Source organism: Actinoplanes sp. DH11 (assembly GCF_020873875.1).
Taxonomy (GTDB): Bacteria; Actinomycetota; Actinomycetes; order Mycobacteriales; family Micromonosporaceae; genus Actinoplanes.
This window is the reverse complement of sequence record NZ_JAHWGU010000044.1, coordinates 1-56,686: the sequence shown is the minus strand read 5'-3', so window position 1 is coordinate 56,686 and position 56,686 is coordinate 1. Positions and strand designations below refer to the sequence as shown.

Below are 56,686 nucleotides of genomic sequence, written 5' to 3'. Positions count from 1 at the left end.
GGGAGTACTTCCACACCTACCTGCAGAGTCTCGACGTCGAGCGGGCCGGTCTGCCGGAAACGTTCAAGGCGCGGCTGAGCAAGGCGTTCGGGCACTACGGCGTGACCGGCCTGGACCGTACGCCGGAGTTGGAGGCCGCGGTGTTCCGCGTCTTCCTGGCCCAGCAGCGCGCCGCCACCGACTCGGCGATGATCGCCACCCTGCTGCGGTCCTGGTTGCAGGAGCCGCCGCCGGACGACGTGCTGCACGAGCCGGCCGGCCTCGCCCTGGAACGCGTGGTCTCGGCCACCCAGGTCCGGTTCCCGGTCCTGGCCGACCTGGCCCGCGGGGTGGTGTTCGCCTGGTTCGGCCAGCCGCTGCTGCGCCGCAACCGGGCGGTGGTCTACGCCGGGATCCGTAAGCACCTGCGCCACCTGGACGCGAACCCGCAGGCGCCGGACCGCGCCGAGCGGATCGCCGAGATGGTTCGCAGCACCGAGCCGCTGATCCGGCTGCTCGGGCAGCGCCTGGCCCGGCCCGACCTGGACAACTCGGTCATGCTCGAGGTCCTGACCCGCCGCTACTACGGCAACAAGGGTCTGGTCGGCGTGTCGGCCCGGCAGATGTCAGGCTGCACGTTCGTGGTGGCCGAGCGCACCGACCTGCGGGTGGCCTCGACGGCGGTGCGGTACGAGGCGCTGGGCAGCGCGCTGACCGGGCTGGCCGAGCTGGCCCGCTCCGGTGACGTGGTCGCCGACGTCTACCTGGGCTGGGAGAACCAGCCGGCGGACATCGACGAGATGGCGGCCGCGCTGCACGCGGTGGTCAGCACGGTGCCGCTGCCGGACCAGGTTCGCCGGGTCACGATCGCGGTGGCCGGCCGGCACGGCGCGGTGGCGCACCACCACTTCACGTTCCGTCCGTCGGCGGCCGGGCTGTCCGAGGAACGGCTGATCCGCGGCCTGCATCCGTACATCGCGCACCGCCTGCAGCTGGAACGGCTCAGCCGGTTCGAGCTGACCCGGTTGCCGTCGGTGGACGAGGAAGTCCACCTGTTCCAGGCCGTCGCCGAGGAGAACCCGGCCGACCAGCGTCTGGTGGCGCTCGCCCAGGTCCGTGACCTGGCCGAGTTCCGGGACCACGAGGGCCGGCTGGTCGCGCTGCCGACCGCCGAGGACGTGGTGGCCAGCTGTCTGGACTCGATCCGGCGGGTGCAGTCGCAGCGGTCGGCGAAGGACGCCTTCAAGGGCAACCGGATCGTGATCTACGTGTGGCCGCCGATCGAGCTGACCGAGGCCGAGCTGATCATGATCGCGCAGCGCCTGGTGCCGTCCGCGGCCGGCGCGAACCTGCGGGAGATCCAGTTCATCGGCCGGCAGCGGGACACCGAGACCGGCACGCTCAACAAGATCGCGCTGCGGATCGCGTTCGGCCCGACCGGCCGGCCCGAGCTCTCCCTGGGCGAGCCGCCCACCGAGCCGATCGAACCGCTCGACGACTACCAGCAGAAGGTGCAGCGGGCGGCGGCGCGCAACACGGTGTACCCGTACGAGCTGACCGGGATGCTCGGCGTGTTCACCGAGCACGACCTCGACGAGAACCACGCGCTGGTGCCCGTCGACCGGCCCAAGGGACGCAACCGGGCGGCGATCGTGGCCGGTGTGGTGACCACGCCGACCTCGCGTCACCCGGAGGGCGTGACCCGGGTGCTGCTGCTCGGCGACCCGACCAAGGCGCTCGGCGCGCTCAGCGAACCCGAGTGCCGCCGGATCATCGCGGCGCTCGACCTGGCCGAGCGGATGGGTGTGCCGCTGGAGTGGTACGCGCTCTCCGCCGGCGCCCGCATCTCGATGGAGTCGGGCACCGAGAACATGGACTGGGTGGCCGCCGCGCTCAAGCGGATCGTCGAGTTCACCCAGGCCGGCGGCGAGATCAACATCGTGGTGGCGGGCATCAACGTGGGTGCCCAGCCGTACTGGAACGCCGAGGCCACGATGCTGATGCACACCAAGGGCGTTCTGGTGATGACCCCGGACTCGGCGATGGTGCTGACCGGCAAGCAGTCGCTGGACTTCTCCGGTGGTGTCTCGGCCGAGGACAACTTCGGCATCGGCGGGTACGACCGGGTGATGGGACCGAACGGCCAGGCACAGTACTGGGCGCCCGACCTGGTGGCAGCGAGCGGTGTGCTGATGTCGCACTACGACCACACGTACATCGCGCCGGGCGAGAGCGCGCCGCGGCGGGTCGCGACCACCGACCCGGCCGACCGGGACATCTCCTCCTTCCCGCACGCGGTGGCCGGCAGCGACTTCACCACGGTCGGTGAGATCTTCTCGGCGGCGACGAACCCGGACCGCAAGAAGGCCTTCGACATCCGTACGGTGATGCGCGCGCTCGCCGACCAGGACCACCCGGTCCTCGAGCGGTGGGCGGGCATGGCCGACGCGGAGACGGCCGTCGTGCAGGACGTGCACCTGGGTGGCATCCCGGTCTGCCTGCTCGGCATCGAGTCGCGGTCGGTGCCCCGGCGGGGTTTCCCGCCCACCGACGGCCCGGACACCTACACCGCCGGCACGCTGTTCCCGCGCTCGTCGAAGAAGGCGGCCCGGGCGATCAACGCGGCGTCCGGCAACCGGCCGCTGGTGGTCCTGGCGAACCTGTCCGGCTTCGACGGCTCACCGGAGTCGATGCGCAAGCTCCAGCTGGAGTACGGCGCCGAGATCGGCCGGGCGATCGTCAACTTCCAGGGACCGATCGTGTTCTGCGTGATCTCGCGGTACCACGGTGGCGCGTTCGTGGTCTTCTCGAAGGCCTTGAACGAGAACATGACGGTGCTGGCGGTGAACGGGTCGTTCGCCTCGGTGCTCGGTGGCGCCCCGGCCGCGGCAGTGGTGTTCGCCGGGGACGTGAACGCGCGTACCGCCTCCGACCCGCGGGTCCGTGAGCTCGAGGCGCGGGCGGCGGCGGTCTCGGGCACCGAGCGCAGTGCGCTGCTGGCCGAGCTGGACGGGCTGCGGACGTCGGTGCGGTCGGAGAAGCTGAACGAGGTGGCCGCCGAGTTCGATCGGGTGCACAGCATCCAGCGCGCGGTCGAGGTCGGCTCGGTGGACGCGGTGATCGAGGCTGCCGAGATGCGGCCGCGGATCATCGAGGCGATCGAGGCCGGTCTGCGCTGACCGGATCCCCCCGGGGCCGGTGCCGTGCTGGCGCCGGCCCCGAGGGTGGCCTTTCAGCGACCGTTCAGCAGGGCATGTTAATTTCCCTTTTGTGACAGAAGATTCTGCCGAACCCTGTAGTACGGGGCCGGGGATGACCCGGTGCTGATTCTTTTAGGTGTGCTGACGATCGTCCTGCTGACCGCGGCCACCGGCTATTTCGTGGCGCAGGAGTTCGCCTACGTCGCCGTCGATCGCGAGCGGCTACGGGCCATGGCCGACGAGGGCGACCCCGCCGCGGAGCGCGCATTACGGGTGACCCAGCGGCTCTCCTTCGTTCTTTCCGGTTCCCAGGTGGGCATCACCGTGACCGCGCTGCTCGCCGGTTACGTCGCGGAGCCGTTCCTCGGTGCGGGCACCGCCGAGCTGCTCGGCGCGACAGGCCTGCCGGAGGCGGTCACCCTCTCGATCTCAACGGTGTTCGCCCTGCTCTTCGCCACCATCGTGCAGATGGTCCTGGGCGAGCTGGCCCCGAAGAACCTGGCGATCGCCAAGCCGGAGACGCTGGCCCGGGCGCTGTCCCGGTCGACGCTGATCTACCTGACCGTGGTCGGCCCGCTGATCCGGGTCTTCGACGCCACGGCCACCCGGCTGCTGCGGGCGCTCGGCATCGAACCGGTGGAGGAGCTGCCGCAGGGCGCCACCTCCGAGGACCTGGACCGCATCATCGCCACGGCGGGCAGCGAGGGCGCCCTCGACCCGCGCGCCGCGCGGCTGCTCGACCACGGCCTGGACTTCCGGACCCGCAGCGCCGCCGAGGTGATGCGGCCCCGGGTGGACGTGACCACCCTGCACGCGAGCGACCCGGCCTCCCGGGTGGTGGAGCTGCTGGACACCGGTCATTCCCGGTTCCCGGTGATCGGCGACGACGTGGACGACGTGATCGGCGTGGTCTCCATCGCCGACGTGGTCACCGTGGAACCGGCGGCGCGCGGCACCACAGCGGTCCGTGACCTGGCCACCGAGCCGGTCGCGGTGCCGGAGTCGTCCCGCCTGCCCGAGGTGCTGGACCGGCTCAAGGCGGCGCACCGGCAGATGGCGATCGTCGTCGACGAGTACGGCGGCTTCGCCGGCATCATCACGCTCGAGGACGTCGCCGAGGAACTGGTCGGCGAGATCCACGACGAGGACGACCTGCCGGAGCCGGTGATCGAGCGGAACGGTGACGGCTCGTGGACGGTCCCGGGACGGGCCCGGGTCGACGAGATCGCCGAGACCACCGGGGTGCGGCTGCCGGCGGACGACACGTACGACACGGTCTCCGGCCTGATCCTGGCCCGTCTCGGGCACCTGCCGTCCGCGCTGGAACAGGTGGCGGTGGAGCTGCCCCCGCTGGTGGACGAGGACGGGGTGCCGCAGCCGCAGGGCACCGCCCGGCTCACCGTGCTGTCCGTGCGCCGGCACGTTCCCGACCGGATCGCGCTGGCCGTGGTCCACGAGCGTGATCACTCCGAGGGGCAGGTCAGCGCATGAGCACCACCTGGGCACTGCTGGTCTCGCTGTTGCTGCTCGCGCTCAACGGCTTCTTCGTGGCTGCCGAGTTCGCCCTCGTCGCCGCGAAACGGCACCGGCTCGAACAGGCCGCCAGCGAGGGCTCCCGGGGTGCCCGGGTCGCGCTGGCCGGCAGCCGCAGCCTGTCGATGATGCTGGCCGGCGCACAGCTCGGCATCACCCTGTGCACGCTGGGCCTGGGCGCGCTGGCCAAGCCCACCGTGGCGCACCTGCTCGAACCGGTGTTCACCTCGGTGGGCCTGCCGGACGGCGCGGCGTACGTCATCGCCTTCATCCTGGCCGTCGCGCTCGTCGGTTTCCTGCACGTGGTGGTCGGCGAGATGGCGCCGAAGTCGTGGGCGATCAGCCACCCGGAGAGCTCGGCGCAGCTGCTGGCGATCCCGTTCGTCGGGTTCACCACGGTGCTGCGCCCGGTCCTGGCCGCTCTCAACGGGCTGGCCAACGCCTGCCTGCGGCTGGTCAAGGTGACACCGCAGGACGAGCTGGCGCAGGTGCACAACGCCGAGCAGCTGGGGATGCTGCTGAAGACCTCCAAGGAGCACGGCACCATCGCGGACGTGGAGCACGAGCTGCTCACCGCGATGCTCGCCGTGCAGTCCACCGAGGTGCGCCAGGTGATGGTGCCGACCGGCCGGATCGTGGCGGTCGGCGACGACACCGACGCCCGGGCGATCGAGTTGCGCAGCATCGAGACGGGCCGGTCCCGGATCGCTGTCACCGGCGCGTCCGGCGCGATCGTCGGCGTGGTGCACGTGCGGGACGCGGCGCGGGCGACGAGTCGCGGTGAGCCGGTGACCGCCGGGTCGCTGATGAGCGCGCCGCTGCCGCTGTCCGCGGAGACCAGCGTGGTCAACGCGATCGCGGTGATGCGCCAGCGCCGCAGCCACCTCGCGCTGGTTTCCGACGACACCGGGGTGATCGGCCTGGTCACCCTGGAGGACCTGCTGGAACAGGTGATCGGGCAGTTCGACGACGAGACCGATCCGGTGATCGACGCGGCCCGGCGGGCGGGGCGCACGGGCGTGCGCTGAGAAGTGCGCCGGCGGGCGGGCCCGGGCGGGCCCGCCCGCCGAGCGGGTCAGATGGCCTGACCGGAGATGAAGGGCAGCCACCCGGCGTACCAGCCGGAGGTCACCGCCAGGAACCCGAGGACGATCACCACGTTCCGGTTGGCGGCCCGGGCCAGGGCGACGGCCGGCACCAGCAGCACCGTGAACGCGGGCAGCAGGTGCCGGCCCATCATCGAGATGTGCGCGTGCGAGCCGGCCGCGAGCACCAGGGTCGCGACGGCGTAGACGGTGAGCTGCCACGGCGCCCGGTTGGCGATCAGCAGGGTGAGCAGCATCAGGAAGCCGAAGAAGATCAGCACGGAGAGCAGCCGGATCGGTTTCGTGGCGTCCTCCACGTTGCCGAGCATGACGTTCCAGATCACCTTCGACGTCGACGAGCCGTAGTCCCACCAGGCGCCGAACGTGTTGTTGTGGATCTCGAAGTATTTGTCGACGCCGCCGAGCCGATACCCGGCGTACCCGACGTAGGCGAGCAGTCCGGCTGGGGCGAGCAGCATCCCGGCGTACGGCCGCCAGCCGCCCTTGCGGCGCACCGCCGCGATCAGCAGGGCCAGGCCGGCGGTGCCGATCAGCGCGGCCGCGGTGGGCCGGCTCAACCCGCTGACGCCGGCGAGCAGGCCGGCGAGCAGCCAGCGCTCGGTGAGCAGCGCGTAGAGAGTCCAGGCCGCCAGGGCGGTGAACAGGGACTCGGTGAACGCGCCGTTCTGCGTCATCGCGGCCGGGGCGACCGCCCAGGCGGCGGCGAGCATGATGCCGACCCGGTGGTCGTGGACGTGCCGGCCGACCAGGTAGAGACCCCAGGCCGCGGCGACGGCGGAGATCGCGGAGACGATCAGGCAGGCCACCACGGGGGAGATGAACGGCAGGAAGGTCAGCGGCCGGGCCAGCCAGGAGTAGAGCGGGAAGAACATCAGGCGGTGCTCGTACGGCACGCCGTTGGGGTCGATCGCGCCGACCGGCCCGCCGATGCCATCGCCGGCGATCATCACGTACCACCGGGCGTCCCAGGAGACCAGGGCGTCCAGCACCGAGGTGTAGCCGCGCCACTGGTTGGTCGAGCCGTCCGGGTAGACCTGTTTGCCGGGGTCCTGCGCGTGCGCGTAGGCCGCCAGCACCGACATGACCTGAAGACTTATCAGGCGCAGGAACAGATAGATGCCGATCGCCGGGATGGCGTCGCGCAGCGCGACGCGCCATCGGGACGGCACGGGTTCGGTGGCCGTGTCGGCCGTGGTCACGTTGGTGATGGTCATGCGCCCTTCCCGGAGTTCCGGCCCCGCGGCGAGACTAGACGATTCCGCGCGCGAGGGAAGGCCCCCGCGGAGGGACGGGTGCATCGGTGATTGCATACATCTGCGATTGTCGATGCCGAGCCGGGGCGGTCCCGGCACGGGAGGCATCGCATGCATCGAAGAGTGCCCGCCTTACTGACCAGCTCGATCCTCGCGGCAGGGCTGCTCGCCGCGCCGGCGGCGGCCGCCGCGAAGCCGGTGGACGCCACGGAACCGGCCGCTACGGCGCAGTTCCAGAAACCCGTCACCCTGATCACCGGCGACCGCGTGCACCGGCACGGCAAGGACGTCTCCGTCCAGCGCGGCGCGGGCCGGGAGAACGTCACCTTCGCCACCCACCGGGCCGGCGACCACCACTATGTGATCCCGTCCGACGCGCTCGGCCTGATCCGGCAGGGGCGCCTCGACAAGCGCCTGTTCGACATCACCCAGCTGCCGGCCACCGCCGAGCTGCCGCTGATCATCACGCACGCCGACGCCGGTGCGAACCGGGCCAGGTCCGCGCTTTCCGCGGGGGAGGCGCGGGTCACCCGCGACCTGTCCGCCATCGACGCCCTCGCCGTGCGGGCCGACCTGGAGGGCCGGGCCGGCATCTGGTCGTCGCTGACCGGCGGGACGGACACCGCCCGTACCCTGCAGGCCGGTGTGCAGAAGATCTGGCTGGACGGCAAGCGGCAGCTGAGCCTGGACCGCAGTGTGCCGCAGATCGGCGCCCCGGCGGCCTACCGGGCCGGCTACGACGGCACCGGCGTGACCGTCGCCGTGCTCGACAGCGGCATCGACCAGAACCACCCGGACTTCGCCGGCAAGATCGTCGAGGCGCAGAACTTCACCACCGCGGAGAGCGTCGACGACATCTTCGGCCACGGCACCCACGTCGCCTCGATCATCGCGGGCAGCGGCGCCGCGTCCGGCGGCAAGTACGCCGGTGTCGCGCCGGGTGCGAAACTGCTTGTCGGCAAGGTGTGCGAGGCCGGCTGGTGCGAGGAGTCGTCAATCCTGGCCGGCATGATCTGGGCGGCCGAGCGGTCGCCGGTGATCAACCTGAGCCTGGGCGGGCGGGACACCCCGGAGGTCGACCCGCTGGAGCAGGCCGTCCAGGAACTGACCGCGCAGCACGACACGCTGTTCGTGATCGCCGCGGGCAACGAGGGAACCCCCGGCTCCATCGGCTCGCCGTCGTCGGCGGACGCGGCCCTCTCGGTCGGTGCCGTGGACCGCGAGGACCGGCTCGCCGACTTCTCCAGCCGGGGTCCCCGCACCGGCGACGGCGCGCTCAAGCCGGACATCACCGCGCCCGGTGTCGGCATCGTCGCCGCCAAGGCCGCCAACGGGGTGATCGGTGACCCGGCGCCCGACGGGTACGTGGCGCTCGACGGCACGTCGATGGCGACCCCGCACGTCGCGGGTGCCGCCGCGCTGCTCACCCAGCAGCACCCCGGCTGGTCGTCGCGCCTGCGCAAGAACACGCTCATCGCCTCGGCCCAGCCGGCCGACGGCACCAGCGCGTTCGACCAGGGTGCCGGCCGTGTCGACGTGGCCCGGCAGATCACCCAGACGGTCACCGTGGACGAGGGCAGCGTCAGCTTCGGGATCCAGGCCTGGCCGCACGACGACGACCAGCCGATCACCCGTACCGTCACCTACCGCAACGCGGGCACCACGCCCGTGAACCTTGCCCTCAGCGTCTCCGGCGCGCCGTTCACGGTGGCCGCGTCCACCCTCACGGTCCCGGCCGGCGGCACCGCGTCCACCACGGTCACCGCCGGTGTCGGCGCGGACCTGGCGGAAGCCCCGCTGGGCGGTTACCTCACGGCCACCGCCCCCTCGGGTGTACGGGTGACGACCGCTCTCGGCGTCGTCAACGAGGTCGAGAGCTACGACCTCACCGTGCGGGTGCTCGGCCGGGACGGCCAGCCCAGCGCCGACAACCTGACCGTGCTGCTCGGCCTGGACGAGTTCGCCTCGATCGACGTGCCCGCCTCCGGCGAGGTGCGCGTGCCGGCGGGCCGGTACGGCCTCTTCTCCTGGATCTTCCAGGGCGAGGAGTCGAGCACCATGCTCACCGAGTCCGAGCTGGTCGTCGACGGGAATCGCTCGCTGACCCTGGACGCCCGCACGGCCAAGCCGCTCCGGGTGACCCCGCCGCAGCGGGACGCCGGCACCGTGCTGGCTGCCGTGAACGGCGACTGGGAGACCGAGGAGGGGGGCTACTACTCGGCGGGGCTGGGCGCGGCCGAGTTCGACGAGCTCTACGCCGGTCCGGTGTCGAAGGTGTCGAAGCCGTTCTTCAGGGCCTCGGTGTTCGGTTCGTTCGCCCGGCCCGGAGCGGCGGAGGACTTCCGCAACAGCCCGTACACCACCGACCTGGCCTACTTCCGCGAAGGCCTGATGTTCGAGGGGCTGCGCAAGGCGCCGAAACTGTCCGAGCTGGCCGCCTTCACGCCGTCGTACGGCGTCGAGGCGACAGGCGTCGAAGGCGCCAAGGCGAACGTCGCCCGCTACTCCGAGGAAGCCGGCCTGACCTTCGTGTACACGCCGTTCAGCCTGCCGTTCCGCCGCACCGAGTACGTGAACCCGGAAGTGCCGTGGTTCTCCACGTTCAGCCAGACGCGGCCCGGCGCCGACGGCTTCACCGAGTTCCTCGACGACACGTACAGCGAGACCCGCAAGCTGCGGGCCGGCCGGACGTACCCGCAGGCGTGGAACCGCGCGGTGATCGGCCCGAACGTCACCAAGCCGCTGTACGACCCGCAGTGGGTCACCCGGTACGGCGACTTCCTGGTACTCAACATGCCGCTGCACGGTGACGGCGCCGGGCACCCCGGTTTCTCGTACCTGGCCGAGGAGTCGGTGAAGCTCTACCGGGGCAACGCCCTGGTCGGCGAGGGCTGGGAGGTCGAGGTGCCGCCGGAAACGGCCACGTACCGCCTGGAGGCGACCGCCACGCGCGGCGCGCCGCACGTGTTCTCCACCGATGTGCGCGGCACGTGGACGTTCCGCTCCGGGCACGTCGAGGGCGAGGAGTTCCAGCGTCTGCCGGTGCGCACGATCCGGTTCGCGCCGGCGGTCGACGACCGCAACAGCGCGCCGGCCGGCCGCCGGTTCGACATCCCGGTGGTGGTCGAGCACCAGCCCGGCGTGCGCGTCGGTGCGGTGCGGTCGGTGACGGTCGACGTCTCCTACGACGACGGCCGGACGTGGCGCAAGGCGGACGTGCGCGGGTCGGGTGACAAGCGGGTCGCCACGGTCCGCCACCCGGACGGCGCCGGATTCGTGTCGCTGCGGGCCTCCGCGGCCGACACGCACGGCAACACGGTGTCGCAGAGCTTGGTGCGCGCCTACGCACTGCGCTGATCGTCGCATCGCCGAAAGGGCCGGGCCGTCACGGTCCGGCCCTTTCCTCGGACGCGGGCCCGCTTCTTGCTCATGCGCGGGCCCGCTTCTTGCTCATGCGCGGGCCCGCCTTGCTCATGCGCGAGACCGCTTCTTGCTCATACGCGGGATTTGCGGGGTAAACGGCTCCGCCGGTGCCCGGGGAACCGGTATCGATTGCGGTGACCCGTACCCGCGACAATGCCGGAGACGACATGAAGCGCCGCACCCTCATCACGGCCGCCGGCGTAGCCGGCCTGGCCACCGCCACTACCGCCACCGCCACCGCCGGGCCGGCGGCTGGAAAACCCGCGCGGACAAAGGTGCGCACCGGATTGGAGCGATTGGCGGGTTCCGATTGGGAAACGGTACGGGCGGACCGCGTCGGCATCGTCTCCAACCTGACCGCCGTCGATCGCCAATACCGGCACCTGGTCGACCGGATGCACGCGGCGGGGGTGCGGATCGGCGGAATCTTCGGGCCGGAGCACGGTTTCCGCGGCTCGGCGCGCGTCGGTGGCGACGAGGGTTTCAGCACGGACGCCCGCACCGGGCTGCCGGTGTACGACGGTTACCGCGTCACCCACGACCGCTGGCGGGCGATGTTCACCGAGACCGGCGTCCGGACCGTGGTCTTCGACATCCAGGACGTCGGCGCCCGGTTCTACACCTACATCTGGACGCTCTACGACTCGATGACCGCCGCGGCGTCGCTCGGACTGCGCTACGTCGTGCTCGACCGTCCGAATCCGATCGGCGGCCGCGCGTTCGGCCCGATGCTCAAGCCGGGCTTCACCTCCGGCGTCGGGCTGCGCGAGATCGTGCAGCAGCACGGCATGACCGTCGGTGAGCTGGCCCGTTTCTACAACGGGGAGTTCCTGAGCACCCCGGTCCGCCTCGAGGTGGTGGAGTGCGAGGGCTGGCACGGCGGGCTGTTCGCCGCCGACCTCGACGTGCCCTGGGTGATGCCGAGTCCGAACATGCCCACTCCGGACACGGCCGCCGTCTACCCTGGGACGTGCCTGTTCGAAGGGGTCGCCTCGATCTCCGAGGGGCGCGGCACGACCCGGCCGTTCGAGATCACCGGCAGTCCCGGCTTCGACTACCGCTGGCGGGACCGGGTGGCCGGGCACGACCTGCCCGGGGTGGCGCTGCGCGAGGCCTATTTCGTGCCGGCGACCGGCAAGTTCGCCGAGCAGCTGTGCTGCGGCATCGAACTGCGGGTCACCGACCGCGCCGCCTTCGACCCGATCCGCACCGTGGTCGCGATGCTGGTCGAGGCCCGGCGGCTGCCCGGTTTCGCCTGGCGTGACGACAATCCGGGCCGGCCGCCCTTCGCGGACCTGCTGTTCGGATCGGACCGCCCCCGCACGATGATCGACGCGGGTGCCACGGTGGACGACGTCGTCGGATCCTGGCAACCGGAGCTGTCCGATTTCAATCGGCGCCGCAAGCCCTACCTGCTCTACCCGCGTGCCTGATCGCACCCTGCCGGGTCACGGCGCGACCCGGCCGTGCGTCTCGAAAGCGGCGTGGGTGAGCGGCATCAGCGCCGCCCACTGCGCCTCCATCTGCTCGGCGACCATCTCGATCTCGCGCTGCGGGAAGGACGGCACCTTGGCGTTCTCCCGTTTCGTGCGCAACGACAGGAAGTGCATGAGCGAACGGGCGTTGCACGTCGCGTACATCGAGGAGAACAACCCGACCGGCAGCACCGAACGGGCCACCTCGCGGGCGATCCCGGCGTCGAGCATCTCCCGGTACGCCGCGTACGACGCCCGGTACGCCGACTCCATCGCCGACACGGTCGTCTCGTGCTGTTCCGGCGTGCCCGCGCTGAACTCGTACTTGCCGGGCCGGCCGTGCTGCACCAGGTGCCGATCCGCGGCCGGGGTGTAGAAGACCGGCTGCAACTCCCGGTACCGCCCGCTCTCCTCGTTGTACGACCAGCCGGACCGGTGCCGGTGGAACTCCCGGAACACCAGGATCGGCGCCTGCACCAGGAAGGTCATCGAGTTGTGCTCGAACGGGGTGCCGTGCCGGTCCCGCATCAGATAGTTGATCAGGCCGCGGGACTTCTCCGGATCCTTGGCCAACTCGTCGAGCGACGCCTCCCCGGCAGTCGAGACCCGGGCCGCGAACAGCACGTCGGCGTCACCGGCCGCGCTGCGTACCAGGGTGACCGTCACGTCGAACCGGAAGACGGGTTCAGTCATGAGCCGCATGTTTCCACACGAACCAGGGCGATCAGCGCAGCGCCACCCCGCCCAGTGCCCCCTGCCGGCCCCGACGGTGCCGGACGCGCCGTTCATGGCGAGATGTTGATCTGCTGGCGGTGCGAAATCGCGGTTTCAGGACCATGATCACAGCGATTTCGTAGCGCCAGCAGATCAACACCGGCGCACGGCGGCCTGGTGAAACGGTCAGGCGGGTGGCCACAGCGGTGCGCGGCGGGGTGCGCGGGCCAAGGCGCGGGCCATCGAGCGGTACGCCGGTTTTTGCTGAAGTTCCTCGTCGAACGGCAGCGGGCGGCGGGCGGCGCCGTCCTCGCGCGGCAGATCCTCCTGGAGCCAGGTGTAGCGGTCGGTGAGGCCGAAGCTCGTGACCGCCTTGACGGCCCGGTGGGAGAGCGCGACGTCGAGGTACCGCCGGTAGACGTCGGCGACGCCCGCGTCGCGACGGCCTGCGTGCGCCGGCAGGCCGTCGTCGAGCACGTCCAGTTCGGTGATCAGGATGTCCAGGCCGCGGTCGGCCACCCGATCCAGCCAGCGGATGTAGGACCGGGCGTCGAACCGCTCGGCGAACCGGTCGGCGAGCAGGTGGGCCTGCACCCCGAGGGCGTGCACGGGTACGCCGTCGCGGAGCAACTGGTCGATGACCTGCAGGGTGGCCTGCCGTCGCGGTTCCGGTTCGTCGCCCCACTGGTCGACGGTTTCGAAACCGAACTCGTTGATGAGCAGCCGCGCCCGCGGGTCGGCCGCGTGGGCCAGGTGGAACGCTTCGGCGACATAGGACGGCCCGATCGTCTGCCACCAGGGCACGTCGGTGCGGAGGCCGCGTACCCCCTCGGGGCTTGTCACCTCGTTGGCGACGCTCCACGCGTCCACCCGGCCGCGATAGCGCCGGACCGTCGCCGTGAGCGTGCCGAACAGCAGTTCGCGCGCCTGCGCCCGGCCGAGGGACCAGAGATGGTCCGCCGGCCAGCCCTCGCCGAAGCCCTCGTCCCAGACGAGGTGGGCGCCGAGGACGCGCATGCGGTGGGCTTCGGCGAAACCGATGATGCGGTCGGCGTACGAGAAGTCGAGCGGGGCGTCCGGGGCCGGCTTCAGCCGGTACCAGAGCAGGTCGTCCTCGGTGAACAGCAGGTCCGCTTCACGCGCGAACAGCGCGGGGTAGTCGCCCTCGAGTTGCCAGGTCGCGATCGACGAGCCGAAAGCGAGGCCCCGCGAGCGGGCCACCGTCCCGAGCGGCGCCGTGCCGGGCGGCGCCGTGCCGAGGCCCGCCGCCACGGAGGCGGACGGCACTCCGGCGGCAAGGCTCGCGGCGCCGGCCGCGCCGAGGAGGAGCGAACGGCGAGGTATGCGGGAGTCACCCATGCCGCACGACGGTAGGCGCCTGCCCGGGAAAGCGCTGTCAGCCACCCATCAGATCGCGTCCCGTTGTTTCCGCACTCCGGCCGAGGCCGGATCGCCCATCGCCATATGGCCGTATGGTGCTTGTATGGCGGTGAAGAAGGTGACGGTTACGCTTCCCGGGGAACTGGTGGAAGCTCTCGGAGTAGCGGCAAAAGAAGACGGTGTTCCGCTGTCGCGTCTGGTCGCGAGCGCGGCAGAGAGCGAACTGCGCCGGCGGGTCGGCCGCCGTCTGGTGGCCGACTGGCAGGACGAGCACGGTGCGTTCACGCTCGAAGAACTCGCGGCGGTCCGGGCCGAGATGGCTGCGGCCGACGCCGAGGCGTTCGGGGTTTCCCGGTCGGCGGTGGCGTGAGCATCCCTTATGTGTACGACGCCGGAGTGCTGCTGGCCATCGACGGCAATGCGCGGCGGATGTGGGTGATCCACCATTTGGCCCTGGAAGAGGGACGCCGCCTTCTCGTTCCCGCAGTCGTCGTAGCCCAGGCATGGCGTGACGCTCGCCGTCAGGTACAGCTCGGCAGGTTTCTGCACAGCTGTGAGATCGTCCCGATCGGGATGGAGACGGCGAAGACCGCCGGTGTGCTGTGCGGTAAGGCCGGTACTCGGGACGTCGTCAACGCCGCGGTCGTCACGGTTGCGCTGGCGCACGGGGCGATCGTCTTCACCAGCGACCCGGACGACATCACGAAGCTCGGCGCCGCGGCGGAGGTCAAGCCTGGATTGGTCGTACGCCGGGTGTGATCGGATCCCGGCATGGCACGCTTGGGGCAGAATCCGCCGAGAGGTGAGGCGATCCCATGAGCATGGCAGTGCTGGAGCACCCGGAGTCGTGGAGCGAGGAGGAATACTTCGCGCTGGGGGAGACCCCGAACCGGGTCGAGCTGATCGATGGCAGCCTGTGGGTGAGTCCCGCGCCGAGCAAGCGTCATCAGCACATCGCCTTCCTGCTCACCATGGCGCTGTACGGGCCGGCCGAACAGGCCGGACTCCTGGTGCTGCAGGACGTCAATCTGCGGCTGGCCGGTGGACGCATCCTGCAACCTGACATCGTGGTGGCCGACACCGACGACGTCGGCACCACGGTGGAGGCGGCCGAGGCGAAGCTTGTCGTCGAAGTGGTGTCACCGGGCAATGCCGGGACGGACCGGCTGCTGAAGCCGCAGCTGTATGCGGCGGCCGGGATCGGCTGGTACCTGCGTGTGGAGCAGCCGCACGACGCGGTGGAACTGCATCTGCAGCGACTGGCCGGTGACCATTACGGTCCGGCCGAGGTGGTGGGCCCCGGCCGGACGCTTACCTCCGACGAGCCGTTCCCGTTCGACGTCGAGGTGGCGGCGCTGCTGGGTCGCCCTCGCCGGCACTGAGGCCGGTCAGATCCGTGCCCAGTCGCCGTTCGCGTTCGTCTGCCGGTACCGGCCGGGTCTCGGTCCTGCCGTCCAGCTTCTTGACCGTCGTGATGACGGTGTGACGCCGGCTTCGCCCCGCCCGGCAGCATGAGGCAGGGGATGTCGTTGCCGTTGGTTCCGTTGCGGAACCGGACGGCGTCATCCGGCTCGCCGCAGAACGGCAGGTCGTCGACGGTGGTAGCAAAGATCAACACTGCGCCCAGAGCGCTTGTGACACGCATGCGACGGTCCTCCCCTCGGTGTGCACGTACTGGGTGAGATGCGCCTGCGCCCCGCCCGGTTCGCGAATCGGCCGAAGAGATTCGTCGATCAGTTACCCCGGCCGGATCCGATGACCACGAACGGGTGGCCGGGCCGGCCGTCGCGGTTCTCGCCCGGCGGCGGGCGCAGCATGGTGAGCCGGACCTCCCGGGGCCACCAGCGGGTCGGTTCCCGCCAGGCGCACTCGACGATCTCGGCCTCCGCGCGATCGGCGCAAGAACCGACCTGCTCCCAGTGATCGAGCTGCGTGGCGACGATCTTCCGGGCCTGCAGCCACGGCGAGTCCGGCGGCAGCGCATAGACGCGCACCGTGGCGTCCCCGCGATCGTTGCGCAGGCCGCGCGCGATGATGCCGGCGCGATCGAAGACGGTCCGCTGGTATCCGTCGCCCTGGTGTGACTGCGGCACGGCCCCGGCGGGCGGGGAGATCGGGTGTGGTTCGCCGGCGGCCCTCCACCGTACGGAAGCGATGGTCCCCAGGACGAGAAGGACGATGAGCAGGAGGCTCGCAAGGGCGGCGACCAGGCGCCGTCGACCGATCCGCACAACCGGAGCCTAAGCGTTCACGTCGAGGGCGGCGGGCGTGCGGACGGCCCGGCGGGGTGTACGGGCGTGCGGGCGCCCGGCGTCGCTGGGCGCCCGATCACGGCGGAAGGGGTCAGTCCGGCCGGTACATCTCGGTGTCGCCGGAGACGGCGTCCGTGTCGTAGCCACTGCGGTCGGCGGAAGCGCTCTCCCCGGTCGTCTCCGGTTCGGCGCCCTGCACTGATTCGCCCGGGCTGCGCAGGGACGCCTGGTACGCCGGGGTGCCGTCCGGCTCGTCGGTCGGGTGCCGCTCGGTGCGCTGCTCATCAGTCATACGCTGCGACTTCCCCGGCTCCCGGCCGCTAAACGATCGGGTGGGCCGGCGGCGGTGGGCGACGACCCGGCGGATCAGCCCGCCCGGGTCCACTCGGCGAGGGTGGTCAGCACCGCCGGGAGGCTGCCGGTGCCCTGGTGGAGGCTGCGCTGCCGGGCGGCGCCGTCGCCGGTGTGCCGCAACCGGGCCAAGCCGTCCACGACGAGGGTGAGATCGCCGGTGGCGAGCAGGGCCGGGCTGACCGTGGCGAAGAACTCGTCGACGAGTTCCCAGGCCGGCCGCGCGTGGCCGAGGCGCAGGTCGATGAGTTCACCGCCGAGGCCTTCGCGGGCGGCCCGCCAGTGCGCGGCGTCGACCACGCACTCCCGGAGCACCGGAGCCGGGCGGCCGTCCACGATGTCGGCGACGGCGGTGGCGACGGCGGCCCGGATCAGGGCGGTGACCAGGACGGCGTCGTCGACGTCGGTGCAGACGTCACCGATGCGGACCTCCACGGTGGGGTAGGAGGCGGAGAGACGGGCGTACCAGTAGACCGTCGCCTCGTCGAGCAGGACGCCGGACTCGAGCAGGTCGGTGACGGTGGCGTCGTACTCGTCGGCGGTGCTGAAATGCGGCGTCGGTGCCACACCGGGCCAGCGCCGCAACTGCACGGACCGCCAGCTGGCGTGCCCGGTGTCCGCCCCTTCGAAGAACGGCGAGTTGCTGGTCATCGCCTGGATCACCGGCAACCAGACCTGCAGGTGGTTGCAGACCTGAACGGCGAGGTCGCGATCCGGTACGCCCACGTGCACATGCATGCCGCAGACTGCCGGGTCGAGCGCCACCGGCCCGTACCTGTCGACGATGTCCTGGTATCGGGGGCCGGACGGGACACCGCGGTCGGGTTCGCCGACGGGCGTGGCGCCCACCGCGACGAGCCGTGCCCCGGCCGATTCCGCCACGCAGGCCGCGCTCTGCCGCAGAGCGACCAGCTGGGCGCGCACGTCACCGAGGTCGGTGCACACGCCGGTGACGAGTTCCATCATGCTGCGCCGCATCTCCTGCCGGCTCTGCTCACGGAGCCGCCGCGGCAAAGCCGTGCGCACCTGCTCGGCGACCGGAACGTTGGCTCCGGTCACCGGGTCGAGCAGGAGAAACTCCTCCTCCACCCCGACGGTCAGCGCCGGCCGGGCCGGGTCGCCGACCACCGTCAGGGGACTGGTAATCGTGGAAGTCATCGCGGAACGTCCTTTCGGCCTGCACCGGGAATGCCGGTACCGCGCATGGCTACCCGTGGTCAACTACCGGCTAACGATCTCTGTCGGCCCGCCAGGGCCGACCAGGCGGGCGCCTCACAGGTCGCGCCGCTGGAAGGCGACACCGGCCAGGGCCAGGACGATCAAGACCCAGAGCAGGGACCAGAGAAGGTACGGCACGGTCAGCGGCGCGATGCTGAGGAACGGATGGGCCTCGAACGCCTGCCCGAACTGGGCGAACAGCGACGGGTCCTGGAAGCAGCGCATCGCACCACGCCACAGCCCGTCGGTCGGCAGCAGCACCTGCGAGACCGTGCCGATCCGTTCGATACCCGGGTTGGCCAGGGCCACGCCGACGTTGCCGACCACCCCGGCGACCCAGGTGGCGCCGAACAGGCCGACCGCCACGATGCCGGAGGCCATCGGCGAGATCGCGGTCGAGAGCAGCAGCGCCAGGGTGAGCAGCGCGACCGCCTGGCCGGCGAGCAGGGCCAGGCCGGTGACCGGTTCCGGTGGCCAGTAACCGGCGGTGCCCCGGACGATGAGCAGCAGGGCCAGCCCGGCCGCGGCCACGAACCCGGTGCCGAACACGACCAGGCCCAGCCATTTGCCGAGCAGGATCGCGGCGCGGCGCACCGGCCGGCCCAGCACCGCCAGCGCGATGCCCGACTCGATCTCGCCGGCCAGGGTGGGCCCGGCCAGGAACGCGGTGCCCAGCGCGGCGATCAGGCTGAGCCCGAACATCACCAGGTTGAGCACCATGGCGGCGGCGAGCCGGGCCTCCCCGCTGGTCAGGTCGCCGAACTCGGCGTCGATGCGGGAGAAACCCCAGGCGCTGACCGCCAGCAGCAGGACGGTGAGAACGGCGAGCGAGCGCAACACCCGGCGGCGGGCGGCCTCCTGGAGGGTGAGCCGGGCGATGGTGAGGATGACGCGTACGCTCACCGCTCGCCCCCGGCCCGCAGGATGCCCAGCAGCCGTTCCTCCAGGCTGACCCGTCCCGGTTCGACCGCGTGCACCCGGACACCGAGCGCGACCAGGTCGGCCACCAGGTCCGGGATGACCTCGGGGTCCCGCAGCGCCACGGTGTACTCCTCGCCGGTGCAGGTGAGTTCGCCGACCTCCTTGAGGCGGCGTTCCGCGTCGGAGCTCACCTCGTCGAGCCGCAGCCGCAACTCCCGGCCGCCGAGCAGTTCGGGAAGCGTCCCGGCCGCCGCCACCCGGCCGCGGTCCAGGATGAGCACCCGGTCGCAGACCCGTTCCACCTCGCCGATCAGGTGCGAGTTGAGCAGGACCGCCACCCCGCGCTCCTTCAGGGACAGCAGCAGGTCGCGCACGTCGGCCCGGCCGAGCGGGTCGAGGGCGCTCGTCGGTTCGTCGAGCACCACGAACTCGGGGCGGGCGACGAGCGCGACGGCCAGCCCGAGCCGCTGCTGCATGCCTTTGGAGAAGCCGCCGACCCGGTCGCCGGCCCGGTCCGCGAGCCCGACCGTGCCCAGGCACTCCCGCCGCTCGGCGTCCGGCACGGTGAGCCCGGCCAGCCGGACATGCAGGCCGAGCACTTCGGCGGCGGTCAGCCACGGCTGATATCGGAAGAGTTCGGGCAGGTAACCGACCCGGGCGCGGGACGCCGGGTCCCGGGCCGGGCGGCCGAGCAGCATGACCTCGCCGGCGTCGGGGCGCACCAGGCCGAGCAGCATCTTGATGACGGTGGTCTTGCCCGCGCCGTTCGGGCCCAGCAGCCCCATCAGCTCGCCGCGGGCGACGCTGAACGACACGTCGTCCACGGCGGTCCGCCGCCGGTAGCGTTTGCGCAGCCCGGACGCCCAGACCGCGGCGCTCACCGCAGACCTCGCGCCACGGTCAGCACCTCGTCGGCGGTCAGCGAGCCGGCGACCACGGTTACCACGCCGTCGCGGACCCAGACGACCGCCGCCAGGACCTGGTCCTTGGAGGTGAGCACGGTCGCGGGTATGCCACCGACGTCGGCGGGAGCGCTGGACAACTCCTCGGCCAGCACGTGCACCGGCATGGTGCGGCCGTCCCCGGTGAAGCCGCGCAGCTGCGCGGCCACGTCCTGCGGCAGGCCGGAGAGGGAGAGCAGGTAGTCGCGGGCGGTGGCGAACGGTACGCCGTCGGAGTACGCGGCCGGCGCGACGGCCCGGCCGACGATCAGGGCCGGCACGCCCTGCCCGGAGTTCCACACGGCCGCGACGCCCGGGCCGGCGGTGAGCCGGAACCGGCTGCCGTCGAGGCCGGCCGGCATGGGCGGCAGCGTGTGCCCGGCGTCGGCGGCGGCGCGGGCGGCCTTGGCGGCGGAGAAGGTGAACTCGGCGCTGACCCGGTCGCCGGCCTGGTACTGCGGTTGCCCGGTGACGCCGCCGGGCAGCTGGGCCACCTGGGGAACGGCCAGGCCGGCGGTCTCCTGCGCTGCCATCGCATCGGGGACGGCACGGATTCGCGCGGGCTCGGTGAGCTTTACGTCCCCGTACCCGGAAAGATCGGGAAGCTTGAGCAGGTCCGCCTGGCTGATGGTCACCGGGGCGATCTGTTCGGTCCGGAAGATCTGCAGCCAGTCGGTGGCGGCCGCCGCGGTGGCGCCGCTGAGCAGGGCGACCGCCGCGGTGATCGCGACCGCGGGGCGACGCAGGGCGGTGCGCCAGCCGGCGCCGCCCCTGCTCACCGGCTGCCTGCTCACCGGCTGCCCGGCCGGGGTGCCCGCGGCTATCGTCGCGGACAGACGGTGCCAACCGGCGTCGATGTCGGGTTCCTCGACGTGGGAGGTCAGCGCGGTGGCGGCGGTGCGGGCGTCGTGGCGTACGCCGGCCAGGGTGGTCTGGCAGGCCGGGCAGCCGGCGATGTGGTCGTGGTCGGTGTCGGCGACACCGTCCGGCTCGTCCACGAGCCGGCGCAGGGTGCCGTCACTGGGGTGACGCATGGCGGTTCAGCTCCTCGCGTAGGGCGGACTCGGCGCGTCGCACGGTGGTGCCCACGCTGCCGGGGGAGAGTTCGAGAGCGGCGGCGACCTCGGCGTAACTGAGTCCGCTGTGCCGCAGGACCAGGGCGACCGCCTGCCGCCGGGGGAGCCGGGCCAGGGCGGCGCGGACCCGGCGCCGTTCCTCGCGGGCCACCACGGTGTCGGCGACGTCCGGTGCCACCGGATCGACCACGCCGGCGGCCTCCTCGCGGGTGGTCCGGCGCCGGCCGCTGCGCAGATGGTTGAGCGCGGTGTGTGCCGCGGCGACGGTGAGCCACCCGGCCGCCTCGGCCGCCGGCACCGACGACCGGCCGAAGGTGAGGAACACCTCCTGGGCGACGTCCTCGGCCTCGTCGCGGGAACCGAGGACCCGGGCGGCGACGGCGACGACCCGCGGGTAGGCGGAGCGGAAGACCTGTTCCAGGTCGGCTCGGACCGCCGGATGCACCGCCCGCCCCCTCTGCCGCGCCGGTTCGACTTGTTGCTTCACATCAGGGAAGCACCGCCGGGGCCCCGGACGTGACAAAGACCGGCCGGGCTTCTCGCCCGGCCGGCCTGATCGCGGATTCTCGTCGTGGGGATGTGTCAGGAGATGCCGATGTCGTCGAACCACACCGTGCCGGTGTTGTCACCGGACTTGAGGTGCAGCTGCACGCCCGCCGCCCCCGCCGGGGCGACCGTCTCGATGACCAGCTTCGTCCAGCCGGTGTCGCCCGCGGGCAGCCGGTTCGAGGTGTTCTGGCTCAGCCACTTCCCGTCGGCGTCGAACCAGCTCAGCGCGATCTCGGTGGTGCCGGTCGCGTCGATGCCCCGGGCGTACGCCTCGGCCCGCCAGCGGTACCCCGGCTGCACCGGCGTGATCGGCGCGGTGACCAGGGAAGGCAGCCCGCTCGTGGTGCGGGTGGTGCCGGCGAACCGTACCGAGTGCGAGCCGTTGCGCGGCATGTCGGTGCTGACCACGCCGGTGCCGGCCTGGGGCAGGTTCTGCCGCCACGGCGAGTCGGCGGCCGGCGCCTCGAAGCCCAGGTTGAGGAAGCTGTTCGGCAGCGTGCCGGTGGTCCACGCGGCGCGGACCACGTCGGCGGCGACCTTCGCGCTGCCGTCGGCCCGGTAGAGGCCGAACCGGTACTGCGCGGGGATCGTCGACACCGTCGAGTTGCTCGGGATGGCCTTGTCGGAGAAGTCGTTGAGCGTCCACGGCGAGACCGAGCCGACGCCCGCCTCCTTCGCGGCGCGGAACACCCGGGCCAGGTAGGCGCCCTGCTCGCCCTCGCTGGCGGTGGCACTGCTCAGCCCGGTCTCGCCGATCACGATCGGCACCGGTGCCACGGCCGCCTGCGCCTTGCGGATCTCGGCGAGGGACCGCTCCGAGTTGCCGTAGAAGTGGAAGTCGTAGTAGTCCAGCGGGGTCGTGGCCAGCTCCGACTTGATCTGCGCCATGCCGGCCGCGCCGGTGCCGCCGTCGACCGACAGGGTCAGCGGCATCGTCGGTGCGGCGGCCCGGACCGCCGGGATCACCTGCCGGACCCAGGCGACCGCGGCGGCGTTGCCGGGCTGGAACTCGTTCTTCAGCTCGACCGAGATGACGCGCGGGTCGTCCACGTACGGCGCGAGCACCGCCGTGGCCCAGCCGATGCTGCCGGTCGCGTCGTAGTAGCCGTCCCACCAGTCGAACAGGGTCAGCTTGACGGTGAGGTCGTGCGCGGCCGCGATGCTGACGAACTTGCGGAGCCGCTCGGCGTAGGTGGCCGTCGGCTTCGGGTAGCCGAACGCCTGCGGGAAGACGATGACCCGGACGTTGTCGGCGCCCAACTCGGCGGCGCGGGCCAGGTCGGCGTCGATCCGGGTCGCGTCGAAGTTCGTCCACATCGCTGACCAGCCGGCGTCCGACGGGTAGTAGTTGATGGACTTGGCGGCCCGGACCGCGGCCAGCCGGCCGGCCATGGTCGGCACCGTCGTGACCTGCGCCGCGGCTGTCGTGGCCGCCGGCTCGCCGGTGGTGGCGTGCGCGGCGGAGGCCGGAGACAGGGCGCTGCCGATCAGCAGCGCGGAAGCCAGGGCGGTGGCACAGATGCGTGCGCGGGTCATCAGCGGGGGCCGGCCTCTCGGTCGAATTTTGGTGTACGTCTGGGGAGTTGCCTCTCTTTCGGCGCCGGCCCGGCCCGGTACAGGACTTCGTTGATGTCATCGCGGGTGCGGTACGGGTCCCGCCCGGTGCCACCCGGCGGAGGGTGGCCGAGACCTTCCGGACCGCCACCCCGTAGGCGGCAGCCACCCGGCGGCCCTCCCGAGCGCTGCGTGAGCGCTAACATCCGTCGGCATGTCCGTCGAATTGACAAACATCACCGGCATGCGGGTCCGCGTCCTGCCCTACGGCGGGATCATCCAGTCCATCGAGGTCCCGGACCGGGCGGGCGGCATCGCGAACGTCGTGCTCGGATTCGAGAACCAGCAGGGGTACGCGGACCATCCGGGCCCGTACTTCGGTGCGATCATCGGCCGTTACGGCAACCGGATCGCCGGCGGGCGGTTCACCCTCGACGGCGAGTCACGGGAACTGCCGCGCAACGACGCCGGCAACACGCTGCACGGCGGTGAGACCGGTTTCGATCGCCACGTCTGGTCTGCCACGCCGGGTCCGTCGAGCCTCGTCCTCCAGCACGTCAGCGCCGACGGTGACCAGGGCTTCCCGGGCGAGTTGTCGGTGACCGTCACCTACACGCTCACCGACGACAACGGGCTGCGCATCGACTACGAGGCCGTCACGGACGCGCCGACCGTGGTGAACCTGACCAACCACAGCTACTTCAACCTGGCCGGGGCCGGTTCCGGGGACGTCTACGGGCACCTGTTGCGGCTCGATGCCGACGGGTTCACCGAGGTCGGCGACGGGCTGATCCCGACCGGCCGGATCGTGCCCGTGGACGGGACCGCGATGGACTTCCGGGAGCCGGTGGCGATCGGCGCGCGGATCCGCGACGACGAGGAACAGTTGCTGCTGGGCGGCGGGTACGACCACAACTGGGTGCTGCGCGGCTCCGGGTTGCGGGAGGTCGCGTACGTGGCCGAGCCGGTCACCGGCCGGACCCTGACAGTGCTGACCACGGAGCCCGGGTTGCAGTTCTACTCGGGGAACTTCCTGGACGGGACGTTCGCCGGGACGGGCGGCCGTGCGTACCGGCAGGGTGACGGCTTCGCCCTGGAAACCCAGCACTTCCCGGACTCGCCGAACCGGCCGGAGTTCCCGTCGACGGTGCTGCGGCCGGGGGAGACGTACCGGTCCACCACGATCTACCGCTTCGGCGTCGCCTGAGGCCGGTGCCGCCTCGTCAGTGCGGCGCCTCGTCCGTGCGGCGCCGTTGTCGTTGGTGAGGCCCGGGGATATGGCCAATCCCCGGGCCTCTCTTTACCACTGAATTGCACACACCAGCACGTTTAAGAGCCGGGATCATTCGTAAGGACATCGGGTTTTGCCATTAAACTACCGCCGCTCGTGGCGCGGCGGACCGGATTCGAACCGGCATCCGCTGTCTCCGTCCCTGGCCGTTCGATCTGGTGTTCAGTGGTGAATGCTGACGTTGGAGCGAGAATCTGAGTTTCAGGCCGGCTGCCTCTGCCATTTGGGCTACCCCCGCGCGTGGTGCGGGGGGGCGGGACTCGAACCCGCACTGTCACCGGCGTTGTCAGTTTCAGCCTCAGCTGTCAGCTTTACGCCGGTCGTCCGGCGCATCCCCGCGCTCCCACGGGGAATCCATGACGGTCACCCGAACAGGTAACCGAAGACGGCCGCACCGACCCGCTGGTCCACGACCTCGGTGTTGTTGGCCTCCTCGCGAGCGAACTTGACCGCCGTCTGCAGCGCCAGCACCCGCTCCAGCAACTCGTTGACCCGCTTGGCCGGCAGCGCGCCGGAGAACTTCACGGTGGTCCAGTACCCCACCGTGACGTCCTCGTAGTACACCTCGACCTGCGCCGGGTGCTTCTCCGTCGCCTCCGCCTTGACGTGGTTGCGCGGCACCTTCTTCGTCCGGTTGGTGCGCACCGGCTCGGTCCGCCAGCTGTCCGTGGAGTCGTCGCGGGTCCAGCTCTCGGCGGCGTCGAGCACCGGCAGCTTCTTGACGAACGTGTGCAGGTCGACGAGCTGCTTCTCGAGAAACAGCAGGTACGTCACCGGAACCTGCGCGGCGATGGTGCGCCCGTCGACGACCACGTCGGCGCGCGCCACACAGTTCGTCCAGTCCTTGGTCGCGGTGACGTCGAAGAGCCGGGTCAGCGTGCCGGCGACGTCACGCAGGACGTCCTCACCCTTGATCTGCACCCGCGTCGACTCGGCGGGCAACTGCTCGCCCTCCTCGTCCTTCGGCTGGTACGTCCGGGAGATACCGGCGAGCGGACCGGTCTTCTGCACGGCGTGGTGCGCGTCGCTCAGGTCGGCGAACGACTTGCTCTTGACGCCTTTCTCCACGGCGATGATCTGGTTCAGCTTCGGCACGGTGTCCCCTTTCAGCGCGGGAAACGTAGCACTTGTGCCCGTCGATCCCCGACCGTTTTTTCGGGCGGCTCGTCGCCCGCGGGCCGCTCACGGACGCAAATCGGTCGAGGCGCGGAACGAGCCGTCCATCTCGAACGGCACCGATTCGTGCTCGTGGGTCACCAGCCATCGCCCACCGATCCGGCGCAGCCCCAGCGTCACCCGGAACCACAGGCTGAAGCTCCGGTCCGTGCCCGTGCCCGCGCCTCTGTCCGTGCTCCCGTCCGTGCCCGTGCTCCCGTCCGTGCTCGTGCTCCCGTCCGTGCCCGTGCTCCCGTCCGTGCTCGTGCCGCCGTCCGTGCCCGTGCCGCCGTCCGTGCTCGTGCCGCCGTCCGTGCCCGTGTCTCCGTCCGTGCTCGCATTCGTGCCGCCGTCCGTGCCTCTGCTTGCGCCGCGCGGGGTGGCGGTCAGGCAGTCGATGCTCGTCGCGAACGCCACGTCGCCGTCCGCGGTGATCTCCAGCTGGGTCACCTCCCGGCGCGGCGGCGCCTCGAAGTTCGCCATCCAGGCCTCCAGCGGTGCCGTGTCCCGGCCGTCGCCGGGCTGCCGCAGCGGCGGGGCGAGGTTGAATTCGACGAACGTGTCGGCATAGTGCGACAGGACGGCTTTGACATCACCGGTCTCCAGCAGCGCGGCTTTGCGTCCGATGACTTCCCGGATCTCGTCCATGACGGGTTCCACCCTTCTCGGTGTCTTCTCGGTCTGCCGGGATGTCGAAGCCGGCCCGGCCGGGTTCGACATCCTTGGCGAGAGAAAGGGGCACCGTCATGAAGTACGTCATCCTGATCCAGTCCAATCCGCAGTCCCTGGCTGTCTGGGAGACCTTGACCGACGAGCAGCGCACCGACTTCGGTCTCGGCCACCTGCGGCTCACCGAGCAGATGCGCGAGGCAGGCGTGCTGGTGGCCAGTGAAGGCCTGGGCGATCCGGCGCTGGCCACCCAGGTCTCCGTCCGCGACGGCCGCACGATCACGTCGGACGGCCCCTACGCCGAGGTCAAGGAACACCTGGCCGGCTTCTACCTGATCGACGTCACCGACCTCGACGAGGCGGTGGCGTGGGCCGCGAAGGCGCCGGACGCGGCCTACACCAGGGTCGAGGTGCGACCGGTCCTGGACATGAGCGCATGGGAGATCTGACCGGCCTGCCGGACCTGCTGCGCGATCTTGCGCCGCAGGTCCTGGCCGCGGTGGTGCGCCGTTACGGCGATTTCGAGGCGTGCGAGGACGCGGTCCAGGAGGCGCTGCTGGCGGCCGCCCGGCAGTGGCCCGCAACCGGGGTGCCCGCGCAGCCGCGCAACTGGCTGATCACCGTAGCCGGCCGCCGCCGGGTGGAGCTGCTGCGCAACGAGACCGCCCGGCGGCGCCGCGAGGACGCGGTCTGGCACGAACCGGCGCCCGAAGTCCGCGGCGACGACGAGCTGGTCCTGCTGCTGCTCTGCTGTCACCCGGCGCTGACCGTGCCGGCGCAGGTCACGCTCACCCTCCGGGCGGTCGGCGGGCTCACCACCGCGGAGATCGCGCGGGCTCTGCTGCTGCCGGAGGCCACGGTCGGCCAGCGGATCAGCCGGGCCAAGCAGCGGATCCGCGACACCGGCACAAAGTTCGAGATGCCCGCACCGGGCGAGCTGGCCGAACGTCTCGGCGCGGTTCGCCAGGTGCTGTACCTGATCTTCAACGAGGGCTACACCGCAAGCTCCGGCGAACAGTTGCACCGGGTGGAGCTGACCCGGGAGGCGATCCGGCTGACCCGCCAGCTGCACCGGCGGCTGCCGCAGGACGGCGAGGTCGCCGGCCTGCTGGCGTTGATGCTGCTCACCGACGCACGCCGGCCCGCGCGCACCGGACCGAACGGCGCGCTGATCCCCCTCGCCGAACAGGACCGCGGCCGCTGGGACGCGGCGGCCATCGCGGAGGGTGTGGCGATCCTGACCCGTACCCTGGCGCAGGCCCCGATCGGCCCCTTCCAACTGCAGGCCGCGATCGCGGCGGTGCACGACGAGGCGGCGCGACCCGAGGACACCGATTGGCAGCAGATCCTGATCCTGTACGGCCTGCTGCACACACTCGCCCCCAACCCGATGGTCACCCTGAACCGCATCGTCGCCGTCGCCATGGTCCACGGCCCGGCCACCGGTCTCGCCGCCCTGGACGAGCTGGCCGGGGCCGCCGAGCTGGCCGGGGCCGCCGAGCTGGCCGGGACCGACGAGCCGGCCGGGGCGCAGGAGCCCGCCGGAGGTCAGCTGCCTGCCGGGGACCCGGTGCTGGCCCGCCACCATCGAACCGCCGCGGTCCGTGCGCACCTGCTGGAGATGGCCGGTGACCTGGACGGGGCCCGGGAGCATTACCGGCAGGCGGCGCGGCTCACGCTCAGCCGGCCCGAGCAGCGATACCTGGAGTCGCGGGCCGCCCGACTCCGGTGAACTCCGGTTACGCATGTTCCAGGGCCAGCCGCGGGAGCCGGCGGGCCAGCCCGGCTGGGAGCCACCAGGCCCGGGCGCCGAACAGGTGCATGACCGCAGGCAGCAGCAGGCAGCGGATGACGAGCGCGTCGATCAGCACCGCCACAGCCAGCCCGAGGCCGAACTGCTGCAACATCCGGTCGGGGGAGAGCAGGAACGCCCCGAACACGACGACCATGATGGCGGCGGCAGCGGTGACGACCCGGCCGGTGGTCGCCAGCCCCTCGCGGATCGCGCCGGCCGGGTCGCGGGTCCGCTCCCACTCCTCGTGCATGCGGGCCAGCAGGAAGACCTCATAGTCCATCGACAGCCCGAAAACGATCGCGAAGATCATGACGGGCACGTACGCCTCGATCGGACCCGGCGGCACCCCGAAGGCCCCGTGCTGGAACACCCAGGTGACCACGCCCATCGCCGCGCCCACGCTGAGCAGGTTGAGCACGGCCGCCTTCACCGGGATCAGCAGGGACCGGAACAGCACCAGCAGCAACAGCGCGGACAATCCGACCACGACCGCGACGAACAGCGGCAGCCGATCGGCGATCGCGGCCGAGACGTCGATGACGGCTGCGGTGGGCCCGCCGACCAGCACGGTGACGTCGTTCTCGCGGGCCACCGGGACGAGCACGTCGTCGCGCAGCGTGGCCACCAGCTCCGCGGTCGCCTCGTCCTGCGGCGCGGACTTCGGGAACGCGATCACCGTGGCGACGTCACCGCCCGGTGCGAGGATCGGCGCGGTGGCGGCCGCGACGCCGGGGGTGGCGGCGACCGCCCGCTGCACGGCACCGGCGGCGGCCTCGGCCGACGCGCTGCCGCCGGTGCTCCGGGCCGGTCGCCGGTCGCCGGTGCTCTCCGCGGGTCCTTCGCTGCCGGTGCTCTCGGCGGGTCCTTCGCTGCCGGTTGCCTTGGCCTGTCCCCGCCGGCCGGTGTCCACGACGACGACCAGCGGGCCGTTGACGCCGGGGCCGAACCCTTGCGCCAGCAGCTCGTACGCCCGTGTGCTCGTCTTGCTTGCCGCGTCGTTGCCGGCGTCGGCGAATCCCAGCCGCATGCCGACGACGGGCGCCGACATGCCGGCCAATGCGACCAGCGGGAGCAGCACCGCCGGCCAGGGGCGTCGTGCCACCGCGTCGCTCCACCGGCGCCAGAGCCGGCCCTCCTCGCGCGCGCCTTTCCGACGTCGGTGCATTGCCCGCTCCAGACGCGCGCCGAAGAGGCCGAGCAGCGCCGGCAGCAGCACGAGCGCGGCCAGCATCGTGACCAGCACGGTGACCGCCAGAGCCACCGCCACTCCCTGCAGCGCGCCGAGACCGAGCAGCACCAGCCCGAGCAGCGCGATGATCACCGTGGTGCCGGCGAAGAAGACCGTCCGCCCGGCGGTGTCCAGTGCTGTCCGCACGGCGGTCGCCCGGTCGGCGCCCGCGGCCAGCTCGCCCCGGAACCGGGAGAGGACCAGCAGCGCGTAGTCGATCCCCACGCCCAGCCCGACCAGGATCAGCAAAGGTGTGGTGAAGTCGGCGACGGTGGCGACGTGCGAGGCCAGCGTGACCAGGCCGATCGCGGTGCCCACGGCGAACACCGCGATGATGATCGGCAGGCTGGCGGCGAGCAGCGACCCGAAGAGCAGCACCAGCACGACCAGGGCGGCGAGAAGCCCGGCCCCCTCGGCGGCGCCGCCCTCGGCCTCCTCGGCGGCCCGCGCCGCGTCGCCGCCCACCTCCACGGTGAGCGCCGGGCTGTCGTGGGCCCGCGCGGTGTCGATGATGCGACGGGTGTCGTCGGCGGGGATCGCCTCGGCGGGGACGTCGAGGGCGACCGTCGCGTGCGCGATCGTGCCGTCGGGGGAGACCGACCCCGGGAACGGACTCGTCACCTCGGCCACGTGGGGAAGCCCGCGAACCTCGGCGAGCAGCGCGTCGACGGTGGCGCGGGTGGGCTGCCGGTCCACCCCGCCGGAGTCGCGCACGACGATCTCCAGCGTGCCGCCGGCGCGGACCGGGGCCCGCTCGGTCAGCAGGTCCTGTGCCTGCTGCGACTCGGCGCCGGGCAGGGTGAAGTCGTTGCGGAAGTCGCTGCCGGCCAGCCGGGCCCCGGCGGTGACGCCGATCAGCACGAGCACCCACAGCAGCAGTGCTGTCCAGCGATGCCGGTCGGACCAGCCGGCCAGGCGCTCGAACACACTGCGGCGGCGAATCGGGGTCAGGGACATCGGATCTCCCGGGAAGGCGCCAACGGACGGGAGATGACGCTATGGAGGCCGAGCACTGCGTGGAAACGCCCACAGGTAGCCATCGGCAGTACCCCCTGTGGAGGATCCGGAATGCTACCGGCGAGGGATTCGCCGAAGTGCCGCCCGCCCGTACGCTCCTTCGTATGTGGACGAAGGTGGGCACCCGGGGGCGAGCCGTGATCGATGTCGCGGTGGCGCTGTTCACCGGGGCGTTCACACTGGTCATGCTCGCCGAGGGTGGCCTCGGCGCCCCCGAGGCAGGCTTCCGTCACTTGGATCCGCTGGGCCTCCTGCTGGCCGTCGCGTCGGCCGCGCCGCTGGTCGTGGCACGTCGCTTTCCCGGCACGGTCTGGGCCGTCACCGCCACCGCCACGGTGCTGATGATCTGCCTCGAATACGGCATCGACGTGCCGCCCGGCCAGCTTGTGGCGACCTATCTGCTGGCCGAGGCGGTGGGTGGTGAGGAAACCCCGAGGCGGCGGCTGGCAGCGGCCCTCGCGGTGACGGCCTTCGTGCCGGCGGCCATGGCGCTGATGACCCTCGGCAACCAGTCGGTGCTCGCCATGTCGTCCGGGCTGTTCGCCTGGGCGGCGATGTTCGCCCTGGTCTGGACCGCCGGCGACCGCAGCCGCCTGCGTCGCGACCGCATCCTCGAGCTGGAGGTGACCGCCCGGCTGCGGGAGCTGCACCTCGACCGGCACCGGCAGCTTGCCGCCTCCGAGGAGCGCACCCGCATCGCCCGGGAGCTGCACGACTCGGCCGGGCACGCGATAAACGTGATCCTGGTGCAGGCGGGCGCGGCACGGCTGCTGCACGCACAGGACCCGGAGCGGTCCCGGCAGGCCATCGAGACGATCGAGGAAGTGGCCTACGAGACGATCTCCGACATCGACCGCCTCGTCCGGGCGCTGCGCAAGGGCGAGGCACCGGCTGATCCCGCGCCGGCCGACACGGGCGCCCTCGAAGAACTGGTCGACCAGCACCGGCTGGGTGGTCTGGCCGTGTCGACCAGGTTCGACGGTGGGCCCCGGCCGCTGCCGAGTGGTGTGGCCTGGGCGGCGTACCGCATCTTGCAGGAGGCGTTGACGAACGCGTCACGGCACGGGTCCGGCACGGCTGACGTGCGGTTGTCCTACGGCCCGTCGGCGGTCGACATCGAGGTGCGCAACCCGGTGGGCAGGCGGCACCGGCCGGGCAGCGGCCTCGGCATCATCGGCATGCGGGAGCGTGCCGCACTGCTCGACGGCACCCTCGAGGCGGACACGGAGGGCACGGGCGTGTTCCGGCTCATCGCCCGCCTGCCCTACTCGGCACCCCTGACGCTGAGCGTCCCCGCATGACCCCGCGGACGGAGAGCAGAGCGGCCACCCGGCAGGCGGCGAGGAACGTGGTTTCCGCACAGGCGGCAGACAGCATGGTGACTCCGCAGGCGGCAGGCAGCACGGTGACTTCGCACGCGGCAGGCAGGGCGGTCCCTTCGCAGGCGGCGACCAACGTAGTGGCATCGCAGGCGGGCGGCGGTGCGGTGACGCCGGTGCGGGTGATGGTGGTGGACGACGACGTGCTCATGCGGGCGGGGTTGCGGGCGGTGCTGTCCAGTGACGACACGATCGCGGTGGTGGGGGAGGCTGCCGATGGACGCGAGGCGGTCGCGATGTGCCGGTCACTCACGCCCGACGTGGTTTTGATGGATGTGCGGATGCCGCATCGGGACGGCATCGCCGCGACCCATGAGATCAGCGAGGGGGTGCCGGCGACGCGGGTGCTGATCCTGACGACGTTCGAGGACGACGACTACGTGTTCGGCGCGCTCAACGCCGGCGCCTCCGGGTTTCTGCTGAAACGGACCCGGCCGGAGCAGTTGATCGAGGCGATTCACACGATCGCGGCGGGCGATTCGTTGCTGTCGCCGTCGGTCACCCGGACCGTGATCGATCGCATGACCTCGGCGGTCCCGCCGGACCCGGTGATCGTCGCACGCTTCCGGGGGCTCACCGTTCGCGAACGCGACGTGCTGGCGCTGGTCGCGCGGGGCCTGTCGAACGCAGAGGTCGCCGAGCGGCTGTTCGTCGAGGAGTCGACGATCAAGACGCACATGAAGCGCATCCTCGCCAAACTCGACGTGCGTGACAGGGTTCAGGCGGTGGTCGCCGCCTACGAGACCGGGCTGATCCGCCCGGGCAGCGCGGGGCCACGGTGAGGCGGCGGCTTTCGACCCCGGCATGCGTACGGTGTGCCGCCCGCTCCGAATCCCCCCATCGGCACCGGCAGAGCGTGATGATCGGCAGGTGACGTGGTGGCGGCTGAGGCGAGCGTTCCCCGGGCCGGTGTGCCTGTTCCTCTGGGGCCTGCTCACGTCGTTCGTCCCGTTCGTCGGCTACACGTGCTGCCAGACGGCCGAGAACATCGCGTTCGAAGGCCCCGACCTCACCATCTGGATCATCAGCGTGGCCGCACTGCCGGCAGCCGTTGCCGCCGCCCGCTTCACCGCCGCCGACCCACCCACCGTGCCGCCACCGCCCACCGCCACGCCCGCCCCGCCACTCTTGCTCTCCACTGCGCCACCACCCGCCGTCCCGCCGGCCCTGCCAACCGCGCCGCCTCCCGCCGTCCCGCCCGCCCCGCCAACCGCGCCGCCGCTTTCCACCGCCTCTGCCGAGCCGGACGCGGGGCCGCCGACGGCCGGGGCGCCGGTGCGGCCCACGCTCCTGAGCGCTCTGGTTGCCGGGTGGGCGATCACCGCTGTCTATCTGGTGGCGACGGTGGCGTGGTACCGGCTGGTCTTCCCGATCGGGGCCCACCCGGTCGGCGGGCTGGCCGGGCTCGGGTTCTTCGCGGCCACGCTCGGCGCGGGTGTGGGGCACGGGATCGGCCGGTTCCGGCAACTGCGGGCGTGGCCGTCCTGGATCACCTTGCCGCTCGGGTTGCTGCTGGCCGGTGCCGGCGCGTTGCTGGCGCCGATCACGGTGCAGCAGGCGGCGGACTACAGCGACTGGGCGAGCACCGGGCCGCCGGTGAGGTGGGCGGACCAGGACGCCAGGACGATGAGTATCAGCGAGAGCGGCTGGTACGCGCTGCTGGCCCTGGACGATCCGCCGCAGGATCCCGGCTGTGTACTCGACGGCGCCGGCGGGGGACGGGTCGAGTCGGAGTCGCTGACGATCAAGCCGCTTCTCGAGAGCGCGTACGACGCGACCGAGGGCACATCGCTGATCGCCGACATGTATGTGGCGGAGCCCGGCACGTATGTGTTGTCCTGTGCGGCCGGCGGCGAGTACAGCGCCTTCTGGCTGTCCGGCGGTGTCACCGTGAGCCCCGTCGCCGACATGCTGTTCCGCGCGCCTCGACCGGTCCTGTGGTTGCTCGGTGCGTTGCCCGGCGGCTGGCTCGTGGCCCGGTCGGTGCGCCGGGCGCGGCTGGCATGACGCGGGCGGAAGGTCCCGGCCGGTTCGCGGGACGCTGCTGGTCGAGGGCGTCCTGTCAAGCAGCCAAGGCGAACTCTTCTGCCGGTTCACGGTGCGGCGGTGTTGATCTGCTAGCGATGCGAAATCGCGGTTTCAACCCCTTGATCACAGCGATTTCGTAGCGCCAGCAGATCAACATCTGGCCTTGGGCGGCGTGTCCGGTGCCATCGGGGCAGAAACCACCGGGGCGGGCTGAGAGGGGCGGTGCGGCTGCTGAGAAGTGGAAACTCCGGAGAGTACGGTGTCCCGGCCGGTAATGTCCGGTTGGTGACGATCAGCGTGCCTGCGGGGAGCAGTTTGACGCTGCGGTGCCCGGGTTCGGAGGCGGTCGTCCTGGTCACGCTCGCCGAGGTGAAGGCGCCGTTCATCACTGACCTGCCGCCGATCCCGGTGCTGAGTCTGGACGGGCCGGGCGTACGCCGTATCGGGGTTCTCGAACTCGTGACCAGCACCGGTGTCACCTGGGTCGAGGGTGAGTTGCGTGACGACCAGCTCCGGGTGATCGGTGACGCCCCGGCCGGACTGGTGCAGCGGCGCTCGTCGGTGCGGCAGTCGGGGCCGTTCCCGGCGTCCGGTACGGCCCAGGTGGTGACCGTGGAGTCCCGGCGGCTTGTCGCGCTGACCGGCCGGGTCGAGGACGTCTCCACCGACGGGCTGCTGATGCGTTCGGATGTGCCGGTGCTGCCCTACGGCATTGAGCGGCTGCTGGTGCACGTGACAATGCCCTGGGGCGACCTGACCGCCGCGGTCACCGTCGTGGATCAGCGGGCCGACCTGCTGCGCGGCACGTTCGAGTGGATCGAGCCGGGGGCAGCGTCCGAACTCGCCGACTTCTGCCGGCGGTGACCGGCGACGCGGCCGCCGTGCGAGAACGCAAGCCGCTCCCGGCAAGCGCCATGCACCCCAGGCCGGGCAGCGCCGTGCACCCCGGGCCGGGCAGCGCCATGCACCCCGGGCCGGGCAGCGCCGTGCGCCCCGGGCCGGGCAGGCGCCGTGGCTGGTGGCTCAGCGGCGGCTGATTCGCAGGGTGTGGATGCCCGCCGTCGCGTCGATGTCGAGGCCGTCGCGGTCGTCGAGGTCACCGGAGCGGATCGTGGTGCCCGCGCCCACACCGCTCTGCTGCCTGCCGTAGACGGTCACGTCGGCGGCGCCGCTGCCGACCGCTACGCGTACCGGCAGTTTCGCCGCGGTGGTGATCTGCCAGGTGTGCACGCCGCCGGTCATCCGGATCGGCACAGTTCCGGCGAGCCGGTCGAGGGTGAGGTCGATCTGCTGGGCGCCGCCGTCCAGGTCGACCCGGCTCACCGTGCCGGTGGACATGTCGAAGGTGGCCGCGTGCACGCCCGCCGACGTGCGCAGGTGCCAGGTGATGCGGTCGCTGAGCCGTACGGTCAGGCGGGTCACGCCCTGCCTGGTGCGCAGCCGCAGGACGCCGTCGGAGAAGTCGGTGTCGGCGCCGTCGGCGGTGAAGGCGCGGTCGCCGAGGTCGGCGGTGCGGACGTCGAGTTCGGTGACGCCGGTGAGCAGTTCGAAGCGGGCGGCGCGGGGTGCCGGCGGCCGGGCCGGGACCGTGACGGTCGCGGTGGCCCGGGGCGGGGTGGTGGCCGGGAGCGGCTCGGGCTTGCGGCCGGCGCCGGACGGCGACGCGCCGGTGGGGGCGCCGGCCGAACCAGTGGAGGCGCCGGGTGACGACGGGCCGGTCGGCGGCGTGCCGGCAGGGGCACCGGGCGGGGCACCGGCGGGAACTGTCACCGGTGGGGTGACCGCGACCGGAACGGCGGATCGGTCGTCGGGGCGGGTCAGCAGCACCGTGCCGACCGCGATGACCAGGGCCAGCAGACCGGCGAGCAGGACCGTCCGGCGATGCCACCGGCGGGTCGGCTCCGGCGCCTGAAGGGGCAGGTGCGTGGGAAGCACCCGGGCGGCTGCCTGCCGCTCGGCGGCCCGGCGCGGCTCCGGCCGACCCCACCGGAACGAGGCTGCCGCCGCGGCGTCGAGGTCCGGCGGAAAGGGTGCCGCCGCGGTGCCGGGCCCCCGAGGGGAGGCGTCCCGGCGCCGGTCGGGCCAGTAGTCCGAGATGTTCGGCCAGGTCACGGCATCCGCACGCGCCTCCATCGATGATTCGGCATGCCCCGGCACATATCCGGCCACGCGCAGGTAGGGTTCGTCCCCCGGGCGGTCTGTCCGTTCCACGTGCGCGTCCCCTCGCCGTGATTCTCCGTGCAAGGTACGGACACGTAACGTGCGGAGTTCAATGTCCGGCGGGCGTTTATGGGACTGCGCGTCGTGGCGCCGCCGCGTACAGTGCCTTATCACAATGATCAAGAATTCACGTATTCCCCTTTCTGTTGTCCTGGGTGTGACCCTGCTTGTCGGCGGTTGCGCCGGCACCGAGCAGGACGGCACCGCGGCACCGGCGTCGTCGGCGAGCACGGCGGCCGACAACACGGCCGAGATCTGCGCGTCCGGTGGCAAGGCCGCCCGTGACGTCGTACTCAATCTTTTCAGTTCGATGGCTGACGTCGCCGAGGAGAAGGATCCGGAGGCGGCGCTGACGAAGGTCTACAACGAGACCTTCACGAAGCTCGCCGATCAGATGCGTACCGAAGCGGGCCGGGCCTCCGACCCCGCGTTCGCCGCCATCCTGACCGGGATCGCCGACGAGTCCGCGAAGGTCGCCGCGAACCCGGAGGCCGCCGACACCAGCGGTTTCCAGGAGTCGCTGACCGGGCTGGACAAGTACTGCCCCCGCGAGGGCGCCCCGTCGGCGGCGCCCGGCGATGCCGCGAACGGCGGTGTCGTGGACGGCGTGGTCGGCGCGGCCGGCAGCGGCTGCGAACTGCCGGTGACGTTCAAGGTGACCGAGAAGTGGAAGCCGAAGGCCGTCGACATCGCGGCCGACGACCCGCTCGCTGACCTGGTGAAGAAGGGCAACCTGCGGCTGATCTGCGAGATCGACGGCAAGCCCGCCGGGCACGTCGGGTTCCTGCGGGTCTGGACCGGCCCGGCCAGTGCGCCGAAGGCCGCGCTGAAGCCGCTGGTGAGCGAGGGCAAGACCCGCAAGGTGAAGTATTCGACTGTCACGGCCGGTGGGTTCGAGGGTGTCGAGGTCGCCTTCGAGCAGTACCAGAAGCTGCTCGAGGAGTGGCTGCCGAACCGGGCCATGGCGGTGCGGACCGGGGACGGCGTGGTCGTGCTGGACCTGGGTGGGCTGGACGCCGCCGAGCACAAGGCGATGCTGCCCACCTTCGAGCTCGCGAAGACCAGCATGGCCGCCAAGTAACGCCAACGCCGGCAGAACCTCAGGGCATCAGCGCCCGGGCGGCACCGACCGCCCGGGCCGCGATGTCGTCCACGGTGTCGCCGCCCCGGTTGAAGAAGCCGTCGGCGTGCAAGGACGTATATCCGTGTGCCACCGCGATCGTCGCCTCCACCAGCCGCACCGTCTCCGCGTAGGAGCCGGCGCCGGTGGCCGCCGCCAGGTCGAGCAGCGTGCTGATCAGCGCACGTGTCCGCTCCCGGCGGGCGTCGTCGGCGACCGCGTACAGCTCGGCGGCGAAGATGACGTGAAATCCGGCGCCGGTGCGTGCGACGTAGCGGACGTACGCGCCGGCGGCCGCGGCCAGCCGTCCGGCCGGGTCGGTCCCGGCGGCGTCGGCGGCGGCGACGATCTCGGCGCGCAGCGTCTCGGCCGCGGCGGCGCTGACCGCGCTGAGCAGGTGGTCGCGGCCGGCGAAGTGCCGGTACGGCGCCGCCGAGCTGACCTGGAGCCGGCGGGCCACGGCAGCCACCGAGAACTTCTTGAGGCCACACTCGGCGAGCATGTCGAAACTGGCCTCGATCAATGCCGTGCGGAGGTCACCGTGGTGGTAGCTCCGGTCCGGTGACATGCCGCCCTCCCGCTTGCCCTGGAGTAAGAGGTCTCTTACATTAGCAAGTGATAGCCCTCTTACATCACGGAGGATTCGTGAGCATCAGGCTCGGTTACCAGATCCCGAACTACACCTACCCCGGCCCGGTCGAGAACACGTTCGACACCGTCGCCGCCCAGGCACGGGAGGCCGAGTCCGCCGGCTTCGACACCGTCCTGGTGATGGACCACTTCTACCAGCTGCCCGGCATCGGCGCCCCCGAGGCGGCGATGCTCGAGGCCTACACGACGCTCGGCGCGATCGCCCAGCACACCTCGACGGTGCAGCTGTCGACACTGGTCACCGGGAACACGTACCGCAATCCCGCTCTTCTCGCGAAGACCGTGACCACCCTCGACGTGGTCTCGCACGGCCGGGCGATCCTCGGCATCGGTGCGGGCTGGTTCGAGCGCGAGCACCACGACTACGGCTTCGAGTTCGGCACGTTCGGCCAGCGCTTCGAGCGACTCGAGGAAGCGTTGACCATCATCGCGCCGATGCTCAAGGGCGAGCCGGGCACACTCGACGGCAAGTGGTACACCGCGCGGGGCGCCATGAACAACCCGCGGGTACGCCCGACGATCCCGATCATGCTGGGCGGCTCCGGCGAGCAGAAGACGTTCCGGCTCGCCGCCCGCTTCGCCGACCACATGAACATCATCTGCGACATCGACGACCTGGCCCGCAAGGTCGGTGTGCTGCGCGAGCGGTGCGAGGAGATCGGCCGTGACCCGGCCACCCTCGCCACCAGCTACCTGGTCATGGGCATGGTCGGCGAGACCGACGCGGAGGTGAAGGAGCTGGCCGGGAGCATCCCCGAGGACCGCCGCAACCGGTCCTTCCTCGGCACCGCCGACCAGGTCGCGGAGCAGCTGCACGAGAGAGTGCTCGGCGCCGGCATCGACGGCCTCACGATCAACCTGATCCGCAACGGGCACCGGCCCGGCGTGGTCGCCGCGGTCGGTGCGGCCCTCAAGCCGCTCGTGAAGAGCTGAGCGGTCGGTGCGGCCCGCAAGCGGCTCGTGACAAGCTGAGCGGGGCTGCGCCGAACTTCGCCGAATCCTTGCGTCAGGCCCGGACGTCCGGGTACATCTGGGACCGATGAAGACGATGGTGGCAGCGATGATGGCCGGTGGGCTGGTGCTCGGCCTGGCCGGGTGTTCCTCGGACGAGCCGGACGACCCGTCGTCCGCCTCGGCCGCCACCCCGCCGGCCGCACCCCCGGCGGGCGCCCCGTCCGGTGCGGCCGAGCTCGTCGAGTCCGACGTGCGCACCGCACCGGGCCTCGACGCGGAACCGTTCCGGCAGCAGCGCAAGGTGACCGCCCCGCCGGGCTGGACGGTCACCGCGTGGGCGGCGGTGCCCAAGGCGCGGCTGCTGGCCTGGGCCCCGGACGGGAAGCTGCTGGTGTCGCGGCCCAAGTTCGGTGACATCGTGCTGCTCACCCCCAGCGCCGGTGATGCCACGCCGGAGCAGCGCACACTCGTCGGCGGCCTGAACCAGCCGCACGGGCTCGCCTTCGAGGGCAACACCCTCTACGTGGCCGAGAGTGATCAGGTGGACGCGTTCACCTACGCCGACGGCAAGCTTTCCGGCAAGCGGGTGGTCGTGGACGACCTGCCGGACGCCAAGAGCCCGGAGCTGCGCGGCGCCTACTCGCACGCGCTCAAGAGCGTGGCGATCGGCGAGGACGGCTCGATCTACGTCTCGATCGGCTCCACCGGCAACGTGTCCGAGGAGGACCGCGAGGCCACCCCCGAGCGGGCATCCGTGCTGCGTGCCGCGCCGGGAGGCGGAGAGCCCGAGGTGTACGCCCGGGGCGTGCGCAACGGGACCGGGCTGGCGATCGCCCCGGACGGCGCGGTGTGGACCGCGGTCAACCACCGTGACAACGTGGCCTACCCGCACGACGACGACGCCAACGGTGACGGCGAGTCCGACCTCGGCAAGGTGATGCAGGACTACGTCAACGACTACCCGATGGAGCAGCTGGCGAAGCTGACGCCCGGCCGGGAGCTCGGCTGGCCGTACTGCAACCCGGACCCGGACCTGAACGCCGGCGCCCTCGCCTACAGCAACCGGCCGTTCGTGCGTGACGTGCAGCTGAGCCCGGACGGCGCGAAACTCGACTGCGGCAAGCTCGCCCCGACCGAGCAGGGGTTCGGCGCGCACTCGGCGCCGCTGGGCCTCAGCTTCGGCACGGCCGGCGACCGCGGGCCGGGCGCGCTCGTCGGCGTGCACGGCTCGTGGAACCGGGAACCGCCCCGCGAGCCGGAGGTGTCGTTCTTCGCGTGGCGGGACGGGACCCTGGGCGAGCAGCAGCGGCTGATCGGCGGGTTCCAGAACGCGGACGGCGAGCGGTGGGGCCGGCCGGTGATGGCCGTACAGGGCCCGGACAAGGCCCTGTACGTGAGCGACGACTACGCCGACGTCGTCTACCGCGTCACCACCGGCTGACTCAGCAGCCCAGCCCGGCCTCGTACCCCGCGGGCACCTTGCCGGCGACCACCTTGGCGGTGATCTCGAACAACGCCTGCGGGTACGCGCCCTCGCCGGCCATGTCCTTCAGCATCTTCCAGTCGCGGCTGCCGCGCAGCGCCTCCGTGGCGGCCCGCCGGGCGCTGTCGTCGCCGGCTTTGTCGGCGCGGACCCACTCGCTGATCCAGCCGCAGGCGACCCGGCCGGAGACGAGAGCGCCGAACTGGTACGGATCGTGGGCGCCCGCCTCCGGGAGGGAGCTGACGGCGAAGCCCGGCGGCAGCGGCACCCCCGCGAGCAGCTTGCGGGCCTCGTCCTGGACCTCCGCCGGAGTGACGATCTTCGACGGCATTGCCGCGAGGAAGCTCTGCTGGTCGGCGCGCACCACCCGGGTCAGGAACCTGTCGAACGAGGCACGGGTCCAGGTGTCCGCGCCGGGTTTCGCGGCGCTGGTCCGCAACTCGACGAAGACGCCGTCGTGCGGGCGCAGCATCGCCGCGAAGTCGTTGTCGCTGTAGGTCACGATGCTGGCCGGGGTGCCCGCGACAGTGGTCGTCTCCGGCTTGCTGACGTCGAGGCGGTCGTCGTAGTAGCTCTGGTACAGCTCGTCCTGGTACCAGGTCATGCCGATCTCCCGGCCGCCCTTGCGGAACGAGACGTCGCCGTTCTCGCCGGTGAACCCGTGGACGTACGTCGCCGTCCAGCCCGGCTCGTCGATCAGCAGACGCGGATAGTCTCCCTCGACCTCGGGGGCGATGGTCGCCGCCTCGCTGGGTGCCGCGGCGCTGGGAGCTGCCGCCGGCTCGGTCATGGTGCCGGCCGGGTCGTGGCGCAGCAGCAGCGTCGACGCCGCGAAAATGCCGGCGACGACCGCCGCCGCGGCCGCCGCGCCGGCGACGCCCTGCCACCTGCCGCGTCGTGGCCGGTCGCTGCCTGCGGTGTCGAGTCTCGGGGTGGACATGATCTCCTCCAGCAACGTCTGCTCCGCCCCGCCGAGGCGAGCGGCGAGGGCACGCGGGACGGGGTCGGCGTCGCGAACCAGGCGGTCCAGCTGCTCGTCTGTCATCGGCCCTCCTCCGGGGCGGTAACGGTCAGGACGTCGAGTACATGTCCGGGCGTGCCCGGGTCGTGACCGAGCAGATCCCGCATCCGGCGGCGGGCCCGCGACAACCGGGCGCGCACCACGACCGCGCTCGCACCGATCACCTCCGCCACCTCGCGCGGCTGCAACCCCTCCCAGACGGTGAGCATCAGGATCTCCCGGTCCGCGGCGGGCAGCCGGTTCAGCGCGGCCCGCACGACGACACGCTGCGGAACGTCGGCGCCGGGGTCGGGCGACACCGTGGACAGCCGCTGGCGCAGCCGCTCACCGAGCCGTTCCCGGCGGGCGCCGCCACGGTGGTGGTTGGCGAGCACGCGACGGGCCACCCCGTACAACCAGAGTTTGATCTCGTCGTCGGGTGGCAGGTCGTCGCTGCGCCGCCACGCCACCAGGAACGTCTCGGCGACCACGTCGGCCGCGTCCGCCGGTTGCTCGACCCGGCGCACCGCGAAGGCGAGCAGCGCTTCGACGTTCGCGGCATACAGTCGCCGGAACCGATCCTCAGAGCTCACGTCTGTTCCATGTCCGGCCACCCGCCCGTCGTGACATTACGATTCGTCCATGAGTGCTGTCGGCACCACCGAGCTGCGCGCCCGCTTCGCCCGCCGCCTCTCCGAGCTGTACGGGACGGAGGTCCCCGCCTACACCACTCTGGTCGACGAATGCCACCGCGTGAACCGGCGCGTGCTGGACCGTGACGGCGCTGCGGCGGAACGGTTCGGGTCGATCAGCCGGGTGACCGCCGAGCGGCACGGCGCCATCCGGGTCGGCACACCCGCCGAACTCGCCCAGGTCGCGCGGATCTTCGGGGCGCTGGGCATGCACCCGACCGGCTTCTACGACCTGCGCGACGCCTACCCGCAGGCCATCCCGGTGATCTCCACGGCGTTCCGGCCGGTCGAGCCGGACGAGCTGGCCCGCAACCCGTTCCGGGTGTTCACCTCGATGCTGGTGCCGCAGGACCGGCGGTTCTTCGACGCCGGCCTGGAACAGCGGCTGCGGAACTTCCTGGACGCCCGGCAGCTGTTCCCCGGTGAGCTGCTGGAACTGGCCGACCGGGCTGAGCGGGAACGGGAACTCGGCGAGGCCGACGCGGCCCGGTTCCTGGACCTGGCGGCGGCCGCGTTCGCGCTCTCCCCGGAACCGGTGGACCGGGCCTGGTACGCCGAGCTGGAACGCGTCTCCGGGGTGGCGGCCGACATCGGCGGGGTCACCAGCACCCACATCAACCACCTCACCCCGCGGGTGCTCGACATCGACGAGCTCTACACCGGCATGCAAGCCCTGGGCATCCGGATGATCGACGAGATCCAGGGACCGCCCCGGTGGCACGGACCGGACGTGCTGCTGCGCCAGACCTCGTTCCGGGCGCTGGCGGAGCCGCGGGCGTTCCGCGAGCCGGACGGATCGGTTCGGGAAGGGCAGCTACGCGTACGCTTCGGCGAAGTCGAAGCGCGCGGCATCGCGCTCACCCCGGCCGGGCGCGAGGTGTACGACGCCCTGGTCGCGTCCGTCGACCGGCAGCTCGCGGAATCACCCGGATCGTCGCGGCAGGAAGTGGCCGCTGCCGTGTGGGACGCCGGGATGCCGCACACGGAACGGGAGCTGGCGCGGCAAGGGCTGGCCTTCTTCACCTTCCGCGCCGCCGGCCCGGGGCCCCTCTCCGGTGACGTGCCCACCCTGCTCGACGAGGGGCGGCTGATCGCCGAACCCATCGTCTACGAGGACTTCCTGCCCCGCTCGGCCGCCGGGATCTTCGCCTCCAACCTCACCGGCGCCGGCGAGATGGACGCCTCGCAGGGCGGCGCACCGCGCGATGCCACCTGGCTCGCGGAGGCGATCGGCCGCCCGATCCGGATGCCCGAGGAGATCTACGCCGAGCAGCAGGAACAGTCACTGCGTAGCGCCCTGGGTAGGGCTAGCACCACCATCGAAGGTGGTGCTCGCCTGCTTCGCTCCGCGCCGCCCGACGCCTAGCGTCAAGGCATGACGATCGATATGACCTCCCGGCTCGGCGCCGACACCCGCTATGTCCTGACCGGATTCCCGCTGGCCCTCGCGAGCGTCGTCGTCTGCGTGACCGGCTTCTCCCTCGGTCTGAGCCTGGCGGTGCTCTGGGTGGGGGTACCCGTCCTGATCGCCTCGATGATGATGGCCCGGGGTTTCGCCGTCTCGGAGCGCGCCCGCGTCGCCACCGTGCTCGGCGCGCCGGTGCCCGAGCCCGAATACCGCGCGGGCGGTCCGAGCCTGCTGAGCCGGCTGGCCGCGGTGCTCACCGATCCGCAGGCGTGGCGCGACCTGGCCTACGCGGCGGTGCGCTGGGCGCCCAACACGATCGCGGTCACCGTGGTGCTCACCTGGTGGGCCGGCGTCGTCGGCGGGCTCAGCTGGGGACTGTGGGGCTGGGCGCTGCCGAAGGACGGCACCGAACTGCCGGAGATGCTCGGCCTCGGCGACGACTACCTGACCGTCGTGGCGCTTTACGCGGTGCTGGCGATGCTCTTCGTGGCCAGCCTGCCCGCGGTGGTGCGCTGGGCGGCCCGGTTCGAGGCCCGTTTCGCGGTGTCGCTGCTCGGGCCGTGCGCTCAGGGCGGCCTTGCCGGCGGCTCTGTCGACCAGCGCGCTCAGGGCGGCTTTGCCGGCGGCTCTTACGGCCCGAGCGCTCAGGGCGGCTTTGCCGGCGGCTCTTACGGCCCGAGCGCTCAGGGCGGCTTTGCCGGCGGCTCTGGTGGCGGCTCTGTCGACCCGTGCGCTCAGGGTCTCGGTGACGTGCGGGTCCAGGAGGACCTTTCGCCGCGCCGGCTGGTCGCGGCCACGCAGCGCGAGCAGATGTAGCGGACCTCGTCCTCCGCGGTGATCTGATCGGTCGCCCGGAAGTCGAAGCCCACGTGCGGGAAGCGCCGAAGCCGGGTCCGGCTCAGCGCCAGCCCGCACACCGTCTGGTTCTGGCCCGGGTTCCACGCGTGCACCTCGCCGCCGGGCTGGCGGATGCCGTCGTCGCCGATGAACTCGCTGGATGCCGCCACTTTCGCCATGCCGGCAGAGTTCCCCGTTATCGGCGGACATATCCGGGTACCCGCGGCTGCATGACAAACGTGCAGCAACCCGAACAGCGCCGCAGCGGCGAGTCGCCCACCACCAAGCAGCGCACCGAGGACGCCAACCCGACCGAGGCGCCGCACGGCACCCACGACAAGACCGGCAACCGCCCGACGCCGGAGGATCAGGTGTCGCCGTACGGCCCATCGGAGAAGTAGGGCACGCGCCGCCTCCACCATCTTCCGCGTACGGGTAGAGCACCTCACGCACCACCGCCGTTAGACCGGCCGGATCCGGGGAAGACGCAGGCGGCGATGGAGGTGCCTGATGATCGACTGTGCCGTTCACGAGCAGCTGCTGCTCGACGGGAACCGGATCGGCGTGGCGACGCCCTGGGCATCTGAGCTCGGGTCGTTGCGTACCGCACTGCTGTCGGCCCGGCGCGAAGCCGCCGACCGCGGGCTGCTGCTCGCGTCCGGTGTGCCGCCGGTCGGGCCCGACCCCGCGGTGTTGGTGCTGCCGGTCGGACCTGATCCCGCGGTGTCGGTGCCGCCGGTCGGGCCGGGGCCTGCGGTGTCTGTGCTGCCGGTCGGGTCGGGGTCCGCGGTTTCGTGCGGTCTGCGCGTCGACGTGGCGGTTCCCGACAGCCGGCTCGCCGTCGACGTGTGCCGCCGGTTGCGGGCGTGGCTGCCGGTGATCCGGGCGCTGACCGCGAACTCCCCGGTTGCCGGCGGTGCGGACACCGGCTACGCCAGCTGGCGTTTCGTGCGGCGCCAACGCGACGCGCTGGGCGCGCTCGGGCCCCGGAGCCGGGTGGCGGCCGATCCCGCCCGGATGGCGGTCCTGGTCCGCGAGGCGGCCGACGCGGTCAGCCAGGCCCTGCTCGGCTGGCATGCCCGGCCGCACCCGGACCGGCCCGCCGTGCAGGTCGACGCCGGTGACGTGTGCCTCACCACCGACGACACGATCCTGGTGACGGCTCTGGTCCGCGCGGCGGTGGCGACGGCGGTGCAGGAGGCCGAAGCCGCCCGGTCGGACGCGCTGATCCACGACCACCTGATCGCCGAGGCGCACTGGCAGGCCGCCCGGGGCGGGCTGACCGGTGACCTGACGGATCCGCGGCTGGGCCGGTCGCGCCCGGCCTGGGAACTGGTCGACGAGTTCTTCGCCACCGTGACACCCGGGTTGTCCGCACCCGGCGACCTGGACCTGGTGCTGAGCGGGCTGACCCGGCTGCGTGACGACGGCAACGGCGCGGAGCGGCAGCGGCGCCTTTACGACAAGGCCGGCGGCGTCGAGGCCGGGCTGCTCGACGTGGCCGCGGAAAGCGTCGCCGGGTAGCTGGGCAGTCGGAGAGCCGGCCATGGTCAGACTGCCGGGCCGTGGACGTGCAGGTCGCCGTGGCGTGCCAGCTCCGCCGGAAGGTCGATCGGTCGGCCGCGCAGCGTGGCGTCCAGGAAAGCGGCGGTGGTCTGCGTCGTCATGCGGATGCTCTCGGCCCGCCCCAGTGTGCCCGCGATCGACGGCACGGGTGGCAGGAACAGCGGCGCGTCGGTGAAGGTGACATGGGCGCTGCCAGGGACAGTCAGCCGGTAGCTCGTGGCCACGCCCCGGTCCAGCACGCTCGTCAGGCGGGCCAGGTAGGCAGCACCCTCGGGGCCCGTGACGTCGTGGGTGAGGGCCAGAACGGGCTGCCGCACCGACCTCTGACCGCGGTTGAGGCCGCCGTCCATATTGATCACCGCGGTGATGCGGCGATCCTGCTCGGCGGCGCGCATCGCGGCCGCGCCGCCGATCGAGTGGCCGGCGGCAGCAACCCGCCGGGTGTCCGCCCGCCCGGCGATCGGACCGCTGCCCGGGTCGGCCAGCCGGCTCAGGACGAACCGGAGGTCGGCGGCGCGCACCTCGGTCCATCGTGCCCGGCGCCGGTCGTCCTCCCCGCGATCACCGGTGGCGGCGACCGCGGTGGGCACCGTGCGGCCGTCGGTGAGCACGACGGCAGCCGAGTCGAAGGGGTGGTCGACGCCGGCGACAAGGTAGCCGCGGCTGGCGAGGTCTTCCGCCCATGCGGTGTTCTGGCTGCGCACGCCGCCCAGGCCGGGAGAGAACAGCACGACGGGGAAGCGGCCGTCTGCCGGTGGTGCGCCGGGCGCGGCATGTGAGTGCGCCCGGGGCAGGGCCGACAGCGCGGCAGCGGGCACGCCGAGGTAACGCGCCTCTCCGTCGGCCACGGTCTGGGCCTCCTCACGCGTGCGGCCCAGGTATCGCGCCCGGGATCCGGCTTCCCGAGCCGGATACCACAACTGCACGACCACCGTGCGCCTGTCGTCGGCCTCCAGCGTCCCCGGCTCGTCGCGGCCCGGGTCGGTCCACTGCGTCACCGTGGTGCCGACCGGCGACGGCCCGGACGGCGTCGGGAACACCGGCACGGGCAGCGCCCAGGCCGCCACGCCGCCACCGATGATCAGGCCGAAGCAGGCCAGCGTGGCCGGCAGGGCGAGCCACCACCGGGTCCGCCGCCGGGCGAGCAGCCACCCGATCCCGGTGAGCAGATCGGCAGTCAGCACCGGGAACATCTGCCAGCGCGGCTCGGGCAGCAGCGTGGCCGTGCCGATCAGCACCACGGCCGCGCCGCCCGCGGCGGTCTGCCGGCGGACTGCGGCGGGCAGCCACCGGGCGGTGACGAGCACCATCGAACCGATCACCACGATGAGTTCCCGCACCGGCCTGCCTTTCTGACGTTGTGGATGCCGACGCTACGAGTCATGAAGGCGCTCGCCATCAGGGTTGACCCGTCGGTCGGCTGAGGGTTAGCCCGGTACCGGCGGGCGGTGGTGCGTGCAACCATTCCGGGATGCTGTCGCGAACGAGGGTCGCCGTGGCCGCCGTCGCGACGGCGGCCACGGGCTGCGGCGCTGCCACGGCACTGGTGGTGGGTGACGACCGGCTCACCGACCGGGCTCCGGTCGTCGAGCTGCTGGTCATCCTCGCGGTGGGTTGGTCGTTCGCCGGGTGCGGGCTGGCCGGCTGGGCTCGCCGCCCGGCTTCCCGCACCGGTGCGCTGATGATGTCGGCCGGACTGGCCTGGTTCCTGCGAACCGCGGCCGCGTTCCCCGGGCCGGTTCCGCACGCGATCGGTCGCCTCGCCGGTGTGCTGTTCCTGGTCGTGCTCGTGGTGCTGGTCGCCGGATATCCGGACGGCAGGCCGCCGGCCCGGGGGCTGCTGCGCCGCTGGCGGGTCAGCCCGTTGCGGCGGCGCGCGCAGGCGCCGGCGATCGCCGGCGGTGTGGTCCTTCTGGCCGCGGTCGGCGTGCGGTTTCTCGGCGACCTGCTCGCCTGGCCCCGGGCGGTCACGGTGCCGCTGGGCTGGCTGCCGGAGCTCACACTCGTGCTGTGGCCACCGGTGCTGCTGCTCGGCCTGCTGCGGGACCGGCTCGACCGGGCCACGATCGGCGAGCTGGTGCTGACCCTGAGCCGCGACGCGCCGGGGCCCGGCCGGGTGCGCGACGCGCTGGCCCGGGCGCTGCGCGACGACTCCTTGGAAGTGGCGTTCCCGCTTCCCGGCGGCGAGCAGGTCGATGCCGCCGGGCGGCCTGTCCGGCTGACCGGGACGACCGGACGGGCGGTGACCGTGGTGGACCGCGACGGTGACCCGATCGCCGCCCTGCGCTACGACGCCACAGCCGATCCCGTCCTGGTGCGCGAGGCCGCGGCGGCTGCCGGGCTGGCGCTGCAGAACGAGCGGCTCCGGGCGGAGGCGCTGGCTCGGCTGGACGAGGTACGGCAGTCCCGCGCCCGCATCCTGGCCGCGGCGGATGCCGCCCGCCGCAGCGTCGAGCGTGACCTGCACGACGGCGCGCAGCAGCGGCTCATCGGCGCGGCGCTGGCGTTGCGGCTGGTCCGCGGCCGGATCGACGGCCCGGAGGCGGCGGAACTCGCGACCATCGCCGACGAGCTCGACGCCGCGGTGCGGGAGCTGCGGGAGCTGGCCCGAGGGCTGCATCCCACCGTGCTCAGTGACGGCGGCCTGGGTCCCGCCCTCACCTCGCTGGCCGAGAGGTCACCCGTGCCGGTCGCCCTTGCCGTTCTGCCGGCCCGCCGTCTGCCGGAGGCCGTCGAGGTGGGCTGCTATTTCGTCGTGGCCGAGGCGCTGACCAACGCCGCCAAGCACGCCGGCGCGCAGCAGGTGCGGGTCGCGGTCGAGCTGGACGGGGACAGCGTGCGGGTCGAGGTGGCCGACGACGGCCGCGGCGGCGCCGATCCCGCCGGGTCCGGGCTGCGGGGACTCGCCGATCGGGTGGCGGCCCTCGGTGGCCGCTTCGACGTGACGAGCACCAGCAACGGCACGCGGGTCAGTGCGGAGCTGCCGTGCGGGTGATCATTGCCGAGGATGCCGTGCTGTTCCGGGCCGGCGTGGTCCGGGTTCTCACCGACGCCGGTTGCACGGTCGTCGCCGAGGCCGGTGACGCGCCGACGTTGCTGGCGGCGGCCGCGCGACATCCGGCCGACGTGGCGATCGTCGACATCCGCATGCCGCCCACGCACACCATCGAGGGCCTCGACGCCGCCCGTGCGCTGCGTGCCGAGCATCCCGGGCTGGGCGTGCTCATCCTCTCCGCTTACTTGGAACCGCACTACGCCATGACGCTGCTGGAACACGGCGTGCGGGCCGCCGGCTATCTGCTCAAGGACCGGGTGACCGATCTCGAGGAGTTCGTCGCCGCGGTCCGCCGGGTCGCGGCCGGCGGCCTGGTCATCGACCCCAGCGTCGTCGCGCAGCTCCTCGGCCGCCGTCGCCGGCGCGATCCACTGGCCGGTCTGACCGGCCGCGAGCGCGACGTGCTGGCGCTGATGGCCGAGGGCCGATCCAACCAGGCTGTCGCTGCGCGCCTGCACCTGAGCCCCAAGACGGTCGAGGCGCATGTCCGCTCCCTCTTCGGCAAACTGGGCCTAGAGGAGACGGCCGACGACAACCGACGCGTGCTGGCCGTGCTCGCCTTCCTCCGCAGCGCCGACCCAGCTGCCCAGGTCGCTTCGTGAACCCATACTTGCGACCCGGGTTGCTTGCCGCGCGCAGGTGCTTGCGGCCCGGGTTGCTTGCGGTGCGCAGGTGCTTGCGGACTGGGTTGCTTGCGGCCCGGGTCGCTTGTGGCGCACAGCTGCTTGCGGCGCCGGGTGGTGCTGCGGCCCGGGGGTGGTGCTTGCGGCCCGCAGGTGCTTGCGCCCGGGACGCGGCGAGGGGCGGCGTGATCACTGCTGGTGGGCTTAGCATCGGGTGTGGCTCACCCGAGGATGTTCGACGAGGCGGATCCGATTCTGGGGCGTGTGCGGGCGCTCGCGCTGGCCTTCCCCGACGCGGCCGAGAAGATCTCGCACGGGCGGCCGGTGTTCTTCACTACCAAGATCTTCGCTTACTACGGGGGATCGGTGAAGGTCGACGGCGCGTACCGGCAGCACGAGCAGTCGGTGCTCGTGCTGCTCGACCCGCAGGAGCGGGAGGCTCTGCTGGGGGAGGAGCGGTGTTACGTGCCGGCCTACCTGGGCCCTTCCGGGTGGGTGGGCGTGGATGTGGGCGACGACAGCGACTGGGATGAGATCCGGGAGTTGCTGGACGCCAGTTACCGTCGGACGGCGGGGTCGCGCCGGGTCGCCGCGCTCGACGCCACGGCGTGAGCGGACGGCCCTCAACGCGTGGGGTAGACCACGCCTTCGAGCTGTTCGTCGGCGTAGGCCGCCGCATTGGTGAGGTGACCGTCGTACGGTCCGACCTTCGTCACCTCGGCGCCGTCGCGGAACACGATCTGCAGGCCGTGCTCCGGCTCCCAGTCGCACTCGCACTCGACGGAGACGTAGACGTGCTTGTCGCCGTACTCGTCCCTGCTGACATGCGGTTCGTCGCCGAGCTGGACGTGGTCGAGAACCCGGTCCGGTCCGTCGATGTGAACCGGGTCGTCGCCGCCGTCGTCCAGGACGTCGCGGTAGTACGCGTAGATCGAAGGCGCCGCCGCGTCGAGGGCCGCCCGGTCCAGTGCCCGGAAGGCCCGGATCGCCGCGTGGAAGTCCTCCGGTGCCGGATCGTCGTCGTAGCCCTCGAGTGCGAACCGGCACGCCGCCCCGCCGAGCACCGGCACCGGCACCGGTTCGCTCATGTGCCAGCCGAGGTCGGCATCTTCGACGACGGTTCCGAGGCCAGGGATGTCCACATCGCCACCTTAACGAGAAAGCCCCGGCCGAACAGGCCGGGGCTTCGTCGTCACTGCTCAAACAGCGTCACTACTGAAGCAGTGTCACTGCTGGAACAGCATCAGGGCTGGATCACTTCTTCAGGTCGAAGCGGTCGAGCTCCATGACCTTCGTCCACGCCGCGACGAAGTCGTTGACGAACTTCTCCTTGGCGTCGGCGCTGGCGTACACCTCGGCGAGGGCCCGCAGCTGCGAGTTCGAGCCGAAGATGAGGTCGACCGCGGTGGCGGTCCACTTCACCTGGTCGGTGGCGAGGTCGCGGATCTCGTACACGTGCTCCTCGCCCTGCGACGCCTTCCACTTCGTGCCCGGGGAGAGCAGGTTGAAGAAGAAGTCGTTGGTGAGGGCGCCGGGCTTGTCGGTGAGCACGCCGTGCTTGCTGTCGCCGACGTTGTTGCCCAGCGAGCGCAGGCCGCCGACCAGGACGGTCATCTCCGGCGCGGTCAGGTTCAGCATGTACGCCCGGTCGACGAGCAGGACCTCCGGCTGGGTCTTCTCGCCCGGCCGCAGGTAGTTGCGGAAACCGTCGGCGCGCGGCTCCAGGACCTTGAACGACTCGACGTCGGTCTGCTCCTGGGTGGCGTCCGTGCGGCCCGGGTGGAACGGCACGGTGACCTCGACGCCGGCGTCCTTCGCGGCCTTCTCGACGGCGGCGGAACCGGCCAGCACGATCAGGTCGGCGAGGGAGATCTGCGCGCCACCGGCGGCGTTGAACTCCTGCTGGATCTTCTCGAGGGCGTCCACGACCGGCGCGACCGGCTGGTTGACCTCCCAGCTGCGCTGCGGCTCGAGGCGGATGCGGGCACCGTTGGCGCCACCGCGCTTGTCGGTGGAGCGGTAGCTCGCGGCCGACGCCCAGGCGGTGGAGACCAGCTGCGCGACGGACAGGCCAGAGTCCAGCACCTTGGCCTTGAGCGCTGCCACGTCGGCGTCGCTGACCAGCGGGCCCTCGACGGCCGGGACCGGGTCCTGCCAGAGCTGCGCCTCCGGCACCCACGGGCCGAGGAAGCGCTCGACCGGGCCCATGTCACGGTGCAGCAGCTTGTACCAGGCCTTGGCGAACGCGAGGCGGAACTCCTCCGGGTTCTCCAGGAAACGGCGGGAGATCTTCTCGTACGCCGGGTCGACGCGCAGCGACAGGTCGGTCGTCAGCATCGTCGGGCGGTGCTTGCGGGACGGGTCGTGTGCGTCCGGGATGATCTCGTCAGTGGTCTTGGCGACCCACTGCTTGGCACCGGCGGGGCTGGTGGTGAGCTCCCACTCGTACCCGAAAAGGATCTCGAAGAAGCGGTTGCTCCACTCGGTGGGCCGGTCGGTCCAGGTGACCTCGAGGCCGCTGGTGATGGTGTCGCCGCCCTTGCCGCTGCCGTGCGTGCTCAGCCAGCCGAGGCCCTGCGCCTCCAGCGGCGCGGCCTCCGGCTCCGGGCCGACGTGGTTGTCGGCGGGCGCGGCGCCGTGGGTCTTGCCGAAGGTGTGGCCGCCGGCGATCAGCGCGACGGTCTCCTCGTCGTTCATCGCCATCCGGGCGAAGGTCTCCCGGATGAAGTGGGCGGCAGCCAGCGGGTCGGCGTTGCCGCGCGGGCCCTCCGGGTTGACGTAGATGAGGCCCATCTCGGTGGCGCCGACGCCCTCGGCCATGGTGCTGTCGGAGGCGTAACGCTCGTCGCCGAGCCAGGTGTCCTCGGGACCCCAGAAGATCTCCTCGGGCTCCCACACGTCGACGCGGCCGAAACCGAAGCCGAAGGTCTTGAAGCCCATCGACTCCAGGGCCACGTTACCGGCCAGGACCAGCAGGTCGGCCCAGGAGATCTTCTGACCGTACTTCGCCTTGACCGGCCACAGCAGACGGCGGGCCTTGTCCAGGTTGGCGTTGTCCGGCCAGCTGTTGAGCGGGGCGAAGCGCTGTCCACCGTCACCGGCGCCGCCGCGGCCGTCCTGGATGCGGTACGTGCCGGCGGCGTGCCAGCTCATCCGGATCATCAGACCGCCGTAGTGACCGAAGTCGGCCGGCCACCAGTCCTGCGAGGTGGTGAGGACCTCGGTGATGTCGCGCTTGATGGCCTCGACGTCGAGCTTCTGGAACTCCTTGGCGTAGTCGAACGCCTCGCCCAGCGGGTTCACCTTCGAGGAGTGCGCGTGCAGCACCGACAGGTCGAGCTGGTTGGGCCACCAGTCCCGGTTGGTGTGCGGCCGGCCACCGGTCTTCGGGGTCGGCGAGTCGATCGCCGGGTTCTCGCTCTCGCTGCCGTGCGCGGTCACCGAGTCGTGGGCGACCGGGCAGCCCGCAGCGGCCTTCGCGTCCACGCCCTGCGCGCTGGCCGGAGTGTCTTGGGTGTCGCTCATCTGATTCCTTCCGAACTGGCGGTGTTCTTCGTCAAGCAGTCGGGGCAGACGCCCCAATAGACGACCTCCGCCTCGTCGACCACGAACCCGTGATCGTTGGAGGCGGTGAGACAGGGGGCGGGACCGACCGCGCAGTCGACGTCGGCGATCGCTCCGCAGGAGCGGCAGACCACGTGGTGGTGGTTGTCATCGACCCGGCACTCGTAGCGGGCGGTCGCTCCGGCAGGCTGGATGCGGCGCACCAGACCGGCATCGGTGAGCGCACGTAGCACATCGTAAACCGCCTGGTGGGAGACCGAAGGGAGATCCGCCCGAACGAGGTCGATCACGGTGTCGGTGTCCACGTGCGGGTGGTCGCGAAGCGCTGCCAGCACCGCCACTCGAGGACGGGTCACGCGCAACGAGACCGCACGGAGCTGAGTCTCGATGTCGGCCGTCATGCGAGGAACCTTAGCGGCCTTTTCTGGAATGAATCAAGTTTTGGCACGGTGCAGTTCGGGTGTACTCGAGGTGTCGCAGGCGTGTCGGTAACCAAGGTCACCGGTCCGGGCACGGCGACAGCCGCCACGCCGATCGTTTGCGGTCGGCGTGACGGCTGCTGCTTGACTCCTGACGTACTACATCGAGGCCGAGATGCAGAACGGGTGACCGGCGGGATCGAGCAGGACCCGCCACCGGTCCGGCTGAGGCTGGAACTCGGGCTTGGTCGCGCCGAGCGCGACAACGGCGGCCTCGCCGGCGTCCAGGTCATCGACGCCGAGTTCGAAGTGCGACTGTTTCGGCACGTCCGGGTTGGGCCAGGTGGGCGGTACGTGCTTGTCGACCTTGACGAAGCCGATGCCGGGCGTCTGGATGTAGACGAACTCGTCGCTGGTGTAAGTGATCTCCGCGTCCAGCAGCTTGCTGTAGAAGTCGGCGAGTTGCTGCGGGTTGTCGGTGTCGAGGGAGACGCCGACGTATCGGGCGGTTGCCATGCTGAATTCCCCTTCTTCGGTCCGGTCAGGCAACACTGTGCGCGCCGATGACTGACATCTGCTGTCAGCCTTGTGTGGCAGTCTTCCGGTCATGCGCGCCAGCCGGTTGTTGTCCGTCGTCCTGCTGCTGCAAGACCGTGGCCGGCTCACCGCCCAGCAACTCGCCGCCGAGCTCGACGTCTCGGTGCGCACGGTGTACCGCGACATCGAGGCGCTCGCCGAAGCAGGCGTCCCCGTCTACGCCGAACTCGGCGCCGGCGGCGGCTACCAGCTCGTTGATGGCTATCGGACACGACTGACCGGGCTGACCCCGCAGGAAGCCGGCTCGATCTTCCTGGCCGGCGTACCGTCCGCAGCCGCCGAACTCGGCCTCGGCGCCGTCCTGGCCACCGCCGAACTGAAGCTGCGAGCAGCCCTCCCGGCCCGGCTGAACCGCAGCGTCGGCGAGATCAAAGACCGGTTCCACCTCGACCCCGCCGGCTGGTTCCGCGAAACCGAGACCCACCCCCACCTGTCCGCTCTCGCCCATGCCGTCTGGGAGCGCCGGCGAGCCCGCATGACGTACCGCCGATGGCGTCCCCCGCACGAGGTGGACCGGATCATCGAGCCGCTCGGCATCGTGCTCAAAGCCGGTGTCTGGTACTTCGTGGCACGGGTGTCGGCGTCGCTGCGCACCTACCGCGTGGCAACGATCCTGGCCCTCGAGGTGCTCGACGAAACCTTCGAACGCCCGGCCGACTTCGATCTGGCGTCGACATGGACGACGTGGGCCGAGGACTTCGAACGCCGGCTGCACCGCGACCAGGCCACCGTGCGACTCTCACCGGCCGCGCTAGACCGCATCCCGTACCTGATGACCCGAGCCATGCACCGCGGCGTCACCGCAGGCCTGGGCGACCCCGACCCGGACGGGTGGACCACGGTGACGCTACCCATCGAATCAGTCCGGCACGCACACGCCGAATTCCTGCGCCTCGGCGCCGACGTCGAGGTGCTGGAACCGGCTGAGCTGCGCGAGCTGATGCGGGGGAGCGCACAGGCGATGGTGACGCTGTACGACCCTGCGTGAAGGGAGGTTCGAGGGCTTGCTAAATTAGTCCCGCAAGTCCGGGTGGCGGAATGGCAGACGCGCTAGCTTGAGGTGCTAGTGCCCTTTATCGGGCGTGGGGGTTCAAGTCCCCCCTCGGACACCAATACATCGCATCCATGTCCCACATGCGTGTCAATGTGGGACATGATAGCCGCAGATGCATCTGAACCTTGCATGTCAGCAGCGTGTAAGTGGTCAAGTTCGGCTTTAGGGCTTACATCAGGCGGGGCGCGCGGCTTTCACCTGCGAAGACGTGTTTCTGTGACGCACCGCATGTTCCTGGCGCGCTTACTCCAGCGCGGGCGCGCTGTTGAGTGGCCGCTTCAGCTTGTGCTTCAACCCGTGCGGCGGGGCTCGGTGCCCTTCTTGTGGTGGGCCGGTCGCTGGTGTGCCTGGCCGGTGACGAGCATGAGTCCCACGTCGTAGCCGGCCGCGGTGTGTCGGTTTCTAGAGCCGGGCGGCCGTCCCGGGCCAGGCCGACTCGGTTTAGCTACACGCGTTGGCGAGGAGCTGGTCGCGCGGAGGTTCCGAAACCCTCGCCGCACCCGGGCCGGGGTCAGCCGCTCCGGTGCCATCGGGCGTTCCCAGGATCTACGCAGGTCCTGGGAGAGCGGCCGAGCGAGGCTCCAGGCGCTTCTTGAAAGCGGGCACAGCAGCCGTACGGGTTACTCTCTTGCCCCGCAGAGGCCGCTATCGTGCGCGGTTCCAAAGTGGCGACGCCGCCAAGGCATCGAGAACGGCTCGTTCGAGGGCGACAGCGGCTGGGCGATCCGCGGTAACGGCCCACCGAATGTGCAGATCCGCCCACCGCAGAGCGTCTTGAGCCCACACTGCGGCACGGCTCGGTTGGCCGGCCAGAACCGCGTCGAGGTGACCCTTCACGAATGCCGGATCCGCCAGAGCTCGATCCAGTACCGCCTCTCCCAGCCCGCTGACCGCAGCCTTTCCACGGCGGTACACCGTCAGTCGGCCGCGAAGGCCTTGGCCGCGACGTTCACCGGCCATCCCTACATAGGTGAGACCGCCTCCCTCACCCTCCCGAGCCAGGTATACGCCTGGAAGCCGAGGAGCCAAGGTCGCGGCATCGTCGAAGGGTAACCACGACGACCACGCCGCCAGGGAAGCGATGATGTCATCGGCTGGCACCGAACCAGGATGCCGCAACTTCGCCTGAGGTCAACCCGGGCGAAAACGCGCTCAACTGCCGCCGCGAGGGCGACGGCGGAGTCCCCGACTTCGCACCCCAGTCCGTCAGCCCGCTCAACAACGCGATGCGAACCGGGACCGCCGGCGCCGAGACCACTGCAACAGCGGTGGGAGCTCGTGGCAGCTGCACGACGGCGTGGGATCTCACGGCGACCACACCGGGATACGGCTCGGGCTCCTACACCTTCGAGTTGTGGGAAACCGACTGTGACAACGCAACCGGAGCACACGGATTCCGCCCGGCACGGGTCGGATGTTCGGTGTGGTGGTTCCCGGCACAGGTCCTCTACAGCCAGAGCAGCTACCCCACCCCGCAGCCCATGTTGCTGCGGCACAGAACTCGGGACTGCCCGGCGAGGGTTTCGAGGACCCGCTCTACCGCAACGAAACCGCCGCCACCATCAACCTCAACCGCAGCCGCGCGTGCGGCAGTGCACCGAGCATCGCGGGCAAGAGCTGCGATGAGTACCCGCTCGCGAGTACCTACCAAGGTCTGGCCTTCGGCGGGACGCTCAGGACCTTCACGGGTTGCAACATCACCGCTCCCACAGGCGTCACGGGCTCCGTCGGTGCGAGTGCCTGCATGATCACCGCCAGCGAGAACAACGCTCAAGGTGGGATCATGGCGAAGTTCTACTACGACAACCGCGTGCTTCCCGGTGACCCGTTGTCAGCGCTTTCTGAAATCTGACCCTCTGCGGGTTCGGGAAAGTTGACCCCACGGACCTGCGGTTATGAGCGGTTGGCGCGTGTTTCTCTGGCGAGGAGTTCTCGCCGGTGACGGGTTCGGTAGGA

Annotated in this window: 51 protein-coding genes, 1 tRNA gene and 1 pseudogene (1 of these 53 cut by a window edge); 28 read left to right on the top strand and 25 right to left on the bottom strand. The window is 71.5% G+C overall.

Features of this window, described 5'->3' with window-relative positions; genetic code table 11:
* From LPA41_RS38395 to LPA41_RS38385, 3 genes are all read left to right on the top strand, one after another.
* A protein-coding gene (locus LPA41_RS38395) for a carboxyl transferase domain-containing protein (protein ID WP_229076394.1) crosses the window boundary here: on the top strand, positions 1-3,158 show its 3' portion. The gene continues 2,299 nt to the left of window position 1, outside the view; the window shows 3,158 of its 5,457 coding nt (coding positions 2,300-5,457); the start codon falls outside the window, past its left edge; it ends in the stop codon at positions 3,156-3,158.
* A gap of 141 nt (positions 3,159-3,299) precedes the next feature.
* Complete coding sequence (locus LPA41_RS38390; protein WP_229076392.1) at positions 3,300-4,670, top strand: hemolysin family protein; 1,371 nt, start codon at positions 3,300-3,302, stop codon at positions 4,668-4,670.
* Positions 4,667-5,740 carry a hemolysin family protein gene (locus LPA41_RS38385; RefSeq protein WP_229076389.1) on the top strand — a complete coding sequence of 358 codons (1,074 nt, stop codon included), beginning with the start codon at positions 4,667-4,669 and terminating at the stop codon, positions 5,738-5,740. Before LPA41_RS38390 ends, LPA41_RS38385 begins: the two co-directional genes overlap by 4 nt.
* Positions 5,741-5,787: 47 nt before the next feature.
* On the opposite strand, the gene LPA41_RS38380 is transcribed toward LPA41_RS38385, so the two are convergent.
* Entirely contained in the window at positions 5,788-7,032 is a 1,245-nt protein-coding gene (locus LPA41_RS38380) for a glycosyltransferase family 39 protein (protein WP_229076380.1), read from the bottom strand.
* A 150-nt stretch (positions 7,033-7,182) separates the two neighbouring features.
* Between LPA41_RS38380 and LPA41_RS38375 the strand changes: the two genes are divergently transcribed.
* Positions 7,183-10,428 carry a S8 family serine peptidase gene (locus LPA41_RS38375; RefSeq protein WP_229076377.1) on the top strand — a complete coding sequence of 1,082 codons (3,246 nt, stop codon included), beginning with the start codon at positions 7,183-7,185 and terminating at the stop codon, positions 10,426-10,428.
* Positions 10,429-10,661: 233 nt separating this feature from the next.
* Positions 10,662-11,927 (top strand): exo-beta-N-acetylmuramidase NamZ domain-containing protein, encoded by a 1,266-nt coding sequence (locus LPA41_RS38370; protein ID WP_229076375.1) that lies wholly within the window; start codon positions 10,662-10,664, stop codon positions 11,925-11,927.
* Between the two features lie 15 nt (positions 11,928-11,942).
* Here the strand turns inward: LPA41_RS38370 and thyX are convergent, their stop codons facing one another.
* Entirely contained in the window at positions 11,943-12,662 is a 720-nt protein-coding gene (gene thyX, locus LPA41_RS38365; RefSeq protein WP_229076372.1) for an FAD-dependent thymidylate synthase, read from the bottom strand.
* A gap of 207 nt (positions 12,663-12,869) precedes the next feature.
* Positions 12,870-14,042: an endo-1,4-beta-xylanase gene (locus tag LPA41_RS38360; RefSeq protein ID WP_229076369.1), complete on the bottom strand. Its 1,173-nt coding sequence runs from the start codon at positions 14,040-14,042 to the stop codon at positions 12,870-12,872.
* A 124-nt stretch (positions 14,043-14,166) separates the two neighbouring features.
* Here LPA41_RS38360 and LPA41_RS38355 point away from each other — a divergent pair, with 124 nt between their 5' ends.
* The 3 genes from LPA41_RS38355 to LPA41_RS38345 are packed head-to-tail and all read left to right on the top strand — an operon-like array spanning position 14,167 to position 15,445.
* Entirely contained in the window at positions 14,167-14,433 is a 267-nt protein-coding gene (locus LPA41_RS38355; RefSeq protein WP_229076366.1) for a hypothetical protein, read from the top strand.
* Positions 14,434-14,459: 26 nt separating this feature from the next.
* Positions 14,460-14,822, top strand: a complete 363-nt coding sequence (locus LPA41_RS38350; RefSeq protein WP_229076363.1) for a hypothetical protein — start codon at positions 14,460-14,462, stop codon at positions 14,820-14,822.
* Positions 14,823-14,878: 56 nt separating this feature from the next.
* Positions 14,879-15,445 carry a Uma2 family endonuclease gene (locus LPA41_RS38345; RefSeq protein ID WP_229076360.1) on the top strand — a complete coding sequence of 189 codons (567 nt, stop codon included), beginning with the start codon at positions 14,879-14,881 and terminating at the stop codon, positions 15,443-15,445.
* 351 nt (positions 15,446-15,796) lie between these two features.
* Here LPA41_RS38345 and LPA41_RS38340 read toward each other — a convergent pair whose 3' ends face one another.
* The 8 genes from LPA41_RS38340 to LPA41_RS38305 all read right to left on the bottom strand — a co-directional run bounded on the left by LPA41_RS38340 (position 15,797) and on the right by LPA41_RS38305 (position 22,907).
* The gene (locus LPA41_RS38340) at positions 15,797-16,294 is read right to left on the bottom strand and encodes a hypothetical protein (RefSeq protein WP_229076358.1); all 498 of its coding nucleotides are present in this window, start codon (positions 16,292-16,294) and stop codon (positions 15,797-15,799) included.
* A 112-nt stretch (positions 16,295-16,406) separates the two neighbouring features.
* A complete protein-coding gene (locus tag LPA41_RS38335; protein WP_229076355.1) occupies positions 16,407-16,607 on the bottom strand; it encodes a hypothetical protein in 201 nt (66 codons plus the stop codon).
* A gap of 74 nt (positions 16,608-16,681) precedes the next feature.
* Positions 16,682-17,824 (bottom strand): glutamate--cysteine ligase, encoded by a 1,143-nt coding sequence (locus LPA41_RS38330; protein ID WP_229076352.1) that lies wholly within the window; start codon positions 17,822-17,824, stop codon positions 16,682-16,684.
* A gap of 114 nt (positions 17,825-17,938) precedes the next feature.
* A complete protein-coding gene (locus tag LPA41_RS38325) occupies positions 17,939-18,787 on the bottom strand; it encodes an ABC transporter permease subunit (protein ID WP_229076350.1) in 849 nt (282 codons plus the stop codon).
* Positions 18,784-19,686, bottom strand: a complete 903-nt coding sequence (locus LPA41_RS38320; protein WP_229076346.1) for an ABC transporter ATP-binding protein — start codon at positions 19,684-19,686, stop codon at positions 18,784-18,786. Before LPA41_RS38320 ends, LPA41_RS38325 begins: the two co-directional genes overlap by 4 nt.
* Positions 19,683-20,780, bottom strand: a complete 1,098-nt coding sequence (locus tag LPA41_RS38315) for a hypothetical protein (protein ID WP_229076344.1) — start codon at positions 20,778-20,780, stop codon at positions 19,683-19,685. Before LPA41_RS38315 ends, LPA41_RS38320 begins: the two co-directional genes overlap by 4 nt.
* Entirely contained in the window at positions 20,764-21,267 is a 504-nt protein-coding gene (locus tag LPA41_RS38310; protein WP_229076342.1) for a sigma-70 family RNA polymerase sigma factor, read from the bottom strand. Before LPA41_RS38310 ends, LPA41_RS38315 begins: the two co-directional genes overlap by 17 nt.
* A 137-nt stretch (positions 21,268-21,404) precedes the next feature.
* A complete protein-coding gene (locus LPA41_RS38305; RefSeq protein ID WP_229076339.1) occupies positions 21,405-22,907 on the bottom strand; it encodes a cellulase family glycosylhydrolase in 1,503 nt (500 codons plus the stop codon).
* Between the two features lie 232 nt (positions 22,908-23,139).
* Here LPA41_RS38305 and LPA41_RS38300 point away from each other — a divergent pair, with 232 nt between their 5' ends.
* Positions 23,140-24,132, top strand: coding sequence for an aldose epimerase family protein (locus LPA41_RS38300; protein ID WP_229076336.1), 993 nt, complete (start codon positions 23,140-23,142; stop codon positions 24,130-24,132).
* A gap of 447 nt (positions 24,133-24,579) precedes the next feature.
* On the opposite strand, the gene LPA41_RS38295 is transcribed toward LPA41_RS38300, so the two are convergent.
* Both LPA41_RS38295 and LPA41_RS38290 read right to left on the bottom strand, forming a co-directional pair.
* Positions 24,580-25,311: a hypothetical protein gene (locus LPA41_RS38295; protein ID WP_229076333.1), complete on the bottom strand. Its 732-nt coding sequence runs from the start codon at positions 25,309-25,311 to the stop codon at positions 24,580-24,582.
* A gap of 87 nt (positions 25,312-25,398) precedes the next feature.
* Positions 25,399-26,019: a nuclear transport factor 2 family protein gene (locus tag LPA41_RS38290; RefSeq protein ID WP_229076330.1), complete on the bottom strand. Its 621-nt coding sequence runs from the start codon at positions 26,017-26,019 to the stop codon at positions 25,399-25,401.
* A 98-nt stretch (positions 26,020-26,117) separates the two neighbouring features.
* Between LPA41_RS38290 and LPA41_RS38285 the strand changes: the two genes are divergently transcribed.
* The gene (locus LPA41_RS38285) at positions 26,118-26,489 is read left to right on the top strand and encodes a YciI family protein (RefSeq protein WP_229076327.1); all 372 of its coding nucleotides are present in this window, start codon (positions 26,118-26,120) and stop codon (positions 26,487-26,489) included.
* Complete coding sequence (locus LPA41_RS38280; RefSeq protein WP_229076325.1) at positions 26,477-27,772, top strand: RNA polymerase sigma factor; 1,296 nt, start codon at positions 26,477-26,479, stop codon at positions 27,770-27,772. The genes LPA41_RS38285 and LPA41_RS38280 overlap by 13 nt, the downstream gene beginning before the upstream one ends.
* A gap of 7 nt (positions 27,773-27,779) precedes the next feature.
* On the opposite strand, the gene LPA41_RS38275 is transcribed toward LPA41_RS38280, so the two are convergent.
* Positions 27,780-30,020: an MMPL family transporter gene (locus tag LPA41_RS38275; RefSeq protein ID WP_229076324.1), complete on the bottom strand. Its 2,241-nt coding sequence runs from the start codon at positions 30,018-30,020 to the stop codon at positions 27,780-27,782.
* A 164-nt stretch (positions 30,021-30,184) separates the two neighbouring features.
* On the opposite strand from LPA41_RS38275, the gene LPA41_RS38270 reads away from it, so the two are divergent.
* From LPA41_RS38270 to LPA41_RS38255, 4 genes are all read left to right on the top strand, one after another.
* Positions 30,185-31,381 carry a sensor histidine kinase gene (locus tag LPA41_RS38270; protein WP_229076322.1) on the top strand — a complete coding sequence of 399 codons (1,197 nt, stop codon included), beginning with the start codon at positions 30,185-30,187 and terminating at the stop codon, positions 31,379-31,381.
* Between the two features lie 203 nt (positions 31,382-31,584).
* Entirely contained in the window at positions 31,585-32,241 is a 657-nt protein-coding gene (locus tag LPA41_RS38265; RefSeq protein ID WP_229076399.1) for a response regulator transcription factor, read from the top strand.
* An 88-nt stretch (positions 32,242-32,329) separates the two neighbouring features.
* Positions 32,330-33,466 carry a hypothetical protein gene (locus LPA41_RS38260; protein WP_229076321.1) on the top strand — a complete coding sequence of 379 codons (1,137 nt, stop codon included), beginning with the start codon at positions 32,330-32,332 and terminating at the stop codon, positions 33,464-33,466.
* A gap of 306 nt (positions 33,467-33,772) precedes the next feature.
* Complete coding sequence (locus LPA41_RS38255) at positions 33,773-34,351, top strand: hypothetical protein (protein WP_229076319.1); 579 nt, start codon at positions 33,773-33,775, stop codon at positions 34,349-34,351.
* Between the two features lie 159 nt (positions 34,352-34,510).
* On the opposite strand, the gene LPA41_RS38250 is transcribed toward LPA41_RS38255, so the two are convergent.
* Complete coding sequence (locus tag LPA41_RS38250; protein ID WP_229076318.1) at positions 34,511-35,698, bottom strand: hypothetical protein; 1,188 nt, start codon at positions 35,696-35,698, stop codon at positions 34,511-34,513.
* A gap of 166 nt (positions 35,699-35,864) precedes the next feature.
* Here LPA41_RS38250 and LPA41_RS38245 point away from each other — a divergent pair, with 166 nt between their 5' ends.
* Positions 35,865-36,788, top strand: a complete 924-nt coding sequence (locus LPA41_RS38245; RefSeq protein WP_229076316.1) for a lipoprotein — start codon at positions 35,865-35,867, stop codon at positions 36,786-36,788.
* A 19-nt stretch (positions 36,789-36,807) separates the two neighbouring features.
* Here the strand turns inward: LPA41_RS38245 and LPA41_RS38240 are convergent, their stop codons facing one another.
* Positions 36,808-37,395 carry a TetR/AcrR family transcriptional regulator gene (locus LPA41_RS38240; protein WP_229076313.1) on the bottom strand — a complete coding sequence of 196 codons (588 nt, stop codon included), beginning with the start codon at positions 37,393-37,395 and terminating at the stop codon, positions 36,808-36,810.
* A 77-nt stretch (positions 37,396-37,472) separates the two neighbouring features.
* Here LPA41_RS38240 and LPA41_RS38235 point away from each other — a divergent pair, with 77 nt between their 5' ends.
* Both LPA41_RS38235 and LPA41_RS38230 read left to right on the top strand, forming a co-directional pair.
* Positions 37,473-38,411 (top strand): LLM class F420-dependent oxidoreductase, encoded by a 939-nt coding sequence (locus LPA41_RS38235; RefSeq protein ID WP_229076310.1) that lies wholly within the window; start codon positions 37,473-37,475, stop codon positions 38,409-38,411.
* A 106-nt stretch (positions 38,412-38,517) separates the two neighbouring features.
* Positions 38,518-39,873: a sorbosone dehydrogenase family protein gene (locus tag LPA41_RS38230; RefSeq protein ID WP_229076307.1), complete on the top strand. Its 1,356-nt coding sequence runs from the start codon at positions 38,518-38,520 to the stop codon at positions 39,871-39,873.
* A 1-nt stretch (position 39,874) separates the two neighbouring features.
* Here the strand turns inward: LPA41_RS38230 and LPA41_RS38225 are convergent, their stop codons facing one another.
* Together LPA41_RS38225 and LPA41_RS38220 are read right to left on the bottom strand one after the other, a co-directional pair.
* The gene (locus tag LPA41_RS38225; RefSeq protein WP_229076306.1) at positions 39,875-40,960 is read right to left on the bottom strand and encodes a hypothetical protein; all 1,086 of its coding nucleotides are present in this window, start codon (positions 40,958-40,960) and stop codon (positions 39,875-39,877) included.
* Entirely contained in the window at positions 40,957-41,508 is a 552-nt protein-coding gene (locus LPA41_RS38220; RefSeq protein WP_229076304.1) for an RNA polymerase sigma factor, read from the bottom strand. The genes LPA41_RS38225 and LPA41_RS38220 overlap by 4 nt, the downstream gene beginning before the upstream one ends.
* 49 nt (positions 41,509-41,557) lie before the next feature.
* Here LPA41_RS38220 and LPA41_RS38215 point away from each other — a divergent pair, with 49 nt between their 5' ends.
* Both LPA41_RS38215 and LPA41_RS38210 read left to right on the top strand, forming a co-directional pair.
* On the top strand, positions 41,558-42,973 hold the full coding sequence (locus LPA41_RS38215) for a VOC family protein (RefSeq protein ID WP_229076301.1): 1,416 nt from the start codon (positions 41,558-41,560) through the stop codon (positions 42,971-42,973).
* A 9-nt stretch (positions 42,974-42,982) separates the two neighbouring features.
* Entirely contained in the window at positions 42,983-43,831 is an 849-nt protein-coding gene (locus LPA41_RS38210) for a sensor domain-containing protein (protein ID WP_229076298.1), read from the top strand.
* Here the strand turns inward: LPA41_RS38210 and LPA41_RS38205 are convergent.
* A complete protein-coding gene (locus tag LPA41_RS38205; protein ID WP_229076295.1) occupies positions 43,750-44,031 on the bottom strand; it encodes a hypothetical protein in 282 nt (93 codons plus the stop codon). The genes LPA41_RS38210 and LPA41_RS38205 overlap by 82 nt on opposite strands.
* Positions 44,032-44,082: 51 nt before the next feature.
* On the opposite strand from LPA41_RS38205, the gene LPA41_RS38200 reads away from it, so the two are divergent.
* Both LPA41_RS38200 and LPA41_RS38195 read left to right on the top strand, forming a co-directional pair.
* On the top strand, positions 44,083-44,253 hold the full coding sequence (locus LPA41_RS38200; protein WP_229076292.1) for a hypothetical protein: 171 nt from the start codon (positions 44,083-44,085) through the stop codon (positions 44,251-44,253).
* A 109-nt stretch (positions 44,254-44,362) separates the two neighbouring features.
* Complete coding sequence (locus tag LPA41_RS38195) at positions 44,363-45,376, top strand: glutamate-cysteine ligase family protein (protein WP_229076289.1); 1,014 nt, start codon at positions 44,363-44,365, stop codon at positions 45,374-45,376.
* Positions 45,377-45,402: 26 nt separating this feature from the next.
* Here the strand turns inward: LPA41_RS38195 and LPA41_RS38190 are convergent, their stop codons facing one another.
* Complete coding sequence (locus LPA41_RS38190; protein ID WP_229076287.1) at positions 45,403-46,758, bottom strand: hypothetical protein; 1,356 nt, start codon at positions 46,756-46,758, stop codon at positions 45,403-45,405.
* Between the two features lie 131 nt (positions 46,759-46,889).
* On the opposite strand from LPA41_RS38190, the gene LPA41_RS38185 reads away from it, so the two are divergent.
* The 3 genes from LPA41_RS38185 to LPA41_RS38175 all read left to right on the top strand — a co-directional run bounded on the left by LPA41_RS38185 (position 46,890) and on the right by LPA41_RS38175 (position 49,708).
* Positions 46,890-48,413 carry a sensor histidine kinase gene (locus LPA41_RS38185; protein ID WP_229076277.1) on the top strand — a complete coding sequence of 508 codons (1,524 nt, stop codon included), beginning with the start codon at positions 46,890-46,892 and terminating at the stop codon, positions 48,411-48,413.
* Positions 48,404-49,075: a response regulator transcription factor gene (locus LPA41_RS38180; RefSeq protein ID WP_229076274.1), complete on the top strand. Its 672-nt coding sequence runs from the start codon at positions 48,404-48,406 to the stop codon at positions 49,073-49,075. The genes LPA41_RS38185 and LPA41_RS38180 overlap by 10 nt, the downstream gene beginning before the upstream one ends.
* Positions 49,076-49,312: 237 nt before the next feature.
* The gene (locus tag LPA41_RS38175; protein ID WP_229076272.1) at positions 49,313-49,708 is read left to right on the top strand and encodes an MmcQ/YjbR family DNA-binding protein; all 396 of its coding nucleotides are present in this window, start codon (positions 49,313-49,315) and stop codon (positions 49,706-49,708) included.
* A gap of 11 nt (positions 49,709-49,719) precedes the next feature.
* Here the strand turns inward: LPA41_RS38175 and LPA41_RS38170 are convergent, their stop codons facing one another.
* From LPA41_RS38170 to LPA41_RS38155, 4 genes are all read right to left on the bottom strand, one after another.
* On the bottom strand, positions 49,720-50,238 hold the full coding sequence (locus tag LPA41_RS38170; protein WP_229076270.1) for a hypothetical protein: 519 nt from the start codon (positions 50,236-50,238) through the stop codon (positions 49,720-49,722).
* Positions 50,239-50,350: 112 nt separating this feature from the next.
* Positions 50,351-52,621, bottom strand: a complete 2,271-nt coding sequence (gene katG, locus LPA41_RS38165) for a catalase/peroxidase HPI (protein WP_229076267.1) — start codon at positions 52,619-52,621, stop codon at positions 50,351-50,353.
* Positions 52,618-53,061: a Fur family transcriptional regulator gene (locus tag LPA41_RS38160; protein WP_229076265.1), complete on the bottom strand. Its 444-nt coding sequence runs from the start codon at positions 53,059-53,061 to the stop codon at positions 52,618-52,620. Before LPA41_RS38160 ends, katG begins: the two co-directional genes overlap by 4 nt.
* Positions 53,062-53,238: 177 nt before the next feature.
* Positions 53,239-53,595 carry a VOC family protein gene (locus LPA41_RS38155; RefSeq protein WP_229076264.1) on the bottom strand — a complete coding sequence of 119 codons (357 nt, stop codon included), beginning with the start codon at positions 53,593-53,595 and terminating at the stop codon, positions 53,239-53,241.
* Between the two features lie 91 nt (positions 53,596-53,686).
* Between LPA41_RS38155 and LPA41_RS38150 the strand changes: the two genes are divergently transcribed.
* Both LPA41_RS38150 and LPA41_RS38145 read left to right on the top strand, forming a co-directional pair.
* Positions 53,687-54,664, top strand: coding sequence for a YafY family protein (locus tag LPA41_RS38150; RefSeq protein WP_229076262.1), 978 nt, complete (start codon positions 53,687-53,689; stop codon positions 54,662-54,664).
* 36 nt (positions 54,665-54,700) lie between these two features.
* Positions 54,701-54,788: transfer RNA gene (locus LPA41_RS38145), tRNA-Leu, on the top strand.
* A gap of 232 nt (positions 54,789-55,020) precedes the next feature.
* Here the strand turns inward: LPA41_RS38145 and LPA41_RS42590 are convergent.
* Positions 55,021-55,308 (bottom strand): annotated as a pseudogene (locus LPA41_RS42590) (transposase); the annotation flags it as partial.
* Between the two features lie 836 nt (positions 55,309-56,144).
* Here LPA41_RS42590 and LPA41_RS38140 point away from each other — a divergent pair.
* Positions 56,145-56,582, top strand: coding sequence for a hypothetical protein (locus tag LPA41_RS38140; RefSeq protein WP_229076261.1), 438 nt, complete (start codon positions 56,145-56,147; stop codon positions 56,580-56,582).
* The last annotated feature ends 104 nt before the right edge of the window (positions 56,583-56,686 follow it).

Bases quoted from the DNA above. Each gene is read 5' to 3' on its own strand.
- LPA41_RS38385 (WP_229076389.1), top strand. From the start codon at position 4,667: ATGAGCACCACCTGGGCACTGCTGGTCTCGCTGTTGCTGCTCGCGCTC.
- LPA41_RS38380 (WP_229076380.1), bottom strand. From the start codon at position 7,032: ATGACCATCACCAACGTGACCACGGCCGACACGGCCACCGAACCCGTG.
- LPA41_RS38375 (WP_229076377.1), top strand. From the start codon at position 7,183: ATGCATCGAAGAGTGCCCGCCTTACTGACCAGCTCGATCCTCGCGGCA.
- LPA41_RS38370 (WP_229076375.1), top strand. From the start codon at position 10,662: ATGAAGCGCCGCACCCTCATCACGGCCGCCGGCGTAGCCGGCCTGGCC.
- thyX (WP_229076372.1), bottom strand. From the start codon at position 12,662: ATGACTGAACCCGTCTTCCGGTTCGACGTGACGGTCACCCTGGTACGC.
- LPA41_RS38360 (WP_229076369.1), bottom strand. From the start codon at position 14,042: ATGGGTGACTCCCGCATACCTCGCCGTTCGCTCCTCCTCGGCGCGGCC.
- LPA41_RS38355 (WP_229076366.1), top strand. From the start codon at position 14,167: ATGGCGGTGAAGAAGGTGACGGTTACGCTTCCCGGGGAACTGGTGGAA.
- LPA41_RS38345 (WP_229076360.1), top strand. From the start codon at position 14,879: ATGAGCATGGCAGTGCTGGAGCACCCGGAGTCGTGGAGCGAGGAGGAA.
- LPA41_RS38335 (WP_229076355.1), bottom strand. From the start codon at position 16,607: ATGACTGATGAGCAGCGCACCGAGCGGCACCCGACCGACGAGCCGGAC.
- LPA41_RS38330 (WP_229076352.1), bottom strand. From the start codon at position 17,824: ATGACTTCCACGATTACCAGTCCCCTGACGGTGGTCGGCGACCCGGCC.
- LPA41_RS38315 (WP_229076344.1), bottom strand. From the start codon at position 20,780: ATGCGTCACCCCAGTGACGGCACCCTGCGCCGGCTCGTGGACGAGCCG.
- LPA41_RS38305 (WP_229076339.1), bottom strand. From the start codon at position 22,907: ATGACCCGCGCACGCATCTGTGCCACCGCCCTGGCTTCCGCGCTGCTG.
- LPA41_RS38300 (WP_229076336.1), top strand. From the start codon at position 23,140: ATGTCCGTCGAATTGACAAACATCACCGGCATGCGGGTCCGCGTCCTG.
- LPA41_RS38290 (WP_229076330.1), bottom strand. From the start codon at position 26,019: ATGGACGAGATCCGGGAAGTCATCGGACGCAAAGCCGCGCTGCTGGAG.
- LPA41_RS38285 (WP_229076327.1), top strand. From the start codon at position 26,118: ATGAAGTACGTCATCCTGATCCAGTCCAATCCGCAGTCCCTGGCTGTC.
- LPA41_RS38280 (WP_229076325.1), top strand. From the start codon at position 26,477: ATGGGAGATCTGACCGGCCTGCCGGACCTGCTGCGCGATCTTGCGCCG.
- LPA41_RS38275 (WP_229076324.1), bottom strand. From the start codon at position 30,020: ATGTCCCTGACCCCGATTCGCCGCCGCAGTGTGTTCGAGCGCCTGGCC.
- LPA41_RS38270 (WP_229076322.1), top strand. From the start codon at position 30,185: ATGTGGACGAAGGTGGGCACCCGGGGGCGAGCCGTGATCGATGTCGCG.
- LPA41_RS38265 (WP_229076399.1), top strand. From the start codon at position 31,585: ATGGTGGTGGACGACGACGTGCTCATGCGGGCGGGGTTGCGGGCGGTG.
- LPA41_RS38240 (WP_229076313.1), bottom strand. From the start codon at position 37,395: ATGTCACCGGACCGGAGCTACCACCACGGTGACCTCCGCACGGCATTG.
- LPA41_RS38230 (WP_229076307.1), top strand. From the start codon at position 38,518: ATGAAGACGATGGTGGCAGCGATGATGGCCGGTGGGCTGGTGCTCGGC.
- LPA41_RS38225 (WP_229076306.1), bottom strand. From the start codon at position 40,960: ATGACAGACGAGCAGCTGGACCGCCTGGTTCGCGACGCCGACCCCGTC.
- LPA41_RS38215 (WP_229076301.1), top strand. From the start codon at position 41,558: ATGAGTGCTGTCGGCACCACCGAGCTGCGCGCCCGCTTCGCCCGCCGC.
- LPA41_RS38210 (WP_229076298.1), top strand. From the start codon at position 42,983: ATGACGATCGATATGACCTCCCGGCTCGGCGCCGACACCCGCTATGTC.
- LPA41_RS38205 (WP_229076295.1), bottom strand. From the start codon at position 44,031: ATGGCGAAAGTGGCGGCATCCAGCGAGTTCATCGGCGACGACGGCATC.
- LPA41_RS38200 (WP_229076292.1), top strand. From the start codon at position 44,083: ATGACAAACGTGCAGCAACCCGAACAGCGCCGCAGCGGCGAGTCGCCC.
- LPA41_RS38195 (WP_229076289.1), top strand. From the start codon at position 44,363: ATGATCGACTGTGCCGTTCACGAGCAGCTGCTGCTCGACGGGAACCGG.
- LPA41_RS38185 (WP_229076277.1), top strand. From the start codon at position 46,890: ATGCTGTCGCGAACGAGGGTCGCCGTGGCCGCCGTCGCGACGGCGGCC.
- katG (WP_229076267.1), bottom strand. From the start codon at position 52,621: ATGAGCGACACCCAAGACACTCCGGCCAGCGCGCAGGGCGTGGACGCG.
- LPA41_RS38160 (WP_229076265.1), bottom strand. From the start codon at position 53,061: ATGACGGCCGACATCGAGACTCAGCTCCGTGCGGTCTCGTTGCGCGTG.
- LPA41_RS38155 (WP_229076264.1), bottom strand. From the start codon at position 53,595: ATGGCAACCGCCCGATACGTCGGCGTCTCCCTCGACACCGACAACCCG.
- LPA41_RS38150 (WP_229076262.1), top strand. From the start codon at position 53,687: ATGCGCGCCAGCCGGTTGTTGTCCGTCGTCCTGCTGCTGCAAGACCGT.
- LPA41_RS38140 (WP_229076261.1), top strand. From the start codon at position 56,145: ATGTTCGGTGTGGTGGTTCCCGGCACAGGTCCTCTACAGCCAGAGCAG.